We start from the raw sequence: 57,671 nt of genomic DNA, 5'->3' as shown, positions 1-57,671 counted from the left end.
GTTGCTTCATAACCAACACACGAGTGTTCGTGAAGCGGTCACTATTCTAAAATATCAAGAAACTGAATGGTTATCAGAAGTATCAAAAGCACTAGTCGCAGGAAAAACAGTGGTTCAAAGAAATGGAGAAACCATTTGTTATCTATTAGACACTGAAAAAACAAATGATCGTTCGATTTCCATTCCGATGAATGAACGTGTGTTACGCGGTTCTTATAAGGCACTAAACGAAAATATCGATACAAATATAAACATGTTGCGCAAATTAGTTGAAACACCAGATTTTATCGTGAAGAGTTACTCACTTGGGCGTCGTTCAAGTACAAAAGTAGCCATTTTATACCTGCATTCTTTGGCAAACGAAGTCGTCTTAATGGAATTGGAGAAAAAAATCGAAAGTATCGATATCGATTATGTCGAGTCACCTGGTTTTATAGAGGAATTAATAACAGATGATAAATTTTCACTATTTCCGAAATTTCTCATTTCTGAACGGTCAGACCGTATCCGTTCTTATCTAATGGATGGGAAAATGGCTATTTTAACAGATGGGTCGCCTCAAAGTGTTATACTACCGGTTTCATTTTGGTCCTTTTTTCAAACACCAGATGATTATCAAGTTGGTTGGATCGTCGGTAGTATGTTTCGTTTCCTTCGGATTATTTGTTTCATCTTTGCCGTTTCATTACCAGGATTGTATGTAGCGCTCGTAACATTTGATCCACGAATTATTCCATTTGAAATTGCCTTAACACTTAAGAATTCAATGCAATTGGTTGCTTTACCTCCGATTTTAGAAGCGATAATCATGCTTGTTACGCTTGAAATCTTACGCGAATCAGCCATTCGACTACCAGGTCCAATTGGTCAAACAATTGGAGTAGTTGGTGGAATTGTTATTGGTACAGTCGTTGTTCAAACGAATCTGATTTCAAATATGATGGTAGTTGTTACTGCTCTCACGGGTGTATCTTCCTTTATTATTCCTTCATACGAAATGAGTAATGTCGCACGAATCATGACTTACCCTTTCTTAGTGATGGCGTCTATTTTTGGATTAATCGGGTTAGAGATTAGCTTCTTTTTGTTATTAACACATTTAGCTCGGATTAACACGATTGGTATTCCTTATTTTTATGCGTGGTTTACCAAAGATGCGATAAAAGATACCTTATTTAGAGCACCAATCAAACGTCTAAAAAAACGGCCAATAGAAAGTGTCGCAAAAGATCTGACGAGACTAAATGATCCAAAGGGGTAGTTGACGATGATCCATCTAAAAAAGATTTCAATTAACCAACTGATATGTCTTGTGATTACAACACAAATTGGTGCACACGTTTTGTCGATCCCATACGCAGAATCTCGCCATACAGGACATGATGCGTGGATGTCTGTTTTGGTTGGAGGTATGTTCTCACAAGTAGTGATATTTGTTATTTATGGACTTGGTAAGCGTTATCCTACATTAACATTTCAGCAGTATCTCTATCAGATTGTTGGAAGACCAATTGGTGTCATGTTAAATTTTTTGTTTGCCTTATTTTGCGCGCAGAATTGTATCATTGTTGTAATTTCTTATGCAGATATCCTTCATCGGTGGGTTTTGTATGAAACACCTTGGATTGTAATTGTCGGTTTTTTGTTTCTGATGTCAGCCTATACTGCATCATCTTCTTTAAGAAGTATTTCGACTGTCTCACAATCCGTCCTTACATTGGTTGTTATTTGTGCGGTGATTATCATCATAAGTGGCATGGGTAAAGGGAATTGGCTTCATTTCTTACCGATTGGCACACATGGAATCGTGTCAGTCTTAAAGGACTCGATTCCAACATTTTGGGCGTATACTGGATTCGAATTACTTCTATACGTTTTTCCATTTGTCCAGTGCAAAAAAAAGATTGAGATTTTATTTGCGATGTCAATAGCAAACGGAATTACGACATTATTTTATGTGTTGATAAGCGTCATCGTCATCTATAATTTTAGCGAAAGCCAATTGGATACCATCACAGAACCGATGGTGTTCATCCTTCGTAAATTTAGATGGCCTGTCGTGCAGAGTTTAGATATCGTCTTTATCACAACTTGGATATCTGTCATAACAGCAACCGTCTATATGTATTTGTTTTTATCCGCACGGTATGTCGCAAGTATACGAAAAAAAGAAATCAATCGTCATTCTTTATTGGTTTGGGTGATTGGCGTTTTTGGCTTTGTCATTGCTTGTTTTTGCGCTGATCGACAACGAATGTTTCGTTATTCAGATGTTCACAATGTACTTTCTTTCATCATGATTGTCGTGATACCAACATTTCTTTTACTTGGTTCGATTCTACGTGAAAAGGTGGCAAAAGTATGAGAAAAGTTGCCATTTTACTTTTATTGTTGCCACTTTTAACAGGCTGTTGGGATCGCTTACCTTTAAGAAATTTACAATTTGTCGATATAGCAGGACTCAATTGGAATGAAAAGAATCGTGAAGTCGAATTAGATTATGTCATCACCAACATAAAAAGTACTGGTCCGGGTTCAGGTGAACCACTTTCTGAGACGGTTGTTTTAAAAGGACCTAATGTTATTGAAGCCGTTAGTCAAGGGCAGTATATCGATCAAGCGCCTTTTTTAGGGATCAACACAGGGATTTATTTGATGAGTGAATCTTTTGTGAAACACGAACCAATTTTACAACTTAATTTTTTATTACATGCACCGTATACGTCTATTAACTCACCGGTTGTAATATTCAAAGGGGACTTAGGAACTTTTTTAAAGACAACTCCAAAACAGAATGGAAAATTCGCTGGTAATTTTGTTAGGTTTAACTCGGCGTTAGATAAAAATAATATCATTAATAGTGTGACGATGATGCAATTATTAGAATCAAAAGAATACGAATTATCAAATCTTGCGATTCCAATTGTGAAACAAAATGAGAAAGGTACAGAATTAGAAGGTGGGCTATTAATTAGCCACGGGAAGAATACAGATGTAGAACTTAATAAAGAACAATTGCGTATGATGATGTTAATTACCGGGAAAGAAAAAGGAAGACAACGATATAGTGGTAAATTAGAGAAAGTTAGCGAAGAAAAGAACGATTATCGAAGTTACAGCTTTTCATTAAAAAAAGGTACTTCAACGATTCGTGTGATACCGCAATCAAAAAGACCACCAAAAGTGAATCTCAATGTTAACATCGACATCGTTGTCATCAAATTAGGAAAATCATATCACCAACTTAATGCAAAATATGTGAATAAAACCGAAAAAGAACTAGGTAAACAATTAGACAAAAAAGCGTTAGAGACAATTCAAATCATGCAAAAAGCGAATTGTGATTTGCTTGGGATCGGTGAAAGGATAAAGGCGTTTCACCCTAAAATTTGGAAAAATTTAAATTGGGAAAAGGACTATCCTGAAATGAACATCAAACCACATTTCAAGGTTCACATCTTGAATGTTGATCGAATGTAAAATGCCCCTATCTTCTGGTAATCTGGATTACAAAAAAAGCACACATAAATAGTAAAACCTATAAAAATGCACCTCTAAATGTTAGACACCGTCTAATATTTAGAGGTGCATTTTTATAACTAAATTTACAATAGAGAAGAAATTAATTGCCATAAAACGCTACTTAGAAGGGGATGAAGAGCAAAGGAACATTCGAAACCTATCGGAGTAGAGCATTCAGTATTTCGAACATAGATACAACAGTAACACGGATATACCTGGGTTTTAAGAGGTTTATATTTTTTTAAACTCCTTCCGTTTTTATTGAATTAGATTAAATCAACTAGCATGTAGATTGAAAAAATGTCGAAAAATTAATAATAAAAAGTAAATTTTATTAATGAAAATAATGGAATATAGAAATACATAATCAAGATTTTAATAAAAAAGTGAGAATTCCCCCAAATTTGACTATTTTGATATTAATTTACCAAAAAGTCAATATAACTGAATTTTTAGGTCTTTTAGGTTGAAAAAACGGGGTAAAAAGACTAGTTTCGAAGGGAAAATGATAAAATATGATAATTTTCAATTAAATACTATTGTATTTGTTCGTCGTTTAACTACAATTTTCTGCAAATTCCCCCAATGTAGCTTCATTACTTTTTAACGTATTATTAAGTCACAGATATAATTATTTAATATTTTTAAATATTAAATAATTATCAGGACGACTAATAGTGGGGGGAGTAACATGAAAAAGAGACAAAAGAAACGAACAATATCGGCTGTTGCGTTAAGTAGCGCGATGTTGCTGAATATGGTCTTACCACAAAGTGCCATTCTTGCACATGCAGAGTCGAATGTTGATCAGAAAAATCCAACTGATGGGAAATTTACAGCGGATGAAGTTAACCGCATCTTAGCTGGATTAACACCAGAACAAAAAGCGAGCATCAATAAGCTGACTGGTGCGGATAACACACAAAAAATCCACGTCGATCAGAAAGATTTAAAAAGCGGAAAAAATATTGACGTCATCGTTCAATTTAAAGTGGATCCAGCAAAAATTCAAATCATAAAGCAATCACTTGAAAAAGGAAGCGCAAGTGCACAGACGTTTGCTGCTGATTACGCAGATGCAAAACAAAAAGTTGCTGATGCACATTCGAAATTTAAAGCGTTTGTCAAGACGCAACCGGCTAAGCAAATTACTGGTGGAAAAGAAGTTCAGGCGGATATCCGCATCACAAGAGAATACACGGATGCATTTAACGGGGTTGCACTATCGGTACCACCAAGTATGGTTGAAGCGATTGCCAGCCAGGCGGATGTTGCATCTGTTTGGTCAGTGGTTCAATACGAAGTAGAAGAAGGAACGGCTTCATCTGGCGAAACACAGACAGTGACTGAAGCGACAGCAACCGGAAAACCAACTGCAGGCCTTTCATTATTGGGTGTTGATAAACTACACGCAGAAGGGAACACAGGGAAATTCTTGTCAGGTCCAAAACAAGGTCAACGAGTAAAAGTCGGGGTACTAGATACAGGGATTGATTACAACCATCCTGATTTATATGAAGTAACACACGATGCGGACGGACATTTATATGAAGGGCACGACTTTATTAACTCAAAAGTAGATGCAGATGGAAATGTGGTTCAAGTAGATGATCATGACCCGATGGAAACGATCTATCCTGATTGGGAAGCAGCAAGAGAACATCCGAATCCAGAAGAAGGGTTACCGTCTCCTAATTACAAAGATTATATTACGGAGCACGGTACACACGTATCAGGTACGATTGCAGCGAGTACAACAGATAATAATAACGTTTATTCAGCGGACGGTGTTGCACCAGATGTTGAACTTCACGGGTACCGCGTACTTGGACCGGGTGGACATGGTTCTTCTTACGCTGTACTAAGCGGAATCGACCAAGCAGTAAAAGATAAAATGGATGTAGTGAATCTATCACTCGGTGCAAATGTTAATGACCCATTTTACCCGACTAGTATCGCGATTAACAACGCAACATTACAAGGTGTCGTTTGTTCAGTCTCTGCAGGAAATGCAGGACCTGGCGTCGCGACACTTGGGTCACCAGGGACTTCACCACTTGCCATTACGGTTGGTGCAAGTACTGTTCCAGAACAAATTCCTGTGCAAACCGTAAAATTCGGTAATACGCCTTATCAAGCGCGTTTATTCGGGAAACATTTTGCAGACGCTGATGATGCGTTCAAAGGATTGTCAATTCCAATCGTCGATGTTGGTCTTGGAAGCAAAGATGATTATGCAGGAAGAGACATGAGCGGGAAAATTGCCCTTGTGAAACGCGGAGGCGATACCTTAACTCAAAAAATGGCCAATGTGAAAGATTCCGGAGCAAAAGGGATGATCATTTGGGATAACCAAGCGGATGAAGAAACCCAAGGGTATAATCCAAACTTTTTAGGGATTAGCGCTGACAATGTATATGCAATTTCTATTACACAAGCACAAGGTGAATCACTTGTGAACGCAATAAAAGCCGATCCCGGGAACGCAAAGATTACGTTCCCAATGACGCTTGATGCCCCACTCAACAAACCGGCTGATCAATTAGCGTCGTTCAGTTCAACAGGACCAGTAAAAGATTGGAGCATCAAACCAGATGTCATCGCACCAGGTGTTGACATTTTCTCAACTCAACCATACGATGTGTGGGAACCAAATAGTGATAAAGATTATAAATATGCCTACCAATCATTGTCAGGTACATCAATGGCTGCGCCTCACGTAACAGGGATTTCAGCACTTGTATTAGCTGCACATCCAGATTACACACCAGCCGATGTGAAAACGGCATTAATGAATACAGCAAAAGACGTGAGTACCGATTCAAAAACATACAGTGTGTACCAAGTTGGTGCAGGACGTGTTGATCCAGTTCGAGCGGTGCACTCAGATATCAAAATACAAGTATTAGATAAAGCAACAAGTACTACAAATATAGATGGGCAAGATCAGTATACGCCAATCGATAACACAACAGGTAGCTTCTCGTTTGGTTTTAATGGGCGCGGAGAAGGAGCGAAAACGGGCTCTGATGATGTTGTCAAATCAAAAGACTTCACGATTACAAACCAAGGTTCAACAAGTAAAACGTTCAAACTCAGTTCAAAGTTTATCACAACAAAATTTGCGAGTTCAAATCCAGTTGGACAAGGTACTGGAAATAATGTGAAAATCGACTTTTCAACTGGTGAGTCAAATGTAACGTCTGTCAGTGTGGACGGAAAAAGCTCAGTGAAAGCGAAAGCGACAATTACCGTACCAGCAAACGCATTAGACGGTACGTATGAAGGATATGTAAATGTTGTGAATGCAAATGATGCGAACGAATCATACCGCATGCCATTTACCATCACGATTGCTGAAAAAGGAATTGATTTTAAAGTAGACATCAAAGCGATGACACTATCTGAGCGTTATACTGGAAACTATAACCCAAATGCGGGACAACCTGGTTCAGGATACACCTTTTCTGTAAACGGCTCAATGGATAGTGCCTATGTTCTATTGAAAGATAAAGATGGAAACTATATCGGAGTCGTACAAAATGTGAGCAATATCAGTGGGGCTGGCCCTGGAGTCGTTTATGGTCCTGTAACAATGCTTGTTAATGGACTCTATTTACCATTTACAAAACCATATAATGGCTCACTTGATCAAGCTGGAATCGGAAAAACGCCTGCGGTGCTAAAAGAAGGTGCCTATTCGGTTGAGATGATCGCAACTGACAAAGATGGGAAAAAGTTCACAAAAGAAGACACGCTTTATGTCGACTACAAAGCACCTACCTTAACGATGGATAGTGATTCGCAGCCGGGTATTTATGAAATCGACCCTACAGGTTACAATCCAGGACAAGAGGTTAAGAAGTTTTATGGAACCGTTTATGACTCGAATATTGATGTCATGAAAAATAATGGCGAAACGACGTTAAAAGATTATGATACGCTTAAGCCTTCACCTGTCGATCAAGGGCAGAACACAGTGTTTGGTTATCAAGATGGTCCATTTGTCACACACATTTTTAAAACGGATGGAAACGGTCGTTTCAGTTTTGGCTTAGAGCCTAACGACATTAAAGCAAGTGGAATGAAGTATGTGATCTATCCTTCCGACTATTCTGGAGCAGGCGACTGGTATTCAACGAAGAAAAAGTATTACTTCATCAAAAAAGGTTCGCCATATGTAACAGTCACAACTTCTGGAGGCGTAGACCCAGCACTAGAAAGCAAAGGGAATGTGGTCGTTGAACCCCAAAAACCATTTAAAGTATCATTAGCGACGAAAAATGGAATTGGAATGACTGGCGGTACCTTTACAATTGAGGCAGATCCTATACTTGAATTTTCAAACATTAAGCTTTCTGACGAATATAGTAACTATTTAGGAAGTAAAGGCATTACACCTACACTAACAGTTGGTCAGCCTTATTTAGATAAACAAACAGGCAGACGTTCAGTCGACGTGACTATTTCTGGCGTTTCTGAAGCAGGCGCACTGACGAAAGACACGCAAGACATGAAGATTTTAGAAGCAAATTTGACTTACACAGATAAAAGTGCATTTGTTGGCCCAATTGACGAAAGTTTCGCTGTCGAAAATTCGAGCTTCACATTGGCTGGAAAAGAGACAGTCGTTCCGGCTTTCTTAACGAATATGCCACTTGTCAAACAACCGAAGTCACAAGTGACGGGTGGTCTGTTTGCGGAAAGCTTCAAAGCAAACAATTTAAGCGGAAGTTTTACGAATATTACGAAGGATTCAGGTGCGACCGTTACGGCAAAAGATGCCGATGGTAATACGTATGTAACGGATAACACAAGCGACGCAAACTCCGTTCAAATCGGAAATCAAACGTCAGGTACGTATTCCATTACAATGAAAGCAAGCGACAAGCCGTATTCAATTGAAACGTATATGCCAGGTCATTTTAAAGGATATCAAACAACGCCAGTCATTGGATCCAACAAATTCGGATTTCAATCAGGCTCATACTTTGATTTTGCATCGATGAACACACCACTTTTACTTGGTGGAGATGTAAATGGCGATAATGTGATTGATATGAAGGATTTAGTTTCAGAAATCCAAGCATATGCTGATTTCGATTTTCTAAAAGGTGTATCAGCATCTTCTAAAGAAAAAGCGGAATTCTTTACAAATTCTACTACGCATCGAAATAATGACATTAGCTGGGCTTTCTCAGGACTGAATTCATTTGGCAGTTACTCTTTCAGTAATATAGATTACAATGATTTTTACTATATCTTTAAAAACTTTGGTCAGAAAAATCAAAGTGCGATTGATGCAGGTAAGGTAGTCCCAGAACCACAACTTACTTTGACAGAAAATCTATCGATTTCATCAAATAGAGGAACGTATACTGCTTCTTCTGATGATTCGAAAGTTAAAACCTATAACTTATCTGCTGGTAATGGTCTAAAAGAAGTTATGGCAATGCTAAATTTTGCAGGTCCAACGCAAAAAACATCCGTAACTCAATTACCAACTTTCCAAGATTTGAAAAATGGTTCAACTGTTTCGTTGATCCCAACGAGCAATGTCATGTTAGATGATGTTGTATGGCGAAAAGCGATTACTAAGGTTGAATTAGGATTAGGCAGTAATTTCACTGACGTAACGAATGCAGTTGTACCAAATACAACCGTTCCAGCCGTATCGATTACATCCGGCTACGTCAAGAATGACCCGATACAAGGGATCGTAAATGTACCAGCTACACTATCATTACATGGTTCATTATTTAATACGACTGGTACGTACACGGTACGTATCACGGCTACTGGCTATCAACCAGTTACGAATAGCTTTACAATTGCATCAGTACCAATCCCAACTCCTACCATTCCAATGGTCACTGATCCAGCAAAAGCGCATATCGGAAACGATGTCACATTTAACTATACATTTGCTGATGACTCTAATTGGCGAAAGGGTATCAATAAAATCGTTGTCAAAACAGCAGGTTTTACAACAGGCTTAGATATTACGAATCTAAAAGATGGAAATGGTAATCTGTATTACGATATTTCACAACCAGGAAAAATTACATTTAAAGCCGATTTATTTAAAACGGATGCAGCGATTAATCCGAATGACGCAAAATCGTATAATTCAGCGATTAATCCAGGTGGAGCGAACTATTTACCTCAATTGTATAAATTCGAGATCAACTCAACCGGTTTAGATGGAACCATTTACCCGATGGTAACGATTGGCGGAGATGGCACGAATGCTGCTCAACCAATTGGATATGGCATTACGTTTGACTCAAAAGGTGGAAGCGCGATAAATCCAATTTCATTCGGATTTAAACCAAGCAATTCTCGATATAATGGAGGACAGTATATTTTCAATAGTATCTCCCCAAATCGAAGTACGCCACTTTCTGTCAAATCTGGCTATAATTTTGTTGGTTGGTATAATGTCGATCCAGTGACGGGTGCATTAACGACTCCTTGGGTTGAATATAATAATTATGCTTCAGATATAAAGGTTGCTGCAAAATGGCAAGTGAATTACACGCAAAACTATTCACCTGTTGATTTATCGAAACCAGATGGTGATAATTTAGGTGGTACCGTACTTGGTGAAGGTCCAGTTACGATTAAAATCCCAGACTATACAACGAATACACCATGGTTAAAGACAAAGAACGATATTGCAAAAATTGACGCAACGTATAGAAAAATGAAAGCAGATGGCACATTTGAAACAACTGACAGTACGTATACGTTAGATCCAACTACGTATGATTTAGTTGATAATGGTGACGGTAGTGGTTCATTAAAGTTCACAACGGCGACAGAAACATATGCAACAGCTCACCCTAGTGAAAAGTTTGCATTTAGTCAAGCACCAAGTTCAACTGGTTATCAATTGACACTAACGTCAACAGCTGGGGAAACCGTTCAAATTCCAAATGTAAAGCTAGGTTATCGCCGACACATTGATTTAAATGGAGGTACATTAAATTCACCAGGTGATGTCTTCTTCAGTGACAAACTAGTCAATGGAAAAGCATTTGGTGTTGACATGGTGACAGCAGCAACAAAAGTAACAAAGGGCAATCTTTCCATGATGCCAAACTTATATTATGATGCAGCCGGAACAAGCGGACAAGATGTACCAATTTCAACAGGAACTGGTAAGGTATTGAAAAACAATGAAACGTATTACATCGCTTGGATGAAAACACCGCCTCAAGTAACAAAAGATGTTGTTGGAAATGTTGTTGGAAGTGATATTACAATCGCCTTTACAGACGACGGAACTTGGCGAAATAATATCAAGAAAGTAAGCATTGGTTCAAAAGTACTAAATTCGGGTACTGATTATAAATTAACGTATGATTCAGTAACACATAAAGGATCAATTACACTTGATAAATCATTATTTACAGCTGGACAAAAAGTAAATGTGACCATTTCGTCAGAAGGGTACTTGGATGCGACTGTTACAGACCAAGTCATTGGTTACACAGTTTCATTTGAAACAAACGGAGGCGATGCAATCGAACCGCAAATCGTTGACTCACGTGTTACAATGCCAACTGACCCAACTAAAGTTGGTTACAAATTTATGGGATGGTACAGTGACGAAGCGTTAACAACGCCGTTTGATTTCACAAGCATTGTCACAAAACCAATTAAACTGTATGCAAAATATGCCTTAGCAACATCAATCGTATCAGCAGATACAACTGATAACGCGTTAGGCAATGAAATCACACTTGAATTTAGCGACAAAGATTGGGCAAATGCAATTACGAGCATTAAAGTGGCTGGTTCAGCGATTGACGCAACAAAATACAAAATCGATGCAACACATGGCACACTGACAATTGATCAGAGCGTATTCAAAAAAACAGGCGATTTTATCATCAGTATTAGCGCAAAAGAATATGCAGATGTTACAGTGACACAAAAAATCGTAAACGGAAATAACATTCACTTTGTTCTAAAAGGTGAAAAAGCGCCATTTGAAGTAAAAGACCAAATCGTCGTACGTCGTATTACAGAACCAACTGTATATGGATATGAGCTGGCTTGGTTTGCAGATGAAGCATGTACAATTCCTTGGGATTTCACAAACTCGATCTATTCTGCAAAAACAATATACGGAAAATGGTCGATTCATAAGTTCACAGTAGAATTTAACAAGCAAGATGGAGGCTTAGTAGAAACTAAGAAAGTGGATTATAACACGACTATGACAGCACCAACAGCACCAACAAGAACGGGATACACTTTTGTTGGATGGTATAAAGATGCTAAAGGTCAAACAGTATGGAATTTTGCTTCAGATAAAGTAACAGCAGATACAGAGTTATTTGCTAAGTGGAGCATTAACTCGTATACAGTTAAATTTGATAGCCAAGGTGGAAGTGCAGTAGATGCGATAAAAGCAAACTATAACACAATGATTGCTGAACCAACTGTACCAACAAGAACAGGTTACACTTTTGCTGGATGGTACAAGGACGCTGCAGGTCAAACACCATGGAATTTTGCAACAGATAAAGTATCGAGCGACACAACAATTTACGCAAAATGGTCACTAAATAAACCGAATGTTAACCAAATCGATGAAAATGATCCAAAGATTTCGGGCTCAACTTTAGCAAATGCAACGATTACTGTAAAAATCAATGATGTTGTAATTGCAACTGGAAAAGCTGATTCTAAAGGAATATTTAGTATCCAAATTAAACAACAAAAAGTAGGTACAGAATTATCTGTCTATGCAAAGGATTCAACTGGAAATGAAAGTTCTGCAACAAAGGTTAAAGTTGTAAAGAAATAACAAGCAGTACAAATTACTCTCAAGCAAAAAAGTCAAAAAGGGTGTTTATGACATTACGAAGATTGATTAACACCCTTTATGAAAGTGCAACGATTAGATCGGCTTTTTTCAAATTAAAAACTTCCCTTAAAAATAATAAAAGACAAGAATACAGAACTTCGTATTCTTGTCTCTTTTTTTATTCTTGAAAAAATCAAAAACTGGTACTCGAAATGAGAACCAGCGTATTTATCTGCAAATAATCATACTATTAAAATATATAAGTCCTAAGCATTTACGATTAATTGTGCAATCTCCATTGCTTGTTCATTTAAATTCATCTTTTTATAATAATTGAATAATTCCTTTTTAGAACGTTCTACTAAAAAAGTAAAACCATTTTTTTCAAACATAGGTAAAGCTTTACTGTTTAAATAATGATGATACTCTTTTTCTTTTGACTTTAATAAATAAAGTAAAAGTTTATATAAATGGATATATAAAATGTAATTATTTTTTTTCGCTATGAAAAGTCCTGCTTCAGCGTCATGCACAAGTTCTTCTACGTTAGAAAAACCACCATCAAAGGAACTACGAAGATAGCCTTCCAACGATAGTAAATACGTTGAACACTCTGGGTCTTTTAGCATCATGGACCGTTTATAATATTTACTTGCTTCCCTATAATTTTTACCTCTATAAAACACATAGGCCAAATTATGCAAAGCTTTTGCTTTTCGATCAGGAGCATTACACAACTCACAGCTTCTAATCAAATTTTTGAAACGATTAATAATTTCTTCCTCTAAAGTGTCACTTTGAACCTGGATAATCATTAACATCTCTGCATCAATTACCCTAAGATAGTTATTAATTTGCTTAAAAAATTGATGAGATTTTTCAGCATGATAATAGGCTAACACAGGAGAATTTAAAGTATGGTAAGCCGATGCTAGATGGTAAAAATATTCAGGATTTTTATAAACTGTATTATCAATCGACTTTAAAATTTCGATCACTTTACTGTATTCTTGCTTTGCTAAAGAATAAATTCCTAAAATATGCTTTAATAAATTTCTTTCATATGGAGCTAATTTATCTTCTTTTTTTTGTAGCTTTTTAATGATTTTATAAGCTTCACTGCATTTACTGTGCGCAAGAAAATATTTCGCTCTTAACAACTGATACATATCATTATATTCAGAGATTTGGATTAATTCTTCCATTTCAAATTCATAGTAGATCTGATCCATCTCTTCGAATAACTGCATAACGATAACATCATGCCAGTGAAGTAATCGTTGTTTTATATTCATAAAATTAGCTACTTCTAAGTCCATATCAATTCCAAGCCTATTTGATAATAAATTTATAATTTCTGGTGCGTACTTCGTTTGAGCACATTCTATTTTACTGATATGGGTAACGGAGCAAATGTTTTTTCCTAATTGTTCTTGTGTTAGTTTGTATTTTTCTCTATAAAATTTGATAATTTTTCCTTCATACATAACTAAGTCCTCCTCCCATCCAAAATTTTAGAAATAGTACCTAATACTAAAATTCTACATTTAACAACAAAATTAGTATATTTAGAAAACTCGTATAGTATGTGAAGTAATACTTAAAGATATATTAAGTAAAAATGAAATTTGGATAGGATTACCACAAGATAGGAAGTAATTAATTGAAGTTATTCTTTCAATCTTCTAATACTTTACTAATATTTCCACGGACGAACATTTCGTATTTTTATTGTTATTTCAGAATGTAATAGTTATCTCCACTCCTGAAAAACAGCTTATTAGTGGGACAAGAGGTTAAGAGCATAGCCAAGGAAAGATTAGGCTCGATTTTAGAGGACTATCTTTATTTCCTACTTTTTCATTCCAATTTCTTTACCTTGGCACAGAATTTATACTTTGTTTCCAATTCTAAAAAGTAAAGATAATTGCTTAGCCAGATATTGAGGGGTATACGGCATGTCATTTCTTAACCACGAGACAATTGTACCAATCAGAGCTGATGATCCATACCAGATAATAATATCCTTTTGAATATCTGTCTTAATGTGCAAAGAATCAACTTCTCTTCGTTTTGTTATTGTTTCAGTAATGATTTTTAATAATTGCTCTGTAAAGATTGGAGTTTTAGTAGAAGCAAGAACTACTTTATAAAACTTTGCATTATCAGCAATATGTTCAAGCAAGTTTAAAAGCTTCACCGAATCAGTTTCTTCTATAGAATTATAGTTTGGTGAATCCCTCATAATTTGTCCAAGCTTCTCACCCATTTCCAAAGCCATTTTCTCCATCATATCTTGTATATCACGATAATGTAGATAAAATGTAACTCGATTAACTGTTGCACGCTCCGATATTCGATTAACTGTTATTTTGTTTAAATCCATCTCCTGAAGTAGATCGATAAAAGCGTCTTTAATTAATTGACGTGTACGAATGATTCTAGGATCCATTTTTGTTTTATCTTTCAAATCAAATCACCTTTTCCATGAAATTTACAATTTCTTTAAATGTGTTTAATATGTTTAGTTTTAACTACAAAACTAAAAAGAGTGATAACTACAATACATTTCTTCAAATATTGTCGGTTGTAAGAATGAACTAACTAATTATAATTTAATTTATATCATGTTTATTATTAAACACTTTGTAAATTATGTCCATGATAAAGAGAGAAAGGAATGATGGGGGATTGAGTAAAACAACGGGAATAGACACAAATTCGATAAAAAAAGGACCTATTATGTTCATTTTAATTTTAGGTGCCTTTCTTGCAACATTAAATCAAACGCTTATGAGTGTTGCCATACCTGAGCTAATGGTTGATTTTCATATCAAGGCAGGAACAGCACAGTGGTTAACAACAGGCTACATGCTAGTAAATGGTGTATTAATTCCGATTACAGCCTATTTAATGCTACGTTTCACCACACGTGAACTATTTCAAGCTTCAATGATTATCTTTTTAGCAGGAACAATTGTATCGGCAATTGCGACCGATTTTCCTGTTCTGTTAACAGGACGCTTGATTCAGGCTGCAGGTGCAGGAATTATTATGCCACTACTTACTAACGTTATTTTGACGCTATTTCCGCCAGAAAAACGTGGAGGAGCAATGGGGATGGTTGGGCTGGCGATAATATTTGCCCCAGCAATCGGTCCTACACTTGCAGGTTATATAATGGAGAATTACAAATGGGAAACGATGTTTTACGGAATGATTCCATTTGCTATTCTTGTAATCGTACTTGGTTTCATTTATCTGCGAAATGTTTCAGATCGTATCAAAACTAAATTTGATCTTCTTAGCGTTACACTGTCTACAATTGGTTTCGGTGCAATGCTTTACGGTTTCAGCCGAGCTGGAAGTTTAGGTTGGTCGAATTCAGAAGTTATTAGTACGATTGTTGTCGGTGTATTGGCACTTGTCCTTTTTGCATGGAGACAAATGGTTTCGCAAAATCCTTTACTTGATTTGCGTGCATTCAAGTTTAGTATGTTCTCATTAACGACAGTTATTAATATCGCAGTAACGATGGTAATGTATGCAGATATGATGCTACTTCCTCTTTACTTACAAAATATTCGTGGCTATACACCGGTTGAGTCAGGACTTCTATTACTTCCAGGTGCATTAGTAATGGGCTTTTTAATGCCAGTTACTGGAAAGCTGTTCGATCGTGTCGGTGCGAAATGGCTAGCTATTTTCGGAATGATTATTACAATTGCAACAACACTTGGCTTTACAAACTTAACGGACTCGACAAGTTACACATATCTAGTACTAATGTCCACTGGACGACGAATCGGTATGGCATTAATGATGATGCCAATTCAGACAGCTGGTTTGAATCAACTTCCAAAGCAATTAAATGCACACGGTACAGCAATTACAAATACAGTTCGTCAAGTTGCCGGAGCGGTTGGTACATCACTTCTAGTTACAATTATGACAGATCGTACTAAAACGCATATACAGGATTTAATTCCTACAGCGGCTTCTAAGGGATTAACACAAGCTCAAATTATAAAAGAAGCTTCAATTAATGGAATAAACGATGCTTATCTGGTGATTGTTGGAATAGGTGTCCTTGGATTATTACTTTCTTTCTTTATCAAGAAAGTTAAACAAGCAGCTTCTGAAGAGGCAACAGTAAAATTAAAAAAGGTAACAGTTAAAGCATAATACATCATAATTAATTGGAGGGAAAATCATGAGACTTCAAAATAAAGTAGCTGTAGTAACTGGTGCTGGTTCTGGTATGGGGAAAGCAATTGCTACCCTTTATGCTAAAGAAGGTGCAAAAGTGGTTGTATCTGATATTAATGCAGATGCTGCAAATGTTACCGTAGAAGAAATAAAATCAAACGGTGGGGACGCTATAGCTATTATGGCAAATGTAGCACAAGAAAATGATATTCAAAACCTAATTGATACTGCCGTAGATACTTTTGGTACGTTAGATATTCTAGTTAATAATGCAGGAATTATGGATAACTTTGAACCTGCTGGTGATATTGAAGATGATAAGTGGGAAAGAGTTTTCGCTGTAAACACTACAAGTGTAATGCGCTCAACAAGAAAAGTCTTACCGATCTTTTTAGAAAAAGAGCAAGGAGTTATTATTAATGTAGCTTCTGCAGGTGGACTTCAAGGGGCGAGAGCTGGAGCGGCTTATACAGCGTCTAAGCATGCAGTTGTTGGATTCACGAAGAATACTGGCTTCATGTACGCAACGAATGGAATCCGATGCAACGCAATTGCTCCCGGTGGAGTTGAAACAAATATCGGTTCCTCCATGACAAATATTAACGAATTTGGTATGGGACGTATTCAAGCAGGATTAGGAGTAAATCCACGAGTAGGTAAACCAGAAGAAATAGCAGAAATAGCTTTATTCCTTGCTTCAGATGAATCAAGCTTTGTTAATGGTACAGTTATTACTGGTGATGCTGGTTGGACTGCTTATTAGGATAGGGAACTTTATAATGAAGAGGGAGGACCGTCTGATATTTTGGACGGTTTTTTTTATTTTTGTGAAATATTTTATGAAAGTGTTAGTTGGAAATATGAAGAATACTACTTTATTGTGACAGAACTATGAAAAATATGGAAAGTACACAAAGTTTTCAGATTATTTTGGGTGATGGTCAAGTTTAAAATGATACATTAAAAATATATTAATATTTTATTAGTTTTGGATTTTTTAATTGAAACTAATGCTAGATTAATAAACAAAAAAATTTAAAAAAGGAGCGTCAGTATGAAGAAGAAAATTATTTTTGTAATTTGTTTGTCCCTTCCCATTTTCGCAAAATCTGTAGAATCAGCATCTGCGACTCAGAAGTTTGATGGGAAACTAACTGGGTATTTAGAATCCAAAAATGCATTTAATATTTCTAAAGGGTGGTTACATGTAAAACACGAACAATATAGTGCAGGGGGAAAATCAATTAAAATAACACCATTAAAGAAAAGTATAGTAGGGTTATACCTCCCTGTAAATAGTGCTTCACAAACATTTCGTGGAAATACTTCAGTAACATATCAAGAAGGGGTAGGCAATGGTCAGTATAGACTTTCATTTGAAGTTATTAAAGGCGAGGATAAATCGTATGTAGGTGTTAAAGGCCAATTTTGGTAAGGGAACTTGGCTTTTATGAAAATAAAACTAAATAATCTATTTACATTACTAATATCTACATTATTTGTACTTTTTGTTATGAGAGCATTTCTTGGAGACTTTCTTTCAAGGCTTATTCCATATGCAAATGCTTTTTTTGGATATAGTTTATTTTTATGTTTAGTATTAATTGTTAATATAATAATAAATATGGGTTTGTACTATAAAAAAAATAGGAAATTCTATATTAGTAAATTTGGTTTCGGAGCATTTACACTTACTTATATAGTATTTTTGGTTTCTGTTCTTTTTTCAAGAAACTCACTGGGAAATCATTATAGAAACAATTATATACCGTTTAAAACGATTTTAGGATATTTAGACAGTAAAGCTGACTTTATTTATATCTTTTCAAATATTGTGGGGAATATTGTAATTTTTATTCCTCTAGGATGTATAGTTTATTATTACTTTTATAGAACGATGAAAGTTTCTATTTGTATTTTAGTTTCTATATTATTAGTCATACTTATAGAATTTTTACAAAAAAAATATGTTGTAGGAAGTTTCGATATTGATGATATACTATTAAACTCACTTGGGATTTATTTAGGTATAAAAATATTAGTAGGAGAAGGTAACAAAAAATCTAAAAACCTTCTTGAAAAATCAGATTAGGACAGTATATAAAATTAAGTGCAGATGAACTAACTTCACCAATAATTCGTTGGTGGCTTTTTTTTAGGGAAGAGTTATAAAAAAATAACCCCTCATCTTAAAAGATGAAGGGTAGATACTCAGAATATATTATCCAACGTTTTTCTTAACGTCTTTCTCATCAACCCATGCCTCTAACTGATCACGACCTGGTAAGTTATCGATTTTATCAGCAGAGAAAACTGGATCCAAACCTTGTTTCTTTTGAGAAACATAATCTTTTAATAAAGCTTTTACAACTTTAGCTAAACGCGTAATTGCGTAAAGATTAACTAGTACCATTAATCCCATGAAAATATCAGCTAAAGACCAAATTAATTCAGCGCTATATAATGCTCCGAATAACACCATTCCAATTACAGCAAAACGGTATACGTAAATCGATTTTTTCGAATGCTTCATGAAGCTAATATTCGATTCACCGTAGTAATAGTTACCCATTATTGTACTTAATGCAAATAAGAATACTGAAATTGCAACGAATGTTGCAGCAAAATCACCAAGACTTACACGTAATGATTCCTGTGTTAAAGGAATACCTGATAGTTCAGATGTTTTATACACGCCTGAAACTAATACGATCATTGCTGTAGACGAACAGATGATAAATGTATCTACAATTACACCTAAAGCTTGAATAAAACCTTGTTTTATAGGGTGAGTAACGTCAGCTGTTGCAGCTGCGTTTGGAGCAGAACCCATTCCAGCTTCGTTTGAGAATAATCCACGACGAATACCGTGAAGTACTGCAGCACCCATAACGCCGCCAAACATTTGTTTAAACGTAAAAATTCCTTCAGAGAAAATTGCACCAAATACATCTGGTAAAATATCGAAATTTGAAATCATTACCCATAAAGCTAAAATAATGTAAACACCAGCTTTAATAGGTACTAAAACAGTTGAGAATTTAGCAACTGAATGTACGCCACCAAAAATAATAAGTGCTGTAATAATAGCCAGTACAATCGCAGTTGTTTTTGTATTTACGCCAAATTCATTATTAATAGAGGCAGCAATCGTATTTGCTTGTACTGCATTAAAAATAAGACCAAAAGATAAAGTAATTAAAATACTAAAAATAACACCAAGCTTTCGATTACCTAAAGCTTTTTCCATATAATAAGCAGGTCCACCACGCCATGAAGAGCCATCTTTCACTTTATAAAGCTGAGCTAATGTACTTTCTACAAATGCTGAAGCTGAACCAATTAATGCCATTAACCACATCCAAAATACTGCACCTGGTCCACCTAATGCAACTGCTGTTGCAACACCAGCAATATTCCCCGTACCAATACGAGCAGCCATTCCGATCATAAATGCTTGTAATGAAGAAACAGTCTTTTTGTCTTTGTCTCTGTTTCGACCATCAACTAATAATCGAATCATTTCAGGGAAGAATTTAAACTGAATAAATCCTAAATAAACTGTTAAAAATAGGCCGATTGCAACTAATAAAATAACAAGTAATTTAGCCCATAGATAGTCGTTGAGTACTGAAACCAAATCTGTCATGAATCCCTCTCCTTTGTAAGAATATTAGCAAAATTATCCAATAATTTTGACTACAAAGTGTAATAATAAATTATTCTGTCGTTGAAGGCAACGATTTTTTTAATGATTATCCAAAAAAAAGGTAACATTAAAAAAAGATTAAAAAAGTAAGTGTTCACTTACTTTTTGTTGACGAAATTCATTTTGGTTAATATACTATAAAAGTGAATAAACACTTACTTTTTTGCAGCACGCTAAATACTAAGAGTTAATGCCTTTTTAACAACGTTTTTTATGGAGGTAAAAAGTGAATAAGGGAGAAAGAACAAAACATCACATCCTAGAAAAGTCTATCCAACTATTTGCGAAAAATGGTTATGATGGTACGACAATTAATCAAATTGCAAAGGAAAGTAAAATTTCCGAAGCTACGATTTATAAGTATTTTAAAAGCAAGCTGGATGTATTGATTACTTGTGTCAAACCAGATATTCAAGACGTTTGGATGGAAGAGGATTTTAGTAAATATTCGATTGAAGAATTACTTAGGATCTATGTAGAGAAAAGGATTAAATGGGTCGAACAGAATCGAAATCAAATTGAAATTTTGATTAGTGAAACGTTAAGACACCCTGAGCTATCAGAAATTTTCTTTCAACAAATCTATCGTAAAACACCAATTGAAGAAGAAATAGAAGCTAGAATGCACGCGAAAGAAACAAATTTTCATTTAGAAATTCCGATTTTAAGTTTAAGTATGATTACGACGATTATATCGATTCTTAATCTACAAAAAAGTGTTTTGGATAAAGACCCAAAGCATATTACAGACGACGCCATAAATAAAATGGTGCAATTAGTTTTATTTGGGCTAATAGGAAACAAAGGTCTTGAATCAACTTGAAAATAATCGAGAGAATGGTTTAGTATTTCCTTTTATTTTTTTATAAAAGGAGTATTAGACTATTTATATGCAATAAATTGACCGAAACACAAAAATGGTCAATTGGTCTAAAAGGGGAGTGATTTTGTGTTTAAACAGGAATGGAAAAATATTTTTAAGAAGCCAATGACAATTGCAACAATCATTGCGATTGGTCTTGTGCCAATGCTTTACTCATTAATTTTCTTATCAGCTTATTGGAATCCTTATAATAAAACGGAAAAACTATCTGTTGCAATTGTTAACAATGACAAGGGTACTGAGTTTAATGATAAAAAGCTTAATGTAGGGAAAGATTTTGTAGAAGGATTGAAAGATAATAAGTCATTCAAATGGAAAGTTACAAATAAAAAAGAGGCAATGAAAGGATTAAACGATGAAAAATATTATTTAGTCATCGAATTACCTTCTAATTTCTCTAAAAATGCAGCAACGTTATTAGACGAAAAACCGAAAAAAATGAAATTAAATTATTACACGAATGCGGGTAAAAACTACGTAGGTGCACAAATTGGTACAACCGCAATGAAAGAAGTAAATGCTAATATCTCAAAAGAAATTACAGAACAATATGCTAAAACAGTATTTGATAATTTCAAGGATATTGGAGATGGCATGGTAAAAGCATCTGATGGTGCAGGTAAAATCAATGATGGTGCAGCAAAAATAACAGATGGAACTGATGTTTTAAATAAAAATTTAAAAAAATTAAATGACAGCATGATCACATTTGAAAATGGAAGTACAAAACTGAAAAGTGGAGCGACACAATTATCAGATGGTATTAAACAATCAAATGATGGTGCTAATAAATTAAATACTGGTTTAAACGCTCTTCTGGATGGAACTGGTACATTAAAAGCTGGTTCAAGTGATTTAAATAATGGACTATCACAACTAGTCGGAGGCGGCAATAAAATCGAAGCCGGCTCTTCAAAGCTAGAAGCTGGTAGTAACCAATTAAATGCTGGATTAAAACAATCTTATGCTGGCGCTACCCAACTTCAAAAAAATGAAGCGGGATTTAATGAGAATTTGGGTGCTACAAATGATGCACTTAAATCAATTTTGAATGGATTGCAAGATGGTACTTTAAGTAAAGGGGATTTACAGAAATTACAAGCAATCTCTAATAGCTTAGATCAACTATCAAAAGGAAGTAATCAAATTAAAAATGGTGTTGATCAAATTGCTGCTGCACAAGGTCAATTATATGAAGGTTCAAATAATCTACTTGCTGGACAAAAAGAATTAAATGCAAATTTAGGTTTATTTAATAGTAAATTGCAAGAAGCATCTAATGGAGCAAATCAACTAGCTCAAGGAAGTAATGCTTTATATAATGGTACAAAGGAATTAAGTGAAGGAAGTTCGTTACTTTCAATAGGCCTAGGTAAATTAAATACAGGCGGGGATCAATTAGTCCAAGGGATCAATCAATTAAATGATGGTTCTAAACAACTATCTGATGGTACAAATAAGCTATATAGTGGGTCTGGAGACTTATTAAAAGGAGCTACTGATTTAACAAAAGGAACAACAGAACTTCATAAATCTCTGAAAGATGGTGGAGATGAAGTAAACAAAGTTAAAACAAGTGATGAAACCGATAAATTCTTTGCAGAACCGACAGAGCTAGTTTCTCATAAATTGAATAATGTAAAAGAATATGGTGTAGGTTTAACACCTTATATCTTATCAATTGGGCTATTTGCAGGTGGGTTAATGTTCACTTCAGTTTATCCGATGAGAAAGAATTCTATTGCTCCGACTACTGGATTAGCTTGGTTCTTTAGTAAATATAGCGTTCTAATCTTCGTGGGAATCATGCAATCGATCGTAGCAGATATGGTTTTAATTTATGGTATGGGTCTTGATGTGAAAAACGTGTGGTTGTTCGTAGTGTTTACAATGATTACTAGCTTGACCTTCTTTTCATTAATACAATTCTTAACTGTTACATTAGGAAATATAGGGCAATATTTAGTGTTTGTTATGATGTTATTACAAATTGGTGGAACTTCAGGTACTTTCCCAATTTCATTAACACCAACATTTTTCCAAACGATTCATCCATATTTACCTATGACGTATGCTATAAAAGGATTCAGAGAATTAATCTCTAGTTCTGTTAGCAAAGGGTTTGTATGGGATCAAGTCTACTATTTATGTGGATTTGCAGTGTTATTCATTATCTTAACAAATGTAACCTTTGCAGTTCGTGTTAAATTATCAAAGAAAAACGAATTAAGTGAAATCGAAGCTTAAAACGATAAAATAATAAAAAGGATTGAAGTCTAATAAAAAAAGATTTCAATCCTTTTTTACTATAAGTGAAATAAAAATCCAGTATCTTTAGGTCAATCTTTTATTGTAAAATTAGTAATGGAATATGGGAATAATGAAGGAAATAGTATAGAATCCCTTTACATTGTAAGGGTCTTATCGTTAAAATTTTAACGTGGTTAATCTGATCTTTGTACATCATGAGCACTTAACACTTGCTATTGTACTTTAAAATATAAAAAAATAAGGAAGCGTTTTCATTTGGTAGAAAAGTGGTGAATAAATGAAACTAACTGACATCGATAAAAAAATTCTAGAGATGCTCACTAAAAATGGTCGGATGTCATACGCCGATATTGGAAAAGAACTTAATTTATCAAGGGTTTCAATCCGTGAACGTGTGAATCAATTAATAAAAAATGGGGTTATTGAGAGGTTCTCAGTAGTCATTAATTCAGAAAAAGTAGGCAAAGGCGTATCTGCGTTCTTTGAAGTAGATTGTGAACCAGCTTATTTAGTAGTCGTAGCCGAAGCACTTGCAGATAATCCTGTTGTAGCGAGTTGTTATCAAATGACAGGTCCAAGCACTTTACATATGCATGTATTAGTCGATGATTTTGTCAGATTAGAACAATTTATAAACAATGAATTATATGCTTTAGAAGGAATAACAAGGGTAGAAAGTCATATTTTATTACGAAGATTTAAAAGTAGAAATGGCTTAAAATTATAGTTGTCCTGGCGAGAGATTGGTAATCTCTCGTCTTTTTTTACTATTTTTTGTAAAAATTCATAAAATTATAGAATATTCTGTCTACCGGGAGTATAATCGAAAATAATTAAAATTTACATTGTTAGGTTATACAACAATTAAGGTTAACAAACGTATGTGATTTTAGTTAATATACTTACAAGTGGAGTAGGTGGAAAGATGGCGTCACTCATATTAAGAAGGTTGTTTCAATTGTTTTTATTATTGCTAGGTATCTCATTTTTAGTCTTTGCTTCTATGCATTTAGCACCTGGTGATCCAGCTGCAATCATTGGCGGACCTACAGCAACAAAAGCTGATCTAAATGCCATCCGGGAAAGTTTGGGACTGAACGACTCGTTTTTTGTCCAATATTGGCATTATTTATCAAGCGTATTACATGGGGATTTAGGATATTCCTTTCAAACGAAACAGTCGGTTGCAGAGGCAATTTCAATCCGTTTTCCTAATACTTTAAGTTTAGCAATCGCGAGTATGATCGTTGCAGTAGTAATCGGGGTAATAACAGGGATTGTTTCTGCACTTAAGCAAAACTCGTGGATGGATGTATCAAGTACAATAATAGCCCTTGCAGGTATTTCAGTACCTAATTTTTGGCTAGGTGCCATCCTAATTCTTATTTTTGGAGTTAATCTACAAATTCTGCCCGTTGGAGGACTCGATTCACCAATTTGGACAGTAGAAGGATTTAAGCAAATCATTTTACCTGCTATTGCACTAGGAACAGCCTCGGCTGCAATGATTGCAAGAATGAGCCGTTCATCTATGTTAGAGGTAATTCGAGCTGATTACATAAGAACTGCAAGAGCGAAAGGTGTAAAAGAAAAATCGATTGTTTGGATTCATGCTTTAAAAAACTCGATGATTCCAGTCATAACTGTTATTGGTTTAAACTTCGGATTTCTTCTTGGAGGAACAATCATAACAGAACAAGTATTTGCGATTAACGGTGTCGGCAGACTAATGATCGATGCAATTGCAGCTAGAGATTTTCCGATGGTTCAAGGGGCAGTATTACTTGTAGCATCCATGTTTGTAATCGTGAATTTACTTGTTGATATATTATACGTATTTATCGACCCAAGAATTAGCTACGATTAATCGGCCAGAAGGGAGGAAGAATTTTGTCTACAGAAGTTGTCATTAATAACATAGGTGCAAAGCAAGCTATTTCAAAAAAGAAAGAAAAATTTATTGTTCAAACGTTTAAACGTTTAATCAAAAATAGATTAGCCGTTTTTGGATTAATCATTATTATTTTACAAATTTTAATGGCACTATTTGCGCCACTTATTACGATTCATGATCCGATTAAACAAAATTTAGCATCAACAGAACTGCCAATATTTTCTAGCGGACATTGGTTAGGTACAGATAATTATGGACGGGATATGTGGAGCCGAATTGTATTCGGATCTAGAGTATCACTAGTTGTTGGATTCAGTGCAGTGATTCTTGGATTAATTGGTGGTATCTCAATAGGCATGCTAGCTGGTTATTTTTCAAAACTAGATGGCTTGCTTATGAGAATAGTAGATTTATTATTTGCTTTCCCTGGAATTCTACTCGCCATGCTAATTATCGCAATTCTTGGGACAAGTTTAGTGAATGTAGCAGTTGCGATTAGCATTTGGTCCATTCCTTCATGCGCAAGAATTGTTCGTGGTTCGGTTTTATCTATTAAGAAGCAAGAATACATACAAGCAATGAGGACTTTAGGTGCAAGTAATTTACGAATTATGGTGAAGCATATTTTGCCAAACTGTATGGCACCAATCATCGTTTTTGCCACAATGAGAATGGCTACTGCTATTTTATCAACGGCATCACTAAGTTATTTAGGTCTTGGTGCACAACCTCCAACAGCCGAATGGGGATCAATGATTTCTCAAGGGCAAGATTATATGTTTTCTTCCCCACATATGACAATCGTACCAGGGATCGCTATTATGCTGATCGTTTTCTCTTTTAATGTCGTAGGTGATGGATTAAGAGATGCTTTAGATCCAAATATGAATATTAATGATTGAGGAGATGGGTAAATGAAAAAATGGATGGTTATCGTAATTAGTGCAATTCTTCTTCTTGCTGGATGCTCTAGTAAAACAACTGGATCAAATAGCGCTAATGTTTCACAAGAACTTACATATGCTTCAACATCAGATGTAGTAGGTTTATCACCAATCTTAACAAATGATTCTGTATCAGCTAATGTCATCATGCAAGTTTATGAAACTTTATTTAAAAGAAATCCTAAAACAATGGAAATCGAACCTTTATTAGCAGAATCTTATACGAATCCAGATAATAAAACTTGGGAGATTACATTGAAAAAAGGAATCAAATTCCAAGACGGAACAGATTTTAACGCAGAAGCAGTAAAATACACATTTGATAAATTCCGTGATCCAAAAACTGCTGCTCCACGTGCTTCATTATTAGAACCAATTCAATCAGTTAATGTAATTGATGATTACAAAGTAGAAATTAAAACGAAATATCCATATGGACCACTTTTAGCTGCACTTGCTCATACTGCTGCTTCAATCGTAAGCCCTACAGCAGATAAAAATAGTGATTTAATGAAAACCCCTGTGGGAACTGGGCCATTTAAGTTTGTTAGCTGGACACCTGGTGACCAAATCGTTCTTGAGGCAAACAAAGATTATTGGAATGGTGCACCTAAATTGAAAAAAGTTACTTTTAAAGTAGTTCCTGAAGTTTCTACAGCTATTTCAATGTTACAAACAGGAAAAGTACAATTTATTGATGCAATTCCAGCTGAACAAATTAAGCGTCTAGAATCAATTAAAAATGTAAAAGTAACAAAAGCGGAAGGAACACCTGTTTATTATTTAGGGTTTAATATGAAAAAAGCTCCAATGAACAACTTAGCATTCCGACAAGCAGTTGCTTATGGATTAGATCGTAAAGCATATATTAATCAGTTAAACGGACTAGGTGTTGAAGGTAATAGTGTTATTGGACCAAAAGTCTTCGGATATGATCAATCTGAAGAAAAAGTTGGTTATTCTTATGATTTAGAAAAAGCTAAGAAACTGATTAAAGATAATGGATTTGAAGGAAAAGAAGTAAAGATGCTAGTACCAAATCGTGATATGTACATGAAAATGGCTGAAATTGCTCAATCTCAAATGACTGAAATTGGCTTGAAAGTAAAGCTTGAAACGATGGAATGGGGAACTTTCTTAGATGCAGCAACGAAAGGTCAATACGATGTAACGTTCTTAGGATGGGCAAATAGTACTGCTGATGGTAGTGAATTATTGTATCCAAACTTCCACTCTGACAACGTTGGATCATCAAACCGAATTTCATATAGTAATAAGCAATTTGATCAGTTAGTTAATGAATCTCGTCAAACGATTGACCAAAATGCTCGAAAAGAAAAACTAAAAGAAGCAAATGAATTATTAGTAAAAGATGCTCCTGTAATCGTTATGAATCAAGGTGTAGTAACATCTGCAGTTGATCAATCGGTGAAAGGAATTGAAATTGATCCTACTGGCCAATGGTCATTATACAACGTACATAGAGAGTAGGTAATAGTATGTCAACAGAGCTTCTATCTGTAAATAATTTAGTAACAACGTTTCGAACAGCTGACGGAGAAATCCCAGCTGTTCGAAACATATCCTTTTCAGTTAATAAAAGTGAAACTTTATGTATAGTTGGCGAATCAGGTTGCGGAAAAAGTATTACCTCATTGTCTATCATGGGATTATTGCCAAGTAATGGATCAATAAAAAGCGGTTCAATTCAATTGGAAGGAACTGATTTAACTAAGTTAACAACTGATGAATTAAGAAAAATTAGAGGCAATAAAATATCGATGATTTTTCAAGAGCCGATGACGGCGTTAAACCCTGTAATCACAATAGGTTATCAGCTACGCGAGCCACTTATGATTCACCAAAAGCTTTCTAAACAAGAAGCAAATCAAAAAGGAATTGAACTCTTAAAGCAAGTAGGAATACCATATTCTGAAAAAAGAATGACTCAATATCCTCATGAACTAAGCGGTGGAATGAGACAAAGGGTTATGATCGCTATTTCATTAGCCTGTACCCCTGGACTCTTAATAGCAGATGAGCCGACGACTGCACTTGATGTTACAATTCAATCTCAAATATTAGATTTAATCCATGAGTTACAAGACGAGCTCGGAATGGGTGTCATCATGGTTACACATGACATGGGAGTCGTAGCTGAAATTGCTGATAAAGTGATGGTCATGTATGCAGGAGAAAAAATAGAAGAAGGTCCAGTTGAAGAGATTTTTAATCATCCAAGTCACCCGTATACTAGGGGATTATTAAGCTCTGTACCAAATGTAGATGATCCTGATTTTGAGTTAGAAGCAATCCCAGGCTCGACGCCGAGCTTAAACGAACAAATAACTGGATGTCGTTTTCATCCGCGTTGTGAACATGCATTAGCACGCTGCAAAGTTGAAGTCCCAAAGGAATTTACAATAAAGGATGGACACACAGTTAAATGTTGGCTGAGTGAGGAGGATGCGATATGACTCTAACAAAAAGTAAATCTACTTTATTAGAGCTACGAAATGTAAAAAAATATTATCCGATTCGTGGAGGCTTACTAAAAAAAGTTCAAGGTCATGTCAAGGCAGTTGAAGAAGTGAGTCTAACATTATTAGAAGGAGAAAGCTTAGGCGTTGTAGGTGAATCAGGTTGCGGAAAATCTACATTAGGAAAAACGATTTTAGGTCTTGAAGATATTACTGACGGTAAAGTATTTTTTAAAGATACGGAAATTCAACATTTATCGAATAAGAGTCGAAATGATTTTAAGAAACAAATGCAAATGATTTTCCAAGATCCATATGCTTCATTAAATCCAAGACAACGAATTGGAGATGCATTAGAAGAAGTTTTTGTCATCCATACGAATCTATCAAAACAAGAGCGAAAAGAGAAAGTAATCGGCTTGCTTCGTGAGGTAGGTTTAAATGAAGACCATTATGATCGATATCCTCATGAATTTAGTGGTGGACAGCGTCAACGTATTGGTATTGCAAGAGCAATTGCTCTTAATCCATCGTTAATTATTTGTGATGAGGCAGTGTCCGCACTTGATGTGTCTGTACAAGCACAAGTATTAAAACTTTTAAAATCATTACAAGCAAAATATAACTTAACTTATTTATTTATCTCTCATGATTTAGGAGTCGTACGATATTTCTGTGATCGAGTTTTAGTAATGTATTTGGGAAATACAGTTGAGTTAGCTCCTGCAGACAAGCTATATAATAACCCACTACACCCTTATACAAAGGCGTTACTATCTGCGATTCCACGTCCAAAGGTAGGAAAAAGACCTGAAAAAATTCGATTGACAGGTGAAATTCCAAATCCAGCTAACCCACCTTCAGGTTGTACATTCCGTACTCGTTGTCCTCAAGCAACAGAACTATGTGGACAAGTAAAACCAGAGTGGAAGGAAGTTGAAGAAAATCATTTTGTTGCATGTCACCATGTAGATGCTTAAAGGAGAAGATACAGATGCAGTTTGATCATTTAAATAATCCATATTCAGCACAACGCCATACGACATTTGGAAAAAATGGAATGGTAGCTACCTCACAACCTTTAGCGGCGCAAGCGGGGTTAGATATATTAAAAAAAGGTGGCAACGCAATCGATGCTGCAATTGCCACAGCAGCTGCTTTAACAGTAGTTGAACCAACTTCTAATGGAATTGGTGGAGATGCCTTTGCACTAGTTTGGGTAAATGGGGAATTACATGGTTTAAACGGTAGTGGTCCTGCCCCAAAATCAATTTCGATTGAAAAGCTAAAAGAACAAGGACTTGAGAAGATGCCAACCCATGGGGTTATTCCAGTTACAGTACCTGGAGTACCTGCTGCATGGGCTGCATTATCAAAACGTTTTGGTAAATTACCATTAGAAGAGGTTTTACAACCAGCTATTACACTTGCAGAAGAAGGCTTTCCACTCTCGCCGATTTTAGGGAAGTTTTGGAATATAGCATATGAAAAGTTTAAAAAACAATTTACTAGACCAGAATTTGCTGAGTGGTTCAAAACATTCGCTCCAAATGATCGTGCACCAGAGATTGGCGAATTGTGGTCATCTAAAGCGCATGCAGAAACATTACGTGAAATCGGTGCAACGAATGCTGAGAGTTTTTATCGTGGTAACTTGGCAGAAAAAATCGTTTCCTTTATGAAAGAACATAATGGATACCTTAGTTCAGAGGACTTAAGTGAATATAAAGTAGAATGGGTTAATCCAATCTCGACCAATTATCGTGGATACGATGTTTGGGAAATTCCACCGAATGGGCAAGGTTTGGTAGCGTTAATGGCATTAAACATTGCCAAAGGTTTTAATTTTCCTACAAAAGATGATGTCGATACATACCATAAGCAAATAGAGGCTATGAAACTAGCTTTTACTGATGGAAAAGCGTTTATTACAGATTCTGAGCATATGGATATCAATGTAGATGAGCTATTATCCGAAGAATATGCAGTGGCTCGTCGAGAATTAATTTGTGAAACAGCGATAGAGCCAGAAAACTATACGCCTCCAAAAGGTGGCACAGTTTATTTAGCGACTGCTGATAGCGAAGGGAATATGGTTTCGTTTATTCAAAGTAACTATATGGGATTTGGATCAGGGATCGTAATTCCTGATACAGGAATTGCCCTTCAAAATAGAGGTCATGATTTTACTTTAAATCCGGAGCATTCTAATGCACTTAAGCCTGGTAAAAGAACATATCACACAATAATCCCAGGGTTTTTAACAAAAGATGGCGATGCAGTAGGGCCATTTGGCGTAATGGGAGGATATATGCAACCACAAGGTCATGCACAAGTTGTCATGAATACTGTGGATTTTGGTCTGAACCCTCAGAGTGCATTAGATGCACCTAGATGGCAGTGGATGGAAGGAAAAAAAGTGGTCGTAGAACCTCATTTTCCAAACCACCTTGCCCAGGCACTAGCAAGAAAAGGCCATCAAATTCAAGTGGCAACAGATTGTAGCAGTTTCGGTAGGGGCCAAATTATTTGGCGCAATCCTAGTACCGGGGTGCTAATGGGAGGAACAGAATCTAGAACAGATGGCGCAATTGCAGTTTGGTAAAGGACTGATTTAATGAACAATCAATGGAAACTTTTTTTAGCTTTTTTTAGAGTAGGAATGCTAGGTTACGGAGGAGGCCCTTCTTCTATTCCACTAATCCACACAGAGGTTGTTGACAAGTATAAATGGTTAAATAAGGATGACTTTTCAGATGTACTAGCAATCGCAAATGCTCTACCAGGACCAATCGCAACAAAGCTTGCAGGATATATAGGTTGGAGAACAGGTGGCATAGTAGGTATGTTAAATGCCATTATCGCAACAACACTACCGACTGTTTTCCTACTTATGCTACTATTATCAACACTTAATCACTTTAAAGGTGTTGCCTGGGTACAAGGTATGTCGAATGCAGTTGTTCCGGTAGTTGGAGTAATGTTAGCAACTTTAACATGGGAGTTTATTGAGAAATCGAAAGAATCTCTTGGCTGGAAAATCACTAGTTTGGTCGTAGTTGCTAGTTTTATCCTTTTATACTTTTTAAATGTACATCCTGCTATTTTAATTGGATGCTTAGTTGGATATGCCTTTTTCTCAAAAAGTAAAAATGAAAAGAAGAAGAAGGTGAAGGCATCATGATTTATTGGAAAATATTTTTAGCATTTTTCTTACCAGGCATATTCGGATACGGAGGAGGACCGGCTTCGATCCCTCTTATTGAGAATGAAGTTGTTGATAAGTACGGATGGTTAAGTTCAGTTGAATTTAGTAACGTGCTTGCACTAGGCAATGCGCTTCCAGGTCCAATTGCTACAAAGTTGGCTGGATATATCGGCTATGTTGAGGGTGGAGTATTTGGTTCCTTTGTAGGATTATTCGCATCAATCGCACCCTCACTAATCTTGATGATTGCTTTATTAAGTATATTAATGAAGCATAAAAATTCACCAAAAGTCAAAAAGATGACTTCACTTGTTAGGCCTTTAATCGCCGTTTTACTTGGCATTATGGCCTTTGACTTTTTTAACGATTCATATAATGGGGTAGGTGTAACGCAAACAATTATTATTAGCGTACTTTCCTTATTATTTTTAGAACGTTGGAAAATTCACCCCGCATATGTAATCGGAGGGGCACTTGTTTATGGTGCAGTATTTTTATCTTAAACGATATGGTTTATGAACTATTTCCTTAACAAAATAAAATGAGTGGGTTTTACAAAAACGTAAAATACCTCACTCATTTTTATAATTCTACCAACTTATCCAATTGCCATTAAATCTGTTAGATCATACTCTATTTCATATTCTTCTTTTGAATTTGCCTCATCTTTACACTCATCTAGTTTAGAAAGTTTATTCATTCCCCTAATATTAACTGTTAATCGTTTTGACAATAATTAGTAAATTTAATTCTTTTACTATAAAAGTTACTTACACAATGAATTGGAATTATTAATTGAAGATTATAAATTAGTAGATCAAATGAAAAGTGTATCATAATAGAAGAAACTGGTTTAAAAGATTTAGGCATAAATTATTATTATTGTTATTTAAGGGAATTATTTCTAATTTGAAATCTCAAATCTCATTTAAGATACTGAGGTAAGGTATTGTATGAATTACACTAAAATAAATAAAATGTTTTGTGGAGGTGTAAATGTATGTCACATACCGGACATCTAAATTCAAACTTAAATAGTTCTTTGTTTAAAAAACAGAAAGTTTATTTACCTTTTGCTTCCAGATCAATTTTTGCTAATCCAGGAAATATTAGGAGTGCACACGAATATATCGAGTCGAATGATTATGATAAGCCAATAGTTTCAACCAATAGAAATAATGACGGCATTTCAGGTTACTTTACAATTAGTTGGCATCCAGATTCCAAGGCAATTATGTACCTAATTGCTATATTTAATGGAATTTACTATCAATATCTATCTGTAGATGGAAATCAGAATAGTTGGAGTACAAGAGGTAAGGGGATCTATCCTAAAAAACAGCACTTTAAAAAAGAAGATATTGGCTTTCGAGCAGATGGACGTGGCACGGAATTTGCTATTGATCCATTTTTATTGTATTCAAAGTCCAGTAAGATTTATGGCGGAAACGAAATTCAATCACTTGGTTTTGACGATACTAGAAAGTATTTTGTTCGTATTTATTCCGTTTATACAAACGGGGACATTAATTCATTATCTAATGAATTAAAAATTACTTTATAGGAACAAATGAAGGGGAATTTACTAAAAAAATATTCGCTGGTAAATGAGAAAATTAAAAAGTTCCAAATATATAAGTCTATCAAGTGCAGAGGAAAAAATAAGGGAGTATCTGAAAGATTGATGCAATAATTCCTTAAATTTTGTGATGATTAAGTAGTATTCTCCACTTGTTATAACAGTTTATTGAAATGGAAAAGCTAAATAAAATACTTATTTATAAAAGAACGTTAGGTGATATTATGAACAGATTTGATGAACGACATGCAAGTTTAATTTATTTTCTTTTTGAAAAAAATGATTGGTGTAGTTTAGCAGATTTATCCGAGAAGACAGGGTATTCTCGAAGTACGATTTGGAGAGATATTACTTTTTTAAATTCAGCTTTACCTAAAGGGTGGTTCATTGAAAAAAGTGAAACAGAGGGAGCGCGTTTAATTAAATCTCCGAACGGTACCCTTGAGGGGATATGGGCTTATATGAAAAATGAGAATCCATATTTTCAAATCTTAGAGTATATTATTCTTAATAACGGTGTGACGATTAATGAAATTTCGACAGCTTTTCATATAAGTAGATCAACTGTATATAGACAGTTGGATCAGATAAAAGAAGTTGTAGAAGAAGCTGGTATTACTCTTGATACTAGTCCTTTTAGATTAAGTGGTGACGAGAAAAAGGTACGTCGATTTATGATGCAATACTTGGAATATAAGGGGCTAGATTATCTAAACGATCTAAAAAATATAGATCTCCAAAATTTTCGAGATGCAATTGTAAATTATACAACTGATCTTTCGATTACTCTTCATCTTGGAGCTATTCAACGTTTATCTTTTATTTTAGAAATTATTAATATAAGAATTTCTATGGAGTGTTATATTTCTTTTTCTAAAGATATATATGATAAATATAAAAATACTGCGTATTTTGATATTGCAAAGAAAATGTTTCCCTTTATGGAAAAGTGTCCATCTAGAGAACAACAAACACAAGAAATTTTATACTTTTGTCTCTGCCTTTTAAGTGAAGTTATGCCAAATAATATGACTGAAGAGCTTTATAAAATACGTATTAAAATGAAAGAGAATAAAGAAGATCCTCGTGTACATTTTTTAAATGGATTATCTGATTATTTGCACTTTGATTTAGCTCAGGATGATGACTTTCTTTATAAATATTTTTCAACAATTAAACGTACAAAGTATGATTCTCAGTTTTATACGGATACTCGCATGAATACTGCGCTTCCATTTTTACCTTACGTCGAGGAACATCCATTATTTATTGGAATTGGTAATTTAGTAAAAAAGCATCTTGAGAATGAAACTATGTCATATGGAAAACTAGAAATTTTAGAATTGTTTTTATTAGTAGATGCCTTTTTAATTCGCAAAAAAAATAGTATGAAGATCAATACTGTATTGATTTGTCGAACCTATATTGAATTGGATTATATTTACGAACTTCTTGATTATCACTTTGGAAAACACCTTGATATAAAAATTTATGATTTATCAGATATAGATGTAATTAAGAGACACAATCATTTAGATTTAGTGATATCAACATTAAAAGGTCAATTTTTGAAGGAACATTTACCAGTTTTAAAAATATCTACGTTTCCAACCGAAGCTGAATTAACTGGAATTAGAAAGTTTATTGATCAATACTTTACTAAAAGACTACATTTACACGAAATATTACCAGATTAATTCTTAATGAAAAAAACTCTTAGTCATTATAAGACCAAGAGTTTTTAATATTTTATCAAGTAGTTGTTTGGAATAGATAACCTATTCAATTAAAAGTAAAACAATGAGGTAATCAATTTATATATAAAAAAACTTTCTATAGCTAGTATTCTTTAACTTGAATATACGAACAAAAGCAACATCAAGAACGATGGTGCTTTTGTTTATATAATTAAATTTATTGAGAAATAAACATTTGTGTCCATACATTAGAACGTGAGTCATAACCTACACCAATTTGATCTAATTTAGCGTTCAAAATATTTGCACGGTGTCCTGCACTATTCATCCATGCTTTTACTACCTCTTCTGGAGTTTTTTGTCCTTTTGCAATATTTTCAGCTGCATGATTATAAGAAATTCCAAACTTTTTCATCATATCAAATGGTGAACCGTAAGTTGGACTGTTATGATCAAAATAATTTTTATCAGTCATGTCTTTTGACTTAATACGAGAAACTTTAGATAATTCATTATTAGCTTTAAAAGGTTTTATACCAGCTTTTGTTCTCTCTATATTAGTTAATTCTATAACTTTTGATTCATATGCAGATAAAGAAGCAGGCACTTCGATTTTAGATGGATTTTCAGGTGCCGGATCTATTGGTTTTGATGGAGTATTTGGTATTACTGGTTGAGTAGGCTTTGATGGAACATTTGGTATTACTGGTTGAGCAGGCTTTGATGGAACATTTGGTATTACAGGCTTAGCAGGCTTTGATGGAACATTTGGTATTACTGGCTTAGCAGGCTTTGATGGAACATTTGGTATTACTGGCTTAGCAGGATTTGATGGAACGTTTGGTTTTATTGGCTGAACAGGATTTGATGGAACGTTAGGCGTTATTGGTTGAACAGGTATTAGTGGAATATTAGGTGTAATTAGTTGTGAAAGTTTAAATGGTATATTTGGTATTTCTATTGTTGTATTTTGTTGGTGATTATTGTTGTTACTCGCCTCTTTAAAACTTTTAATAGTTTGGCCAAGGTTACTTACTATATTAGATTTATAAAATTCACTAAGTTGTATGGAATTATTTGAAGGTAATTTATTAGAAAATATATTCTCTATTGATAGTTTAGGTAAGATAAAATATTGATATAAAGTATTATTATATAAATGATTTTGTTGAATAGATTGTTTTGTATCAGCATGTGTATGTGTATTAAAAATTAGAGATCCAATTAAAACTGTCAATGTAATTGTTTTTTTCATTTGTAAATCCCCCAATTAAGATTATTGTGTTGTGCTCCTGTCGAGAAGAACAATTTAAGTCTAACAATTATCTATACAAACAATCGTTTCATTATTGAATTGAGTAATTTCTTAAATAAAACGATGTGGCTTGGTAATTGTTTTTACTAACTTTTCGATAAAATGAATAGATAAATTTGGAAGCATTACGAAAAAATAACTTGATTCTTTACTTTAATAAGCTAACCTTCATAATTAAAATTGGTAATTAAGTTTGCAGACATGATACACTCCATTTTCAAAACATTAGTATTCTGATCTAATACAAAAAAGAGCCTTCCTTGAAAGAAGGCTCTTTTTCACGTTGTTGGAAATCTTAAATACCGTTAAATAAAATAATCAGATTGTAAATACCTTTTAATTTGAATAACTATTTAGTTTAACCGGAACAAAGCAAAGCCAATATAGGATTGCTTCAATAATGTTTTTTCATTTAATCAGCTAAGTAATAAGGAATAAAAATGTGGCGACTATTTTATCAAAAAAAGTAACTTAAACAGTAAATGTGAATCATGTCACAAAATAGACAATTTATAGACACGATTTAGACAAATAAGATTAAATCAAAACCCCTTTGAAAAAGTAAACTATAAGTAACAAGAGTACCATTGAGTGGTTCTCTAAAATTTACTTAATGAATTATTTGTGAAAAAATGTTCAAAGTTTTGCTCGGGCATAATGAAAATTTTTTTGAAATGATTTTTATCCTAAGGGGGATGTACTGTGAGTGTATTAGAGCTTGCAAGAATACAATTTGGTTCCACAACAATTTTCCATTTTTTATTTGTTCCACTTTCAATCGGTTTAGTATTTATGGTAGCAATAATGGAAACATTGTATGTTTTTCGAAATAAAGAGGAATATAAAAAGTTAACAAAATTCTTTGGGCACTTATTTTTAATTAATTTTGCAGTTGGTGTTGTTACAGGTATTATTCAAGAGTTTCAATTTGGTATGAACTGGTCTGAATATTCCCGTTTTGTAGGGGATGTATTTGGTGCGCCACTTGCAATTGAAGCACTTTTAGCATTTTTTATGGAGTCTACATTTTTAGGAATTTGGATATTTGGTTGGGAACGACTTAATAAAAAAATTCATTTAATGTGTATTTGGCTAGTTGCTTTCGGAACTTTAATGTCTGCGTTTTGGATTTTAGCAGCCAATTCTTTCATGCAGGAGCCAGTAGGCTTTGCAATTAAAAATGGTCGTGCAGAAATGACCGACTTCTTAGCAATCATTACAAATCCACAACTTAAAGTTGAGTTTCCTCACACGATTGCTGGAGCATTAGCAACTGGAGCGTTATTTGTTGCGGGTGTAAGTGCGTATAAAATCTTAAAAAAACAAGAAACAGAACTTTTTAAAAAGGCGTTTAATCTTGCAATGGTGTTCGCTCTAATTGCAGGAATTGGTGTTGCATTTAGTGGACATTCTCAAGCGAAACATTTAATGAAAACACAGCCGATGAAAATGGCTGCAAGTGAAGGGCTATGGAAAGATAGCGGTGACCCAGCAAGCTGGATGGTCTTTGGTCTGATTGATTCGAAAAAGAAAGAAAATAAATATGAGGTTGAAGTACCATATTTATTAAGTTATTTAGCTTATGAGAAGTTCGAAGGTAAAGTACCTGGTATGAATACTTTACAAAAACAATATGAAAAATTATATGGTCCTGGAAATTATATTCCACCAGTTAATACAGTTTTCTGGAGCTTTAGAATTATGGCTGGAGCAGGAATGGTCATGATTTTAATGGCGATGCTAGGTTTATATTTTAGCTATCGTAAAAAATTAGAATCAAAAAATCTATTCTTAAAGGCATCAATTTTACTAATTTCTTTACCGTTTATTGCAAATACAGCTGGATGGGTTATGACGGAAATAGGTCGTCAACCATGGACTGTATTCGGTTTAATGACTACTGCTGCATCTGTATCACCTAATGTTTCAAAAGGATCACTCATTTTTTCAATCACAACTTTTACAACAATGTATGCAATTTTAGCAGTTGTTTTAGTTTACTTGTTTGTGAAAGAAATTAAAAAAGGAACACACCATGCTGAAACTGAAAAAGTTCCTACGGTCGATCCGTTTGAAAGGGAGGCGACAATCGTATGATTGCGTTAAATGAATTATGGTTTTTACTCGTAGCAGTTTTATTTATCGGGTTCTTCTTTTTAGAAGGCTTCGATTTTGGTGTAGGTATATCTACAAAGCTACTAGCCAAAAATGATACTGAACGAAGAATATTAATAAATACAATTGGCCCGTTTTGGGATGCAAATGAAGTGTGGCTATTAACTGCAGGTGGAGCAATTTTTGCAGCATTCCCAAATTGGTATGCAACAATGTTTAGTGGATATTATATTCCGTTTGTATTTGTTTTAATGGCATTAATCGGACGTGGAGTTGCGTTTGAATTTAGAGGGAAAGTCGAAAGTTCAAAATGGTCAAAATCTTGGGATTGGGTCATTTTCTTCGGTAGTTTATTACCACCATTTCTATTCGGTGTATTATTCTCAAGTATCCTTAAGGGGATGCCGATTGATCAAAATATGAATATTTCTGCAGGGTTTACTGATTACGTTAATTTATTTACTGTAGTCGGCGGTGTAACTGTGACATTACTATGTCTCTTACACGGATTAATGTTTTTAACATTAAAAACGGTTGGAGAATTAAGAAACCGTGCACGTTCTCTAGCACGTATGGTAATCATACCAGTGTTCTTATTCTTAGTCGCCTTTACTGGTATGGCATATTTTGAAACGGATATGTTTAAAGTAAAAGCACATATAACAATTCCACTTATTTTATTAATCGTAGTATCTTATATTCTTGCTACAATATTCATCCTTAAAAAGCGAGATGGTTGGTCGTTTGCTATGTCGGGCCTTGGTATTGTACTAACAGTCGGGACATTGTTTACTTCTCTGTTCCCAAGAGTCATGATTAGTTCAATCAAAAATACGTATGACTTAACTGTTTATAATGCTTCATCTGGTCCTTATTCGTTAAAAGTAATGACAATAGTTGCATGTACATTATTACCATTCGTATTAGGTTACCAAATTTGGAGTTATTATGTTTTTAGAAAAAGAGTGGATGAGAAGGATTTGACTTATTAATGGGAAAAGATCTTATTAAATATAAAGGGATTAATCGTTTATTAATAATCCTATCTTTTTTAACAATTATACAAGTAACGACAATCATTATTCAGGCATATATGCTTTCACAAGCTATTGTCAGATTGTTCAATGGAAAAAATAGTAGCGATATTTTATACGCTACTATTTTCTTCATCAGTGCTTTTGTCTGTCGATATATTATGTCGACGATCAAACAAAAATGTTCAGAGCATTTTGCGGACATTGCTTCAACCGAAATGAAAATGAAAGTATTGGAGAAAATCTTTAAACTTGGACCTAGATTTGCAAGAAAATCAGGAACCGGTAATATCGTAACGCTTATTATGGAAGGAACTACACAACTAAGAAATTACCTAGAAATCGTTCCATTGAAAATGATTAACTTAGCAATTGTCTCACCAATAATCGTAATCTATATTTTCTTTGTTGATAAAGTTTCTGCAATTATACTAATCGTAACATTTCCAATCATTATTATTTTTATGATTCTACTCGGTTTGGCAGCTAAAAAGAAATCAAACAAACAATGGAAGGTTTACCGTATTTTATCGAACCATTTTACTGATTCATTACGTGGTTTAGAAACATTGAAATTTCTTGGTTTAAGTAGAAAACATATTAAAAAGATAAAAAGTGTAAGTGAAAGATACAGAGAAGCAACGATGGGCACATTAAAAGTAGCTTTTTTATCATCATTTGCACTAGATTTATTCACAATGCTGTCAATCGCTACAGTTGCAGTCTTTTTAGGACTTCGATTGATTGACGGAGTAATTTTATTAGGGCCAGCACTAACAATTTTAATTTTAGCTCCTGAATATTTCTTACCAGTTCGTGAAGTTGGAGCTGATTATCATGCTACATTAAATGGTCAAGAAGCTGGAAAAACAATGCAAGATATTTTAGATGAGCAGGAGTTTAAAGATCAAGAAATTTCTCCTCTTTCAGATTGGAATCGTGCAAGTAAAATTAATTTTAAAGATGTTTCAGTAAAACCCGAAAAAGATGGCCAAACGATTTTATCAAATATAAATTTGAATATAACAGGGTTTCAAAAAATTGGGATTGTTGGAGAAAGTGGTTCTGGTAAATCAACGCTTATTGATTTAATAGGTGGATTTTTAGAGCCAGCAAATGGAACTATTCAAATTTCTGGTGAAGAGGTATCACATCTTCAAATACAAGATTGGCATAAACAGTTAATCTATATTCCACAAAGTCCTTATATTTTCTCAAAATCATTAAACGATAATATAAGCTTTTATAAACCGAATGCTACTACAGAAGAAATTGAAAGTGCAGCAGTTCAAGCTGGGTTAACTTCTTTAATAGAAGAATTGCCAAAAGGATTAGACGAAAAAATTGGTGAAGGTGGAAGAGCTTTAAGTGGCGGGCAAAGCCAACGCGTTGCCCTTGCTAGAGCATATCTTGAAAACCGACCAATTCTTTTATTAGATGAACCTACTAGTCATCTAGATATTGAAACTGAGTTTGAATTAAAACAAACAATGCTTCAGTTATTTTCTAATAAATTAGTGTTTTTGGCTACACATCGCTTACATTGGATGAAGGAAATGGATCAAATAATTGTGATGAATGAAGGTAGCATCATTGAAGTTGGTACCCATGAAGAACTATTAATGAAAAAAGGTCATTATTATCGATTAATTCATAGTTAGAAGGTAAATATATGTTAAATAAAAATGGATGGATTTTACCATATATAAAAGAAAATCGTCGTTTATTTATAGTTGTGATTTTCTTAAGTTCACTGACTATCTTTGCAGCGGCTTCTCTTATGTACACTTCCGGCTATTTAATCTCTAAAGCAGCAACTAGACCTGAAAATATTTTAATGATTTATGTTCCAATCGTAGCTGTACGCACTTTTGGTATTTTAAGGTCAGCCTCTAAATATGTTGAAAGATTAGTCGGACACAATACAATTTTAAAAATCTTATCTAGAATGAGAACAAGATTATTTAGTAATCTTGAACCGTATGCACTTAATATCAATTCAAAGTTTAAAACAGGGGATATTTTAGGGTTATTAGCAAATGATATTGAATATTTACAGGATATTTATTTAAAAACTATTTTTCCTGGAATTGCCGCATTGTTTATTTATTTTATATCGGTTGTTGCTCTTGGTTTCTTCTCTATTCCATTTGCAATCTTAACAGCAGTAATTTCCTTTGTTTTAATAGGTGTTCTACCGTATTTTTCATTATTAGTTGAAAAAGCGCGAACTTACCAAATAAAAAATGAAAAGAGTCATTTATATGAAAATTTAACTGATGCAGTTATGGGTATAAGTGATTGGCTGTTTAGTGGTAAACAAAATAGCTTTATAAAACAATATAGAGAAATGGATGAATCGTTAAGAAACATCCAAAGTAAGGAAAAAGGATTTAGAAGAAGACGCGATTTAATTGCACAATTTATTGTAGCAATTTTAGTTTTAATGATGCTTTATTGGGCAGGTAATGAAAGTTTAGCTGGAGATATTCCTAAGACTTTTATCGCTGCATTTGTTTTAGTTTTATTTCCTTTAACTGAGGCTTTTATTCCACTATCAAATTCTCTTGGAAGTGTCCCTTTATACTCTGATTCAATCAATCGCTTAGAAGGGATTGAAGAAGTGAGTCGTGATCAGGAATCACCTATTATTGGAGGAAATATTGAAGATTATCGAAAAATCGAGTTTGAAAATGTAACTTTTCATTACTCTGAAAGCGAAACTATTCTAAAGAATGTTTCTTTTACAATTGAGGAAAACAAAAAAACTGCTTTATTAGGTCCGAGTGGTTCAGGAAAATCGACCATTCTTAAGCTAATTGAAGGAGTAGAAACTCCTATTGGAGGAAACGTTAAAATAAATGAGATTGAAAGTATAGCTTTAGGAGACCAAATTTCGAAAGTAGTGTCTGTACTTAATCAAAAGCCATATTTATTTGATACTACAGTTATAAATAATATTCGTTTAGGAAATCCAAAAGCAAGTGACGAAGAAGTAATAGAAGTAACGAAGATGGTTGAACTGCATGATTATATAGCCTCACTTCCAGAAGGATACAATACACCTATGCAAGAAACCGGTGTAAGATTCTCTGGTGGAGAACGACAAAGAATAGCCTTAGCAAGAATACTTCTTCAAAATACAGCGATTGTTATTTTAGATGAACCAACTGTCGGATTAGATTCAATAACAGAACGAAAACTACTTCAAACAATTTTTAAGGTATTAGAAGGAAAAACAGTATTATGGATCACACACCATTTAATCGGTGCAGAAATGGCTGATCATATTCTTTTCTTAGATAAAGGTAAAATTGCAATGAAAGGCTCACACGATGAACTTATCAAAACTGAAGACCGATATCGCAAGCTTTTTGAGCTAGATCGACCATTTAGAAAATGACTTTGACAAATTTGTCTGAGTCATTTTTTTTTGACTATTTGACGGAAGATGAATTACATGATATATTTATCTCGAATTCGAGATATCTTGAATTCAAAATAAATTTTCACTAACTTTTTACTAATTTTTTTAGTATTCTTCAGCAATAGATTCACAAAATAAAAGAGCTTATATATAAATAACTACTTTAAATGGAGGAATTCGTATGAACGGCTTAAAAGGGATCCATCATGTAACAGCAATAACTAGCAGTGCAGAAAAAAACTATGAATTTTTTACTTATGTTTTAGGAATGCGTTTAGTAAAGAAAACGGTCAATCAGGACGATATTCAAACGTATCATTTATTCTTCGCAGACGATAAGGGAAGTGCAGGAACGGACATGACATTTTTCGATTTCCCTGGAATTCCAAAAGGAGTGCATGGAACAAATGAAATTTCAAAAACATCTTTCCGAGTACCAACTGATGCAGCATTAGATTATTGGGTGAAGCGTTTTGACCGATTAGAAGTGAAACACTCAGGAATCAAAACACAATTTGGTAAGAAAACATTATCTTTTATTGATTTCGATGACCAACAATATCAATTAATTTCAGATGAGCATAATAAAGGCATTGCTTCAGGCACACCATGGCAAAAAGGACCAATCCCATTAGAATACGCAATTACAGGACTAGGACCAATTTTTATCCGAGTAGCTAATTTCGAATTCTTTAAAGAAGTAGTTGAAAAAGTACTTTTATTTAAAGAAATTGATAAAGAAGATTCATTCCACTTATTCGAAGTCGGTGAAGGTGGAAACGGCGCACAAATTATTGCGGAGCATAATGAAATATTACCTCAAAGCTTCCAAGGCTTTGGTACCGTTCACCATGTCGCATTCCGTGTAGAAGATACAGCTGTATTAAAAGAGTGGATTAAACGTCTTGACTCATTTAGATTACCAAACTCTGGTTATGTAGATCGTCATTTCTTTGAATCTTTATACGCAAGAGTTGCCCCACAAATTCTATTCGAATTTGCAACAGATGGACCAGGATTTATGGGAGACGAACCTTACGATACACTTGGTGAAAAGTTATCATTACCTCCATTCTTAGAACCAAAACGTGATGAAATTGAAGGAATGGTTCGTCATATTGATACTGTAAGAAGTACGAAGGAATTTGTGAAAGAATAATCGTTAGAAAGCACTCACTTTTGAAGTGAGTGTTTTTTTATTAAAATCTCATATTAAAACTGTTAAAAATTCCCAAAAAAATTAATGCATAAAACGATTTGTTATTCTAATGAAATATTTCACTGAATAAAAATCTTATGAACTAAAATAATTTTTTAGGAGAGGGAACATGAATAGTACATCTGGTAGGCGTTTATCGAAGGATGAAATGGTTACTTTAATACAAAATGGACTAGAGCGGACAACTAATCCGAAAAAGATTGTTATAGTAGGAGCGGGAATTTCTGGTTTAGTAGCAGCTTCTTTATTAAAGGAAGCAGGACATGAAGTGACGATTTTAGAAGCAAATGGTCGAGTAGGTGGTCGGATTTATACGAAAAGAGCACCTTTTATTAATGATCAATATTTGGAATTGGGTGCAATGCGTATTGCTTCTAATCACAAGCTTGTACTTGAATATATTAATAAATTTAAATTAAAAGTGAATGACTTTATAAATGGGAAATCAGAGGATATTATCTATGTAAATGGCGTAAAAACAACGCAAAAGTTATACGAACAAAATCCAGATATTTTAGGCTATCGTGTATCGGCCGATGAAAAAGGAGTAAATGTTGATCAGTTAATTGAAAGATCGTTAAAAACTTTAATTGACTTTATTAATCAAAATCCTGATGAGAACTGGAAAACTATTATTGAAAATTATGATAATCATTCGATGGATTCATTTTTAAGATATAATCCAATCGGAACACCATTGTCACCTGGTGCTGCAGAAAAAGTGAAGGTACTTCAAGGGATGGAAGGATTTCCTGAGCTTGCCTTTACTGCTATTTTAAGAGAGTTCATTGTATTACTTTCAAAGGAAATTAAGCTATACGAGATTACCGGGGGGAATGATCTACTACCTAGAAAGTTTTTAACACAATTAAAGGAGAATATATACTTTGGTCAAAAAATGAAAAAAATAGTGCAAGAAAATAATCAAGTAACAATTCACTCAGATCATTATACAAGCCATCTGCCTTATCAAACTACTGCTGACTATGCCATTATTACTATCCCCTTTTCATTATTAAATTTCATTGAAGTGATTCCAAGAAACTCATTTTCTTATAATAAATGGAAAGCAATTCGAGAATTACACTATGTTCCTTCTACAAAAATTGGACTCCAATTTAAAAGTAGATTTTGGGAAAAGGATGGGACATTAGGTGGGAAATTAATTACAGATTTACCTATTCGATTTGCTTACTACCCAAGCAATCATAATGGGAATAACGGGTCAGGAATCATTTTAGCTAGTTACACTTGGGAAGACGATGCATTGATTTGGGATAGTATGTCAGAAAATGATCGCATTATGAATGCATTAAAAGATTTGGCGACTATACATGGTAAACAAGTATATACAGAATTTATTACAGGTTACACACATAGCTGGGCTCTTTATCCATACTCTGGAGGAGCGTTTTCAATGTTTAAGCCTGAACAAAATAGAGAGCTGACGCCATATATCGCTACACCTGAGGGTAGAGTACACTTTGCCGGAGAACATACATCATCAGCACCTGCATGGATTGAAGGTGCAGTCGAATCTGGAATACGTTCTGCATTTGAAGTAAATACCCGAGCTTTGCAAGAACGATAAAATTCATTTTTTATATTTTACTCGAATATAGTGGAAATAGTGGATGTCTTTTTTATTTGAGGGAGTGATCAGTTTGAACGAAAATAATCAAGGACTTCAATTTACCCCTGTGAAATCATGGAATGTTTTTCATGGCCCAAATGACCCGTGTCCACCAATTGGTACAAAATATTACTCTACACCTCCACACTTATATTTAGGGTTTCAGCCACCAGGACTAGAGCAATTTTCTTACAAAGAGGCATTAAAAAAGGGTACTTTATGGAAAGTGTTTTATGACTATTACGAAAATCCATATAAAGCTAGGAGGGATTAAGAATGACTGAGCAACTTCCTCCAGAGTATTATCAGGATTTAGAGGAACTGCAAGCTGTTGACTTCGTACTTGTAGAACTAACTTTATATTTAGATACTCATCCCAATGATCAAAATGCAATCAACCAATTTAATCAATATGTTCAATATAAAAAGCAAATCGAAGCTAATTTCGAATCAAAATATGGACCATTATATCAATTTGGTGGCAGTTATTCAGATCAAAACTGGAACTGGCATAAAGGCCCATGGCCATGGCAAGTTTAGAAGGAGGGAGTATTCATGTGGGTTTATCAAAAAAAATTACAATATCCAGTTAAAGTAAGTACTTGTAACCCGATGCTTGCCAAATTTTTAGTCGAACAATATGGAGGAGCGGATGGTGAGCTAGCGGCTGCTTTAAGATACTTAAATCAACGATATTCTATTCCAGATAAAGTTATTGGACTTTTAACGGATATCGGTACAGAGGAATTTGCTCATTTAGAAATGATTGCTACGATGATTTATAAGTTAACAAAAGATGCAACTCCAGACCAAATGAAATCTGCAGGCTTAGATACACATTATGCATCTCATGATAGTGCATTGTTCTACCATAATTCAGATGGTGTACCGTTCACTACCGCTTATATTCAAGCTAAAGGAGATCCTATTGCGGATTTATATGAAGATATTGCAGCTGAAGAAAAGGCTAGGGCAACATATCAATGGATCATTGATCTTTCTGATGACCCGGATTTAAATGATAGTTTAAGATTTTTAAGAGAACGTGAAATTATTCATTCACAGAGATTTAGAGAAGCTGTAGAAATTTTGAAGGATGATCGACAACAGCGGAAGATATTTTAGTTGATTGATATTATATTGAACCTGTTCCTTGTATTTTATCGGGAACAGGTTTTATTTATTTGTCATGTTTGGAATAATTGGGCTTCTTCATTACTCAGTTTAAATAAATAAAATTGAAATGTAGCTAAAGGGGGAGGATTTATTTTAGGTTGATAAAATTGTTCTTTTTTAAAGATAATTAGCCAATTTTTATCAAGTTTTTATTCTATAGAGCATATTTGCTAGTTTTCCATTTGAAATGAACTTCTATTGTAATGTATTCAAGGCCATAATACCTCTACTAGTATGGGTAATAATAAAGTTTATTTGTGATTCATCTGGGTTTAATTGCAGTTCTGCCAAATTTATTTGCGATTATCAGATTTTATTTGCAGCATATCTTCATTTGTTTGCTATTCTAACAAATTTAATTGCAGCTGAGCCTCAACTTCGCTACATCATTCCCATAAAAAAATGAGGGGTCTCGGGGACTCCCTCACATAATCTTATTTCTTCTTAAGAATCGCAATCAATAAAGCAATCACCGAAAGAACAGCTGCCACAATCGACATAACCAAAGAGGTATTACTTGAATTTGATTTTTCAGTATCTTTCTTAACTTCCGTAGCTTTAACAGTTTCACCTTTTGCAGTTGTGTCTTTTACAATATTTGTAATCGAGTGTGGTGCTTCTGATTTTTCGTCACCAGTCCACTCAACAATACTGCCATCTTTATAATATTGGTATGCATCCCAAGCTCCATTTACTTCAGCGTCTGGGTTTTTGGCCATAAATACGAATTGTTGAAATTGTCCTGCTAAAATACCTTCGTTTTGTGCACTCCAAGTTACGGATGTAACAGTACCGTTTGCATCTTTTGTTTCGCTAAACTTCCATCCTGGGATAGGTTGATATGAAACAAATTCAAATTTTGAAGGGATTTTAAGTGTAACTTTTGTTGTAGCTATTTCTTTTTCAGATGGTACTTTCATTGTGTATGTTTCCCAAGCGCCAGGGGTTGAAATTTTAGGATTTACTACAACATGCGCACTTGCAATTCCAGTAAAGAACATTGTCATCGCGAATGCTGAAGCGATAATTTTAGTCGTTTTTGAAAAGAATTTTTTCATTTTTTGTTAGTCTCCTTTGAATGTAATTAACTATTTACTTCCTACTATATATTTAAAATCCGCATCTACCGAATCAAGAGAGTTAGTTAGAATATGGACTTTTACATTCCAATGACCTGCCATATCTGTAAAATATCCTTGCGCTTCATAAACACCTGACGAAGTTTCTTTAACTTGAGTTGTGTTAGTTCCCATATTCATGTCAGTGTTTTTAAAGGTAAGCGTGACTTGTTGGATAGAAGACACAGGTTTATTGTTTTTGTCACGTATATTTATTTTAAATGTGTTTTTACCGACTATGTTCGGAGTAGCATGCAATGAAATTGAATATCCTTTATTTTGCTTTGTGTCATTAAAAGGACCAGGGGATTCCAATGCTGTAGGTAGGTTTGTTAATAAGGATGTTAGGATAAGAACGATGATTCCTATACTTATTTCAAGCCAAACTGACTTTCCTAGTTTATTTTTGCTACTTTTTCCTTTGATAAAATGAATAAACCCTAAAATTAGCATGATCACAAATAAGATAACTTTTCCACATAAAACTTTGCCATAGGTTGTATGTAATAAAGCATAAAAGTTAGGTACATACTTTAAGCTTGCATAAATTCCTGTTCCTATAAGTAAAGTTACAGATAAAGTCGCCCAAATAGAATATCGTTGAGTGGTTTTCCAATAATTCTCATTTTTCTCATGTTTCTTTTGAATTTTAGGAAGTAAATAACTGATTCCTATTAATCCTCCTAGCCAAATCGAAACTGCGAGTAAATGAATGGAATCAAGCAAAATTGGTAAAAAATCATTTTGCATTGATGCGTGACCGATAAAAGCTTTTGAGATTAGTAAGAAAAAGCTAACCAATAAAGCACTTAACCACCAATAAAATGAAGATTTTTGCTCACTTTTCCAGGCCATATATAACGAATTAGCTAAAACAATAAGTAGAAGAAGTTGGATTACCCATACATTTCCGAATTTCGTACTCTTTATTGTTTCCAATAACAAATCTTTGTGGAAAATACTTTGCCATGAACCATTTGCATAGTTTTTTGTTTCAACAAAAAGGCTGAACAGAACACTAAATAAAATTCCAAAATAGAAGATTAACAATAAAGCTTTAGAATTTTTAAAGGCAATCATTCTATTTTTCTGATCGCTTTTGTAAACGAATAAACAAAAAAATAAAAGTCCAACAAATAAAAGTAAACTCATATATTCAATCCAGTAGGTTCCCATTACGTCTGTGTTGGGTAAGGATTGGTTTGCTTTATTGGAAATCGCTGATGAACCATCAACCTTTCCAACTCTGAATGGAATTACACCGTTTACTGAATGTCCGTCACTGGAAATCACTTTCCATGCAATATGATAATTTCCATCTGGTAAATTAGGTTTTAAGTTCCCCTCTAAAATTGAATGATTTTGCTTATTTATTTTTCCATTTTGCAAATCAACTCGATTACCTGATTCATCTAAAACTTGTAAAGAATGAAATGCAGACTGCACTGATTCATCAAACTTTATTTGAATACGTTGAGGAGAATTCACAAAAACTTGATTCTCTGAAGGCGTAGATTTGATGATATAAGCATGTGCTGATGCTAAGGATGGAAATAAAGTAGCAGCAATCAATAATAGTAAGAAAGAAAACCCTATAACTCGGATTTTCATTTTTTTATGTCACCTCATATCTATTAGAGTGAATTAGAAAATAAAACAACTTCTAAATTCTAAAGTAAAATTGTGATAGAAATGTGATAAACTTTAAAATTTTATTAGGATTAGGTATTAGATAATAAGATTATTCAACGGTACTATACTCTTTATACAAAAAAGAATCCACAAGTAAAACCAATTACTTGTGGATTTCAGTGTGTAAACATAGTTCAAAAAATTGATTTTCAGACTGATTGCAAGCGCTTGTCTTTCGAGGCGCGAAGCCTGGTGAGGAGCGGAGTTACCTTAGACGGTAATGAGCACCGCAGAAAGCGAGCGTTTGTCAACAGTCTGAAATATTTATTTAACAACCAACTTACCAACAGAGTTAGAAGGCTCCAATGAGATGTTATATTCTCCTTTTAATGGATTATTTAATAAGAGAATATTTTTACCGGTTTTTAATGGAATGTTAATACCTAAGTCAGTAGAGGATAATTTTGCATTGCCCCCGGCATCTTGATCAACATCAACAATAATTTTAGTCATTGTCGCAGGTTTAAAGATTGTATTTTTCGGACTAAAACCTGATGGCGTTACGTGAATTGTTGCGTATTGAAGGTCATTTTGATCATCTTGTTTTGCAGCTTGCTTTTGTGGTTGCCCAATCATACCAACTTTTACTTTATTCAAATTAACAGTAAATATGATGACAAGTATAAGTAGGATTGAAGTTAACACTACTGTACTGTTTGATGATTTGGCATGATCTCTCTTCTTCTTATTTTTGGGATTTGAATTTGAAACTAGCTTTCGATCAACGAAAAATAATAATAGATAAATGAAAACGATAAACAGAATATCCACAATAGCGACGCTTATGCTTGAACTGAATGTCATATATCCGATGACAGTCCCTATAAATGCACCGAGCAAGGACGGTAACATTTCAGTACTGCCAGTATTAAATAGTTTCTTCGATAAAACCAAAAATATTATGACTAGTAATAGATTGAGAATGATTGATAATAATACATTATAATTTGTAGTTAACATGATTAAGAAACTAATTGTAGCTGAAGATACACCGACCAATAAAGAGATAATTGATTTTAAAGTACTAGGAAATCTCTCTTTATTTCGATAAAAATGATTAAAGCTATAATACGTAAGAAGGAGTACTAAGAAAAGACTTCCATACTTTAATACCATATAAACACCTCTAAATTAATTTTAAAGCTACAGCTTTGATCCAAAGTTCCAATCTGGATACACGTATTGAACACTTGGAGATTTAGCTGGCTCTGATTGTTGAACGTTTATTTTAATGACTGTTTGACCATTAAAGCTTGTCTTTCCGATTGTTCCAGTGATTGTTACCCAAGAATCATTCGTAAATTGCTGTGAATTGGTTGATTCTGCAATAATTCCAAACGGTGAAATATCGGCGATACAATGAGTCATACCCATTCTTGCAATAATAAATTGATTACCTGCTAACTTAGGGTCTCTATAGATAAAACCTTTAATTTTGATTTGTTTATTTTGGAAATTGTCGACAAATGTATTCATTGATTGTAGTTTTTCAATAAACCACTTGTCCTTCATCTCGATTGTACTCTGTTTGTACAGTAGCATCCCAAGTTTAGCGTAGTCTTGATCATACACATTTGTTTTGAACATTTTTTTTAAAGCAGGGTCCTCATGACCTTTCACTTCAACAGCCTGACCAGTCGAAGAAGCCTGCACTGCTAGTCCTAGTCCTTTAAAATTCATTTCTTTGTTATTAGCAAGCGAACTAGAACTCGCATGGTTTGGCAAAATATATCCGAGTAATAATGGGAATAAAAATAGGCTGTAAATAAAAACGTCTTTTACGACTGACTTTTTTAAAAGATGATGATGCTCATGACTAAAAACTTGGTCGTGACTATGTTCATGACCACAATCACAAATAATGACATGTCTTTTTAATGAAAGAACGGCTATATAGATTTGAACGATTGCGACACTCAAAAGAATAACAGTTGCAATTTTTACATAAATGACAAGCTCCGGTACGATAAATTGCAGGATCTCGTCTGTAAGTGTTAATTGAAAAATATAGATAGCAAGTCCTAAGAGAATAGCAGCTTTTATAAAATGATGAATCGATGTGGAATTGATTTTATTTTTCAAAGTAGATCACTGCCTTTTATAAATTAATAGACTGTAAAACAAGCGTTCCAATAAAAACAAAAATGAAAACTAGCGTGCTAAGTAATAAAACAAATCGAGAACGGAAAACAGCTAGCATCATCAGGATCCCTTTAATATTGATCATTGGCCCAAAAACCATGAATCCAACTAAAGAGCTCTTTGTAAAAATTGTTTGAAGTGATTGAGCTACAAAGGCGTCTGATGTTGAACAAAGAGATAAAATAAAGCCTAATCCCATCATAAGAAAGTTTGCCGATGGACCACTTTTTCCTAATTCAATTAAACTGCTTTGAGAAATGATAATTTGAAGTAGAGCAACAATGATCGAACCGAAAACTAAGTATTTCCCCATATCAAAAAATTCATTTACTGCATGGCCTACGATTGCAATGAATTTATTATTAGGCGCAGTATTGTGTTTATTGTCATGATGGTGGTGATCGTGCTTCGTTTGATCGACCTGTTCTCGTAACTGATTTGACTTAACAAATTGAAAAACGATCAGTCCCACGATTAGTGCTACTACAAAAGCCAGTCCCATACGATAATATGCAACGGTTGGTTGATTACGAAAAGCTGTTAATGTTGATAGAAATACAATTGGATTTAAAATGGGTCCTACTAATATAAAAGTGACCGCAACATACAATGGCATTCCTTTCTTAATCAGTTTACGAATAGCAGGTACCATTCCACACTCACATATTGGAAAGATGATGCCTAACACGCTTGCTGCGATAATACCTAATAAAGGATTTTTCGGTATAAATCGTTGAACCATTTGATCTGTAACGAAAACCTGAAGGATCGCTGAAACGAATACACCGATTAAAATAAAAGGCAGAGCTTCGATAATAATGCTAATAAAGATCATCTTAAAGACTTGTAGTTTTGTAGTTGAAAAAACTGAACTTAGTCCTGTCGTAGATGAAATATATAATAAGAATACAAATAGTAAGCAAATAATGATTAGAAAATGTCGATTTGAATTGACTGGCGATTGTTTCTCAGTAGCAATGCTTCGCAAAGGATTCACTCTTTCTGTTTAAGATATGACGCGTTCAAATAACCAAATTCCACCTAATATAAAAGCAATCGTAGATGTGGAAATAATTGCATTCCTCGAATACTTTGAGCGATGTAATTGAGTTAGTAGTGGTAATAATAAAAGTACAATCGAAAGTTGAACCACTTCAATACCAAGGTTAAAGCTAACTAAAACAGCTGCTAATTCACTTTTTGAAAGATTCATAGCTGTTAATAAATCTGCAAAACCCATTCCATGAATTAATCCAAAAATAAAAGTTAATACCCAACGATGACCAATGTTTTTACGGAATATATTTTCAATTGCTACGTAACAAATACTAAGTGCTATTGCAGGTTCGACAATATAAGAAGGAATTGAAATGATCCCTAAAACAGTGAGTGTCAAAGTTAAACTATGTGCGACTGTAAATGCAGTAATTACTTTAGCAAACTGCTTAAAGCTTTGTCTTGCAATCAGTAGTGAAAGTAAAAATAGCAAATGATCATAACCGGTAAGTATATGGTTCATACCAAGCTTTAAAAATGTAACCCATCCTTTAGATGAAGTATTTGTAGTAGAATCCGAATTGGATTCTTTTTTTATTACGGCCTGTTGCTGTTGTTGTGCAGGTTGAATCTTATTTGGATCATTGCTTAATCCCTCATAAGCACTGTCACTAAGAATCATAGACCAAGCACGGCTTTGATCTGAAAGAGCGGCAGTACTACTTTCTTTTCCGTAGTTCACTTTCAACAAATCAACATAGGTCGTACTAGTATTTGTATCATTTTCATACAAATGATCAGCAAGACTAATAGATTGTGAAGGTTGGATTGCAGGGTAATCAACCTCAAGGATGAGCTGGGTAGCATCACCTTTTCGATTAAGCTCCAATTTATTTACCTTTGTCCAGTTTTGTTTTTCTCCATTTATTTTCAGAATAAGATTGCTCTGGAGCGTAGATTCTATTTTCTTCTTTATTGCCTCAAATTCATCTGGATCTAACATTCCATTCTTATTAACATCCCCGCCTGTTAATTCCATGACAGAGACTTCATCTAATGCAAAGTTCATTGTAGTTTTTGATTTTAAGAGATTTAATGTAGTGTAACTAGCACTTAATGAATGAGCTTCAGCTGTTCGAAAAGAGGTACTAAAAAAAATAAGTAAGCAAAAAAATAGGGGAAAAGAACGACCTAGTCTATTAGTTTTTAAGAAAAAAATACTATTTTTCATTTGTTTCCTCCGGGAAATAAAATAAGAATTATATTGTTATGGTACATAGTCAACATTACAGAATTGTTATATAATTGTAAAGAGTTTGTAATTATTGGCTAAATTTGTAGAAATTGCTCGGTAAATCATAATATAGTTAATGGGCGATCACTACATTTTAGTGAGGGGGGGAGCGAAACTGTAATTATTTCCCAATAGTAAAATAGTCTTGTTTTTTGAGAGAAGGTTTTGGTTATTTAGAAATAATAAAAAAGTGGGGAAATTTTCATGCACAAAATAATGCATAGATACAAAAGGTATTTGGGTCTTTTGACGACGATCCTGTTGCTATTATCAACAGTTAGTCCACAAATGGCTAAAGCAGCCACTACAACTACTTTAGCGAAATGGGATTTTAGCAATGGTCAAGTAACTACACCATCGGCTGGAATACCTGAAAATATGAATAGTAATATAACGACCACTGGTTCCAAAGTTACTGGTTATAATGCCGGTCCATCTGGGAATGCAGTTATTAACGCAAACACTTGGTCAAACAATAGTTCATATTGGGAAGTTTCATTATCAACAAAAAACTACGAAAATATAACTCTTTCATCTAAGCAATATAGTTCTACAACGGGGCCAAAAGATTTCAAACTTCAATATAGTTTGGATGAAAACTCATGGGTTGATGTACCTGGTGCTTCTGTTTCAACGGGAAGTGGTACATGGTCAAGTGGGGGACAATTAAATAATGTAGCGTTGCCAACTGAGGTAAGTGACAAGAATTTAGTTTATTTAAGATGGATTGTCAATTCACCATTAGCTGCAAAAAATGACGGTAGTAATTTCAGTACTACAACTGGTACAAGTCGTATTGCTGATATCGTTATTAATGGTGACGCAACAGGATCAACACCGTTAGAAAAAACCGCTACACCTGACGCAGCAAAAATCAATTATTCAACAAACTCAACAGTGACAGGAAATGCTGGGGCAGTTACAAGTAATGCCGTTGTAAAAGTTTATAGTGATAATAATAAACTAGCAGGTACTACTACAGCTGCAGCAGATGGTTCATTTACTGCTACAATTACAAACTCACAATCGGTTGTCTATGTTACTGCACAAGAAAATGGAAAAGCTGAAAGTGATAAAGTTTCAGTCAATTTCTCAGGTTCGATCGTTCAGAAAACAGCCGCTCCAATAGCTACAAAAATTACTTTTAATTCGTATACAAATGTATCAGGTACTGCAGGTGCAGTTGCTGGTAATGCTATCGTAAATGTTTATTTTGATGACAATACAATAGTAGCAACTACAACAGCTACAGCAGATGGTTCATTTAACGTAACATTTTCAAATCCTGGGTCGAAAGCAGTCGTTAACCTAGTTGCTCAGGAAGCAGAAAAGAGTCCTAGTGATCGAACTGCTGTAAACTATACTGGTCAAACTGAAACCCCAAAAGGTATTTCACCAGGTGACGTAGTATTTAGCCAAATCTATGTAAATGGTGGTAATGGGGGAGCATTCTACAAAACTAAGTTTTTTGAACTTTATAATAATACAGATAAAAATATTAATTTAACTGGCTGGTCAATTGCTTATACTTCAGCATCAACAATGAACTTTGGAGCAGGGCAACCACTATCTGGTGTTATTAAAGCACATAGTTACTTCTTAGTAGCAGGTAGTACAGGTACGACAGGACAAGCACTTCCTGTGACTCCAGATATTACAACTACGTTAAATCCAAGTGGTTCAACTGGTGGCGCTTTAGTACTTGCAAAGAAAACGACAGCTGTAACAGGTGTTGATGATCAAGATGCAATTGATTTATTAGCATTTACGAATGGTACAGCAGTTTATAAAAATCCTTTATATTGGGGAAGCCCAATTTCAGACTCTACAATTGGTGGAGGAACGATTCAACGTAAAACAAATATTGGGACAGACCCACGTTCAGCATACGGAATTGGAAACGGTTGGTTTACAAAAGATCCTTCAAAAGATTTCGTTCTGAATAAACCATCAAGTGCGAACTATTCTGATGAGATGGCTGTTCATAACTCAAAATTTATGTCTTCTCCAGATGGTTCTAAAATAACTTATACAAAATCTGGTGGTACAGCAACTGTAACAGGACAAGCTGATTCAGTACCTGCTTCATCTGTTGTAAAGGCTTACATTGAGAATGGTGGTAAATTAACAAGTCAGCAACAAGTAACAGCAGCGGCCGATGGTTCTTTTACATTAAGTTTTGAAGACTCTAGTGATCAGACATCTATCTTCTTAACGGAAACGGATTCTGCACAACCTACTCCAAAGGAAAGCTATTACGCGAGAGTAGATGTGGCTGGTAAGTCAACAACAGTTACTTCAATTGGTGATTTAAGAAAAAATGATGAAAAAGGATTTCCAATCAACAATGGTTACTCAACGACAATTGAGGGAGTAGCGACTACAGATAATCTGCCTAATGGGGATGTGAATACAAATTTCTTTATTCAAGATTCAACAGGCGCAATCAATGTTATTAATCATTTGAATCCTTCTACTACGATTCAAGCAGGAAACAAATATAGCATTGAAGGACGAGTAGTATTTACGGCGGGGATGACTCAATTTATTCCAACAGCTATTCATTTTGTTGGAAATGATCATTTACCGGCAACTACAAATATTACAATCGGTGGGTTAAATGAAGAAACTGAAGGCAAATTAGTATCTTTCACTGGAAAAGTAACAAATATTCCATCAGATGGTCCAAATTATGATATTACAGTAAGTGATGAATCAGGCGATAATTTAGCAATCGTACGTATTCAAGGATCTTTAGGGACTATTGAACAAGGTCAAACTTACACTTTTACAGGTATCGTCAATCAATATAAAAAAGCTGCACCTTTTACTAGTGGATATCTACTTATACCTAGAAACGCAAGTGATGTAAAAGGTCAATTAGTGTTAAATCATACTCCGATTACAAAAGCTTATATAGGAATGGATGCTTCGTTTAATGCGATTGCAAAGAACGCAGATTCAGTTACGCTTTATTATAAAGGAGAAAACGAGACTTCATATCATTCAGTAATTATGGACTCTGCAGACCATATTAATTACAATGGTAAAATTTTAGAAAAGGATGTTCCAAAAGGAAAGTTCTACTATTATATTGAAGCGGAAAATGAAGAAGGCAAACAAGCTGTAGGTAGTTCTTCAAAACCATTTGAAGTGAATGTAGTAGATGATCAAGATGGTCCTAAGTTTTTTAATGAGTTACCTACAAATGGTGATAAAACTGATTCAAGACATCCTGAAATCGTTGTAAAAATGGATGATCCAAGTGGAGTCAATCTTTCGTCAGCAACTAT

The 57,671-nt window shown here is 34.3% G+C and carries 40 protein-coding genes and 1 pseudogene (2 of these 41 cut by a window edge); 31 read left to right on the top strand and 10 right to left on the bottom strand.

The window, feature by feature from the left end:
• From AN960_RS07390 to AN960_RS07375, 4 genes are all read left to right on the top strand, one after another.
• Window positions 1–1,261: the 3' portion of a spore germination protein gene (locus AN960_RS07390; protein WP_056469013.1), read on the top strand. 170 nt of this gene lie to the left of the window's left edge; the window shows 1,261 of its 1,431 coding nt (coding positions 171–1,431); its start codon lies beyond the left edge, outside the window; it ends in the stop codon at window positions 1,259–1,261.
• A 6-nt stretch (window positions 1,262–1,267) separates the two neighbouring features.
• A complete protein-coding gene (locus AN960_RS07385; protein WP_056469010.1) occupies window positions 1,268–2,365 on the top strand; it encodes a GerAB/ArcD/ProY family transporter in 1,098 nt (365 codons plus the stop codon).
• Window positions 2,362–3,480: a Ger(x)C family spore germination C-terminal domain-containing protein gene (locus AN960_RS07380; RefSeq protein ID WP_056469007.1), complete on the top strand. Its 1,119-nt coding sequence runs from the start codon at window positions 2,362–2,364 to the stop codon at window positions 3,478–3,480. Before AN960_RS07385 ends, AN960_RS07380 begins: the two co-directional genes overlap by 4 nt.
• Before the next feature lie 733 nt (window positions 3,481–4,213).
• The gene (locus AN960_RS07375; RefSeq protein ID WP_056469004.1) at window positions 4,214–12,343 is read left to right on the top strand and encodes an InlB B-repeat-containing protein; all 8,130 of its coding nucleotides are present in this window, start codon (window positions 4,214–4,216) and stop codon (window positions 12,341–12,343) included.
• A 266-nt stretch (window positions 12,344–12,609) separates the two neighbouring features.
• Here the strand turns inward: AN960_RS07375 and AN960_RS07370 are convergent, their stop codons facing one another.
• The gene (locus tag AN960_RS07370) at window positions 12,610–13,830 is read right to left on the bottom strand and encodes a helix-turn-helix domain-containing protein (protein WP_056469001.1); all 1,221 of its coding nucleotides are present in this window, start codon (window positions 13,828–13,830) and stop codon (window positions 12,610–12,612) included.
• 404 nt (window positions 13,831–14,234) lie between these two features.
• A complete protein-coding gene (locus tag AN960_RS07365) occupies window positions 14,235–14,795 on the bottom strand; it encodes a TetR/AcrR family transcriptional regulator (protein WP_502692527.1) in 561 nt (186 codons plus the stop codon).
• Between the two features lie 290 nt (window positions 14,796–15,085).
• Between AN960_RS07365 and AN960_RS07360 the strand changes: the two genes are divergently transcribed.
• From AN960_RS07360 to AN960_RS07345, 4 genes are all read left to right on the top strand, one after another.
• Entirely contained in the window at window positions 15,086–16,528 is a 1,443-nt protein-coding gene (locus AN960_RS07360) for a DHA2 family efflux MFS transporter permease subunit (protein ID WP_286131637.1), read from the top strand.
• A 28-nt stretch (window positions 16,529–16,556) separates the two neighbouring features.
• Window positions 16,557–17,315 (top strand): SDR family oxidoreductase, encoded by a 759-nt coding sequence (locus tag AN960_RS07355; RefSeq protein ID WP_056468993.1) that lies wholly within the window; start codon window positions 16,557–16,559, stop codon window positions 17,313–17,315.
• A gap of 291 nt (window positions 17,316–17,606) precedes the next feature.
• Window positions 17,607–17,987: a hypothetical protein gene (locus AN960_RS07350; RefSeq protein ID WP_056468988.1), complete on the top strand. Its 381-nt coding sequence runs from the start codon at window positions 17,607–17,609 to the stop codon at window positions 17,985–17,987.
• A 15-nt stretch (window positions 17,988–18,002) separates the two neighbouring features.
• The gene (locus tag AN960_RS07345) at window positions 18,003–18,644 is read left to right on the top strand and encodes a VanZ family protein (RefSeq protein ID WP_056468985.1); all 642 of its coding nucleotides are present in this window, start codon (window positions 18,003–18,005) and stop codon (window positions 18,642–18,644) included.
• A 129-nt stretch (window positions 18,645–18,773) separates the two neighbouring features.
• Here the strand turns inward: AN960_RS07345 and AN960_RS07340 are convergent, their stop codons facing one another.
• The gene (locus AN960_RS07340; protein WP_056468983.1) at window positions 18,774–20,201 is read right to left on the bottom strand and encodes an alanine/glycine:cation symporter family protein; all 1,428 of its coding nucleotides are present in this window, start codon (window positions 20,199–20,201) and stop codon (window positions 18,774–18,776) included.
• 286 nt (window positions 20,202–20,487) lie between these two features.
• Between AN960_RS07340 and AN960_RS07335 the strand changes: the two genes are divergently transcribed.
• From AN960_RS07335 to AN960_RS07275, 13 genes are all read left to right on the top strand, one after another.
• Window positions 20,488–21,084: a TetR/AcrR family transcriptional regulator gene (locus AN960_RS07335; protein WP_056468981.1), complete on the top strand. Its 597-nt coding sequence runs from the start codon at window positions 20,488–20,490 to the stop codon at window positions 21,082–21,084.
• Window positions 21,085–21,210: 126 nt separating this feature from the next.
• Window positions 21,211–23,391, top strand: coding sequence for a YhgE/Pip family protein (locus AN960_RS07330; protein WP_056468978.1), 2,181 nt, complete (start codon window positions 21,211–21,213; stop codon window positions 23,389–23,391).
• Window positions 23,392–23,692: 301 nt separating this feature from the next.
• Entirely contained in the window at window positions 23,693–24,142 is a 450-nt protein-coding gene (locus AN960_RS07325) for an Lrp/AsnC family transcriptional regulator (protein ID WP_056468974.1), read from the top strand.
• Between the two features lie 198 nt (window positions 24,143–24,340).
• A complete protein-coding gene (gene nikB, locus AN960_RS07320; protein WP_056468971.1) occupies window positions 24,341–25,282 on the top strand; it encodes a nickel ABC transporter permease in 942 nt (313 codons plus the stop codon).
• A gap of 23 nt (window positions 25,283–25,305) precedes the next feature.
• Complete coding sequence (locus AN960_RS07315) at window positions 25,306–26,211, top strand: ABC transporter permease (RefSeq protein WP_286131634.1); 906 nt, start codon at window positions 25,306–25,308, stop codon at window positions 26,209–26,211.
• A gap of 12 nt (window positions 26,212–26,223) precedes the next feature.
• Window positions 26,224–27,744 carry a glutathione ABC transporter substrate-binding protein gene (locus AN960_RS07310; protein WP_056468968.1) on the top strand — a complete coding sequence of 507 codons (1,521 nt, stop codon included), beginning with the start codon at window positions 26,224–26,226 and terminating at the stop codon, window positions 27,742–27,744.
• Between the two features lie 8 nt (window positions 27,745–27,752).
• On the top strand, window positions 27,753–28,730 hold the full coding sequence (locus AN960_RS07305) for an ABC transporter ATP-binding protein (RefSeq protein ID WP_056468964.1): 978 nt from the start codon (window positions 27,753–27,755) through the stop codon (window positions 28,728–28,730).
• Window positions 28,727–29,713 (top strand): ABC transporter ATP-binding protein, encoded by a 987-nt coding sequence (locus AN960_RS07300; RefSeq protein ID WP_056468961.1) that lies wholly within the window; start codon window positions 28,727–28,729, stop codon window positions 29,711–29,713. The genes AN960_RS07305 and AN960_RS07300 overlap by 4 nt, the downstream gene beginning before the upstream one ends.
• Window positions 29,714–29,727: 14 nt before the next feature.
• Window positions 29,728–31,338, top strand: coding sequence for a gamma-glutamyltransferase (ggt, locus tag AN960_RS07295; protein WP_056468959.1), 1,611 nt, complete (start codon window positions 29,728–29,730; stop codon window positions 31,336–31,338).
• 12 nt (window positions 31,339–31,350) lie between these two features.
• A complete protein-coding gene (locus tag AN960_RS07290) occupies window positions 31,351–31,917 on the top strand; it encodes a chromate transporter (protein WP_056468957.1) in 567 nt (188 codons plus the stop codon).
• Window positions 31,914–32,444, top strand: coding sequence for a chromate transporter (locus AN960_RS07285; protein WP_056468955.1), 531 nt, complete (start codon window positions 31,914–31,916; stop codon window positions 32,442–32,444). The genes AN960_RS07290 and AN960_RS07285 overlap by 4 nt, the downstream gene beginning before the upstream one ends.
• A 497-nt stretch (window positions 32,445–32,941) precedes the next feature.
• On the top strand, window positions 32,942–33,505 hold the full coding sequence (locus tag AN960_RS07280) for a hypothetical protein (RefSeq protein ID WP_056468952.1): 564 nt from the start codon (window positions 32,942–32,944) through the stop codon (window positions 33,503–33,505).
• 239 nt (window positions 33,506–33,744) lie between these two features.
• A complete protein-coding gene (locus AN960_RS07275; RefSeq protein ID WP_056468949.1) occupies window positions 33,745–35,217 on the top strand; it encodes a BglG family transcription antiterminator in 1,473 nt (490 codons plus the stop codon).
• A 217-nt stretch (window positions 35,218–35,434) separates the two neighbouring features.
• Here AN960_RS07275 and AN960_RS24900 read toward each other — a convergent pair whose 3' ends face one another.
• A complete protein-coding gene (locus AN960_RS24900; RefSeq protein WP_056468946.1) occupies window positions 35,435–36,472 on the bottom strand; it encodes a CAP domain-containing protein in 1,038 nt (345 codons plus the stop codon).
• A 762-nt stretch (window positions 36,473–37,234) separates the two neighbouring features.
• On the opposite strand from AN960_RS24900, the gene AN960_RS07265 reads away from it, so the two are divergent.
• From AN960_RS07265 to AN960_RS07225, 9 genes are all read left to right on the top strand, one after another.
• Window positions 37,235–38,629, top strand: coding sequence for a cytochrome ubiquinol oxidase subunit I (locus AN960_RS07265; RefSeq protein WP_056468943.1), 1,395 nt, complete (start codon window positions 37,235–37,237; stop codon window positions 38,627–38,629).
• A complete protein-coding gene (gene cydB, locus AN960_RS07260; RefSeq protein WP_056468941.1) occupies window positions 38,626–39,639 on the top strand; it encodes a cytochrome d ubiquinol oxidase subunit II in 1,014 nt (337 codons plus the stop codon). Before AN960_RS07265 ends, cydB begins: the two co-directional genes overlap by 4 nt.
• Window positions 39,639–41,342 (top strand): thiol reductant ABC exporter subunit CydD, encoded by a 1,704-nt coding sequence (gene cydD / locus AN960_RS07255; RefSeq protein WP_056468939.1) that lies wholly within the window; start codon window positions 39,639–39,641, stop codon window positions 41,340–41,342. Before cydB ends, cydD begins: the two co-directional genes overlap by 1 nt.
• 11 nt (window positions 41,343–41,353) lie before the next feature.
• On the top strand, window positions 41,354–43,084 hold the full coding sequence (gene cydC / locus AN960_RS07250) for a thiol reductant ABC exporter subunit CydC (protein WP_056468936.1): 1,731 nt from the start codon (window positions 41,354–41,356) through the stop codon (window positions 43,082–43,084).
• A gap of 205 nt (window positions 43,085–43,289) precedes the next feature.
• Window positions 43,290–44,267 carry a ring-cleaving dioxygenase gene (locus AN960_RS07245; RefSeq protein WP_056468933.1) on the top strand — a complete coding sequence of 326 codons (978 nt, stop codon included), beginning with the start codon at window positions 43,290–43,292 and terminating at the stop codon, window positions 44,265–44,267.
• A gap of 169 nt (window positions 44,268–44,436) precedes the next feature.
• Entirely contained in the window at window positions 44,437–45,918 is a 1,482-nt protein-coding gene (locus AN960_RS07240; protein WP_056468922.1) for a flavin monoamine oxidase family protein, read from the top strand.
• Between the two features lie 73 nt (window positions 45,919–45,991).
• A complete protein-coding gene (locus AN960_RS07235; protein ID WP_248267203.1) occupies window positions 45,992–46,234 on the top strand; it encodes a spore coat associated protein CotJA in 243 nt (80 codons plus the stop codon).
• A 2-nt stretch (window positions 46,235–46,236) separates the two neighbouring features.
• Entirely contained in the window at window positions 46,237–46,500 is a 264-nt protein-coding gene (locus AN960_RS07230; RefSeq protein ID WP_056468917.1) for a spore coat protein CotJB, read from the top strand.
• 15 nt (window positions 46,501–46,515) lie between these two features.
• Window positions 46,516–47,085 carry a manganese catalase family protein gene (locus AN960_RS07225; RefSeq protein ID WP_056468916.1) on the top strand — a complete coding sequence of 190 codons (570 nt, stop codon included), beginning with the start codon at window positions 46,516–46,518 and terminating at the stop codon, window positions 47,083–47,085.
• 485 nt (window positions 47,086–47,570) lie between these two features.
• Here the strand turns inward: AN960_RS07225 and AN960_RS07220 are convergent, their stop codons facing one another.
• The 6 genes from AN960_RS07220 to AN960_RS07195 form a co-directional block, all read right to left on the bottom strand.
• On the bottom strand, window positions 47,571–48,194 hold the full coding sequence (locus AN960_RS07220; RefSeq protein ID WP_056468913.1) for a YcnI family copper-binding membrane protein: 624 nt from the start codon (window positions 48,192–48,194) through the stop codon (window positions 47,571–47,573).
• Between the two features lie 30 nt (window positions 48,195–48,224).
• Window positions 48,225–49,865, bottom strand: a complete 1,641-nt coding sequence (locus AN960_RS07215) for a copper resistance CopC/CopD family protein (protein WP_056468910.1) — start codon at window positions 49,863–49,865, stop codon at window positions 48,225–48,227.
• Between the two features lie 345 nt (window positions 49,866–50,210).
• Entirely contained in the window at window positions 50,211–51,062 is an 852-nt protein-coding gene (locus AN960_RS07210) for a hypothetical protein (protein WP_056468907.1), read from the bottom strand.
• Between the two features lie 27 nt (window positions 51,063–51,089).
• Window positions 51,090–52,028, bottom strand: a complete 939-nt coding sequence (locus AN960_RS07205; RefSeq protein WP_056468904.1) for a TIGR03943 family putative permease subunit — start codon at window positions 52,026–52,028, stop codon at window positions 51,090–51,092.
• 16 nt (window positions 52,029–52,044) lie between these two features.
• On the bottom strand, window positions 52,045–53,076 hold the full coding sequence (locus AN960_RS07200) for a permease (protein ID WP_286131630.1): 1,032 nt from the start codon (window positions 53,074–53,076) through the stop codon (window positions 52,045–52,047).
• An 18-nt stretch (window positions 53,077–53,094) separates the two neighbouring features.
• Entirely contained in the window at window positions 53,095–54,315 is a 1,221-nt protein-coding gene (locus AN960_RS07195; protein ID WP_082459411.1) for a HupE/UreJ family protein, read from the bottom strand.
• A 267-nt stretch (window positions 54,316–54,582) separates the two neighbouring features.
• Between AN960_RS07195 and AN960_RS25305 the strand changes: the two are divergent.
• Window positions 54,583–57,671 (top strand): annotated as a pseudogene (locus tag AN960_RS25305) (Ig-like domain-containing protein) (its annotated part continues 3,356 nt past the right edge of the window); the annotation flags it as partial.

Origin of the sequence: Bacillus sp. FJAT-25509, from assembly GCF_001420605.1 — a bacterium.
GTDB lineage: Bacteria > Bacillota > Bacilli > Bacillales > Bacillaceae_G > Gottfriedia.
This window is presented reverse-complemented; position numbering and strand designations above follow the sequence as displayed.

Excerpts from the sequence above, each read along its gene's own strand:
- cydD (WP_056468939.1), top strand. The coding sequence starts at position 39,639 with ATGGGAAAAGATCTTATTAAATATAAAGGGATTAATCGTTTATTAATA.
- AN960_RS07340 (WP_056468983.1), bottom strand. The coding sequence starts at position 20,201 with ATGACAGATTTGGTTTCAGTACTCAACGACTATCTATGGGCTAAATTA.
- AN960_RS07245 (WP_056468933.1), top strand. The coding sequence starts at position 43,290 with ATGAACGGCTTAAAAGGGATCCATCATGTAACAGCAATAACTAGCAGT.
- AN960_RS07210 (WP_056468907.1), bottom strand. The coding sequence starts at position 51,062 with ATGGTATTAAAGTATGGAAGTCTTTTCTTAGTACTCCTTCTTACGTAT.
- AN960_RS07230 (WP_056468917.1), top strand. The coding sequence starts at position 46,237 with ATGACTGAGCAACTTCCTCCAGAGTATTATCAGGATTTAGAGGAACTG.
- AN960_RS07380 (WP_056469007.1), top strand. The coding sequence starts at position 2,362 with ATGAGAAAAGTTGCCATTTTACTTTTATTGTTGCCACTTTTAACAGGC.
- nikB (WP_056468971.1), top strand. The coding sequence starts at position 24,341 with ATGGCGTCACTCATATTAAGAAGGTTGTTTCAATTGTTTTTATTATTG.
- AN960_RS07350 (WP_056468988.1), top strand. The coding sequence starts at position 17,607 with ATGAAGAAGAAAATTATTTTTGTAATTTGTTTGTCCCTTCCCATTTTC.
- AN960_RS07215 (WP_056468910.1), bottom strand. The coding sequence starts at position 49,865 with ATGAAAATCCGAGTTATAGGGTTTTCTTTCTTACTATTATTGATTGCT.
- AN960_RS07240 (WP_056468922.1), top strand. The coding sequence starts at position 44,437 with ATGAATAGTACATCTGGTAGGCGTTTATCGAAGGATGAAATGGTTACT.
- AN960_RS07300 (WP_056468961.1), top strand. The coding sequence starts at position 28,727 with ATGACTCTAACAAAAAGTAAATCTACTTTATTAGAGCTACGAAATGTA.
- AN960_RS07310 (WP_056468968.1), top strand. The coding sequence starts at position 26,224 with ATGAAAAAATGGATGGTTATCGTAATTAGTGCAATTCTTCTTCTTGCT.
- AN960_RS07285 (WP_056468955.1), top strand. The coding sequence starts at position 31,914 with ATGATTTATTGGAAAATATTTTTAGCATTTTTCTTACCAGGCATATTC.
- AN960_RS07370 (WP_056469001.1), bottom strand. The coding sequence starts at position 13,830 with ATGTATGAAGGAAAAATTATCAAATTTTATAGAGAAAAATACAAACTA.
- AN960_RS07220 (WP_056468913.1), bottom strand. The coding sequence starts at position 48,194 with ATGAAAAAATTCTTTTCAAAAACGACTAAAATTATCGCTTCAGCATTC.
- AN960_RS07325 (WP_056468974.1), top strand. The coding sequence starts at position 23,693 with ATGAAACTAACTGACATCGATAAAAAAATTCTAGAGATGCTCACTAAA.
- AN960_RS07195 (WP_082459411.1), bottom strand. The coding sequence starts at position 54,315 with ATGAAAAATAGTATTTTTTTCTTAAAAACTAATAGACTAGGTCGTTCT.
- AN960_RS07375 (WP_056469004.1), top strand. The coding sequence starts at position 4,214 with ATGAAAAAGAGACAAAAGAAACGAACAATATCGGCTGTTGCGTTAAGT.
- AN960_RS07355 (WP_056468993.1), top strand. The coding sequence starts at position 16,557 with ATGAGACTTCAAAATAAAGTAGCTGTAGTAACTGGTGCTGGTTCTGGT.
- AN960_RS07275 (WP_056468949.1), top strand. The coding sequence starts at position 33,745 with ATGAACAGATTTGATGAACGACATGCAAGTTTAATTTATTTTCTTTTT.
- ggt (WP_056468959.1), top strand. The coding sequence starts at position 29,728 with ATGCAGTTTGATCATTTAAATAATCCATATTCAGCACAACGCCATACG.
- AN960_RS07345 (WP_056468985.1), top strand. The coding sequence starts at position 18,003 with ATGAAAATAAAACTAAATAATCTATTTACATTACTAATATCTACATTA.
- AN960_RS07360 (WP_286131637.1), top strand. The coding sequence starts at position 15,086 with ATGTTCATTTTAATTTTAGGTGCCTTTCTTGCAACATTAAATCAAACG.
- AN960_RS07225 (WP_056468916.1), top strand. The coding sequence starts at position 46,516 with ATGTGGGTTTATCAAAAAAAATTACAATATCCAGTTAAAGTAAGTACT.
- AN960_RS07290 (WP_056468957.1), top strand. The coding sequence starts at position 31,351 with ATGAACAATCAATGGAAACTTTTTTTAGCTTTTTTTAGAGTAGGAATG.
- cydB (WP_056468941.1), top strand. The coding sequence starts at position 38,626 with ATGATTGCGTTAAATGAATTATGGTTTTTACTCGTAGCAGTTTTATTT.
- AN960_RS07385 (WP_056469010.1), top strand. The coding sequence starts at position 1,268 with ATGATCCATCTAAAAAAGATTTCAATTAACCAACTGATATGTCTTGTG.
- cydC (WP_056468936.1), top strand. The coding sequence starts at position 41,354 with ATGTTAAATAAAAATGGATGGATTTTACCATATATAAAAGAAAATCGT.
- AN960_RS07365 (WP_502692527.1), bottom strand. The coding sequence starts at position 14,795 with ATGGATCCTAGAATCATTCGTACACGTCAATTAATTAAAGACGCTTTT.
- AN960_RS07280 (WP_056468952.1), top strand. The coding sequence starts at position 32,942 with ATGTCACATACCGGACATCTAAATTCAAACTTAAATAGTTCTTTGTTT.
- AN960_RS07305 (WP_056468964.1), top strand. The coding sequence starts at position 27,753 with ATGTCAACAGAGCTTCTATCTGTAAATAATTTAGTAACAACGTTTCGA.
- AN960_RS24900 (WP_056468946.1), bottom strand. The coding sequence starts at position 36,472 with ATGAAAAAAACAATTACATTGACAGTTTTAATTGGATCTCTAATTTTT.